Below are 57,671 nucleotides of genomic sequence, written 5' to 3' on the forward strand. Positions count from 1 at the left end.
GGTCCCTATCGGACAAACAGAAGCGAGAAATCCTAAAAAGTGTCCGATAGAAGGTCCCTATTGGACAAACGGAAGCGAGAAAACGAAAAAAGTGTCCGATAGAGGGTTCCTATCGGACAAACAGAAGCGGGAAATCGAAAAAAGTGTCCGATAGAGGGTCCCTATCGGACAAACGGAAGCGAGAAAACGAAAAAAGTGTCCGATAGAGGGTCCCTATCGGACAAACGGAAGCGAGAAAACGAAAAAAGTGTCCGATAGAAGGTCCCTATCGGACAAACAGGAACAGGAAAACGAAAAAAGTGTCCGATAGAAGGTCCCTATCGGACAAACAGAAGCGGGAAATCGAAAAAAGTGTCCGATAGAAGGTCCCTATCGGACAAACGGAAGCGAGAAAACGAAAAAAGTATCCGATAGAAGGTCCCTATCGGACAAACAGAAGCGGGAAATCCTAAAAAGTGTTCGATAGAGGCTCCTTATCGGACAAACAGGAGTGAGAAACCGAAGAGAGTGTCCGATAGAGATCACTATCATACAAACAAGGGATGGAATTCATGAAGGTGCTTGTTCTATCAGGCATTATAATATAATAATCCTCAACAATTCAGACAAGTATTGTTTCATTCCTGAAAATGTGATAAATTTAAAATACTGTTAGCAGTTTTATCGGGAGGTACGTCATGCATACATTGTTAGTTGTTCTTTTAGTGATCGTCAGCATTGCTCTTATTGGAGTTGTTCTTCTTCAATCAGGCAAGAGTGCTGGTCTGTCCGGTGCGATTTCCGGCGGCGCTGAGCAATTGTTCGGTAAGCAGAAGGCAAGAGGCCTTGACCTTGTCTTGCACCGTGTTACGATCGTGTTGTCTGTTTTATTCTTTGTCTTGACTATTGCCGTTACTTATTTCGAACTATAATACACACAATGACCCGGCTTCAATAGAGGCCGGGTTTTATTGTGTTTACATAAGCAAAACTCTCACATATTTCTTTTGAATATGGGTATTTACATATATAAAGGCTTTTAATTGAATGTTACAAGCATGTTTGTTAAAACTAAGGAAGATATCTGATAGAGGGAGTAGGAAAATGAGAAAGTTAGTGCCAAGACCTTTTACATTTAAAGCTGGAAAAAGAGCGGTATTGCTGCTGCATGGATTTACCGGCAATTCTGCAGACGTCAGGATGATGGGCAGATTTTTAGAAGGAAAAGGATATACATGCCATGCGCCTGTGTTTAAAGGACATGGTGTACCGCCTGAAGAACTGATACATACTGGTCCTGAGGATTGGTGGCAGGATGCGCTTGATGGCTATGAATTCCTTAAGAATGAAGGCTATGAAGAGATTGCTGTAGCCGGTTTGTCACTGGGCGGTGTCCTTTCACTGAAACTCGGATATACCAAGCCGTTAAAGGGAATCGTGCCGATGTGCGCACCAATGCATCTTAAGACGGAAGAATTGATGTACCGCGGTGTGCTTGAGTATGCGCGCGAATATAAGAGGATGGAAGGCAAGCCTGAGGATCAAATCGAGGCAGAGGTAAAGGAACTCGAACAGAAATCGATGGCCACTTTAAAAGACCTCCAGGAACTGATCAAGGAAGTCCGTGGAAGCATCGACCTGATTTATACACCGACTTTTGTCGTCCAGGCTCGCCATGACATTATTATCGACCCAGACAGCGCCAATATCATCCATGACAACATCGAGTCTGAACATAAAAAGTTAAAGTGGTATGAGGAATCAGGGCATGTCATCACTCTTGATAAAGAACGGGATCAGCTGCACGAAGATGTTTACGAGTTTCTCGAGTCATTAAATTGGAAAGAATAAAAACATATAAAAAATTTATTGAGTTGTTTTTCACACCATGAGCGACAAAATTACGAAAATAGCCCAATAAAGGAGGGATTTATTAATGGATGAGAATATTAAAGGCCATATAGACAGGCTAATGCATTATATGAAGGATGAAGCTTACAAACCTCTTACGGTTCAGGAACTGGAAAGCGCCTTTGGGATCGAGGACTCCTCAACATTCAAGGAATTTGTTAAAGCGCTAGTGGTCATGGAGGAAAAGGGGCTGGTCGTGAGGACTAGAAGTGACCGATATGGTCTGCCTGAAAAAATGAACCTCGTTCGCGGCCGTTTCAGTGCCCATGCCAAGGGATTTGCTTTTGTCATCACTGAAGAGCAGGGAATGGATGACGTCTTCATCCCGCCTAATGAAACAAGCAATGCAATGAATGGGGATACAGTCCTTGTACGAGTGTCATCAGACAGCTCTGGGCAGCGCCGTGAAGGCACTGTTGTACGCATCATTGAGAGAGGTGTCTCGCAAATCGTTGGTACCTATACCGAAAGCAAGCACTTCGGGTTTGTGATTCCTGATGATAAAAAGTTCACGAGTGACATCTTCATTCCAAAAGAGTCAGGGATGGGTGCAGTCGAAGGGCATAAGGTCGTCGTAAAACTGACGAGCTATCCTGAGGGACGCAAAAGTGCAGAGGGTGAGGTTACCGCGATTCTCGGCCATAAAAATGACCCTGGCGTCGATATCCTTTCCGTCATCCACAAGCATGGACTGCCAATGGAGTTTCCAGATGAGGTACTCCAGCAGGCGAATGAAGCGCCGGACCAGATCAATGAGAGTGAGATTGCGAACCGCCGCGACCTGCGTGAAGAAGTCATCGTCACAATTGACGGCGCTGATGCAAAGGACCTTGATGATGCAGTTCAGGTCACAAGGCTTGAAAACGGCAATTATAAACTTGGTGTCCATATCGCCGATGTTACGTACTATGTAACCGAGGACTCACCGATTGACCGTGAAGCAGAAGACCGTGCCACGAGTGTGTATTTGGTTGACCGGGTCATCCCAATGATTCCGCACCGCTTATCGAACGGTATTTGCTCGCTGAATCCGAAGGTCGACCGACTGACGCTGTCTTGTAATATGGAGATCACTCCAGATGGACAAGTGGTAGACCATGAAATCTATCAGAGTGTCATCAAGACGACGGAGCGGATGACGTATTTCGATGTGAACAGGATTCTCGTCGATCAAGACGAAGAAACGCGCTCACGTTACGAATCTCTTGTGCCAATGTTCGAGATGATGGAGGAGCTTGCTGCTATCCTTCGTAAAAAAAGGATGGAAAGAGGAGCCATCGATTTTGATTTTAAAGAATCAAAGGTATTGGTTGATGAAGAAGGCCACCCAACGGATGTCGTTATGCGAGAGCGTTCTGTCGCTGAAAAGCTGATTGAAGAATTCATGCTGGCAGCGAACGAAACGGTTGCAGAGCATTTCCACTGGCTCGATGTGCCATTCATCTATCGAATTCACGAAGATCCAAAAGAGGATAAGCTTAGAAAATTCTTTGATTTCATTACAAACTTCGGATACCTTGTCAGAGGATCCGCAAATGGAGTACACCCAAGAGCCCTGCAGGAAATCATCGAGGAAGTCCAGGGAAAACCGGAGGAAATGGTCGTTTCAACTGTCATGCTCCGTTCGATGCAGCAGGCGAAATACTATCCTGAAAGCCTCGGACACTTTGGTCTTTCAACAGAGTTCTACACGCACTTCACATCACCAATTCGTCGTTATCCTGACTTGATTGTCCACCGTTTGATCAGGACGTACTTGATCGAGGGCAAGCTCGACCAGGCAACGAAGGAAAAATGGAATGCGATGCTGCCTGATATTGCCGAGCATTCATCCAACATGGAACGCCGCGCAGTTGAAGCCGAACGTGAAACAGATGAGCTTAAGAAAGCGGAATACATGGAAGACAAGATTGGGACGGAATACGATGGCATCATCAGCTCTGTCACGAACTTCGGGATGTTCGTCGAGCTTCCTAACACAATCGAAGGCCTTGTACATGTCAGCTACATGACGGATGATTATTACCGTTATGATGAACGCCACCTGGCGATGATTGGCGAGCGAACAGGAAATGTCTTCCGAATCGGAGATGAAATTACTGTCCGAGTCATCAAGGTAAACAAGGATGAGCGCTCAATTGATTTTGAAATCGTCGGCATGAAAGGCACGCCAAGACGTGAGCGTCCGGCACAGCCAAAGATCTTCAAGACGGGCAGCAGCGAGAAAAAGCCGCGCCGCGGTAAAGAAGAAGAAGGCAAGCAAGGCGGCAGAGGTTCAGGCGGTGGAAAAGGATCAGGAGGGGGCAGAAATGGCTCCGGTACCGGTTCAGGCTCCGGTTCAAAACCAAAGAGCAAGAAGAAAAAGTTCTTTGAGAACGCACCAGCCGCGAAGCGTAAATCTAAAAAGAGAAAATAGGCAACTGAAAAAGAGAGCTCCTGCTGAAGGGGCTCTCTGTTGTCCTCTATTGCCTGCAGCTCTTGTCGGGGCGGACCAAGGCGCTTGCGCTTTTCATTGTGGCGGCGTTCGTTATTTGCTAAAATGATAAACAATAGAAGGGGGAAGTTTTTATGCCAAAAGGAGAGGGAAAGGTCGTCGCGCAGAATAAAAAAGCAAACCACGACTATTTCATTGAAGAAACGTATGAAGCCGGAGTCGTCCTCCAGGGAACAGAGATTAAATCAATCCGTAACGGGCGCGTCCAGCTGAAGGATTCATACGCAAAGGTCCATAATGGTGAGCTGTTCTTATATAATCTGCACATCAGCCCTTACGAACAGGGAAACCGTTACAACCATGATCCGCTGCGCACAAGGAAGCTTTTGCTTCACAAACGCCAAATCGCCCAGTTGATCGGTGAAACGAAGGAAGCAGGATATGCGCTTGTGCCATTGAAGATTTACCTGAAGAATGGGTATGCAAAGGTTTTAATCGGTCTTGGTAAGGGTAAAAAGAACTATGACAAGCGTGAGACGCTGAAGAAGAAGGAAGCAGGCCGTGATATCGAGCGTGCATTCCGCGAACGTCAGAAAATGTAAGCTTGTCGGCTGAGGAAGAGTGTACCAGTTGAAAAAAGTACTCAGTGTGTTATAATAATAACTGTCACCACGAGTGACAACATAACTTAATGCTCGGCTTAACCGAGTTCTCCTAACGTCTGTATCATGGATACAGCAGCCTTTTATATGGGGACGTTACGGATTCGACAGGGGTAGTTTGAGCTTAAGTGGCGAGTCGAGGGGATCGGCCTCGTAAAAACGTCAACGCCTATAACTGGCAAAGAAAACAACAACTTCGCTTTCGCAGCTTAATACTGCATAGCGGTTCGCCCCTCCATCGCCCATGTGGTAGGGTAGCGGACTCACTCTAAGTGGGCTACGCCGGATTCCACCGCCTGAGGATGAAGGAAGAGAACAACCAGGCTAGCTGGCCGGCCGCCTGTCGGTAGGCAAAAGGACCAGCGAATCGCCAATATGCCGACTACACTCGTAGAAGCTTAAGTGCCAATATCTTTGGACGTGGGTTCGATTAGTCATTAGTCGCCTTGCGTGGCAACACGCAAGTGAAAATCCGGCTTTATCGGTGAAACCTAAGTCGCGAATAGCGATAGGGCAATGCCGAGTGGTATGTGGAGCAATCCAACAGCCATGTATCGACTTATAGGCTGCCAGCCTGGCAGTACTAGGATGCGTGAACTATCCGGGAGTCCGGATAAAACTACATCTCGCATAAGACGCCGGAGGACCTGGTCAAACAGGTTCAAGATATAGTCAGTGCCATGGCGAAAGCATGGAATAGCACGTCCCACCGTCTCCACCAATACATATGTTGGTGGATTTTTATTTGCAATTGTGACGTAAAGCATAAAATTTCCGTTTGGAAACTTTATGCTTTATTTTTTTTTAGGAAATTTTATGCTTGATTTCGTATGCTAATGTCTTTAAAAAGGTATTGGCAAGCTTATAGTTTAAAAAAAACTCGGAGTAATAATATCTGTCAGTTGCTTAAAGTTATGCTCTTTATTGGCCATGCAACCTGGCTAAGTCAGTTACAGTGAAATTAATTGTCCATCTACAACATAGTGTTTGTAGATGGACAATAAAGTCTGGAACCAAACAAAAAAGTCAGAAACTTATCTAGTAAGAGTAAGAGTAAGAGTAAGAGTAAAGAAAAAGCATTGCGAATGCCATGCTTTTTACATCTCTTTAGCGAATATAACTATGTATTTATAGTTTGTATTCTGTCCAATCATCACTTAAATCAATGAAATTCAAATTTCTAATTATGTTCCAGGGGAACAACCATTTATTAATTTCTGACACGATCAATAATTGAAAAGATATTTGCATCCCAAAACTTTGTTCAATTAAAAAGTTTCGAATTTCATCGATGTCAATAAATGTTTTATTCCCCAATTCATACTCTACTTTATAATGTCTGGGTTTAGAGATATTAAAGCGAGTATCCTCGTGTAAGTGATCCAGTTTATCAACCAAAAATTTTATTGTCATAAAAACAGACTCGCTATCCACAGATTGGGTTATTAATTCATCTGTCATAAGGGAGATAGCTTCAGATAAATGCAATATGTCTTTAAAACTAACATTTAGCTCATATTGTTTACCTCGGTCCTCAAAAGAAAAGAATAAGTTCCCACCATGATTGGTACCCCAGTTTCCATGAATTATTTTATTTCTATAAATCGCAAGTTTCTTATAAAGTTCGAAAAATACCCGTATCAGCGGCTGTTCATTATTGAGAGATGCGGGGTATTTAAATTGTGAAAATTTGCTATCGTATAGATTAATTTTTTTAGCGAACTGAAACGGAACATCATCCACATTTTCTTTTAATATCCACTCAAATATCATATCGAGAGCTTTATAACATGTAACAAAAAGTAATGGACTTAAATTTTCGAGAACTTCAATTCTATTATTTGATCCGAACTCCTCATACATTTCTAATTTATGAGTCTTTAACCCGTTTAAATGAAATATCATGGTGGAATCAGATGTTATTCCATATCCCTTTTCAACAGCTAAAACAGATTCTCTCAAAACCCACCTTTCATAGCCCAGTTTTTCTATTAAATCTTTACCTATGAACAACTTTTCCAACTCCCTTATAAAGTTCCTAATAAGTAAAATAGTGAAACGTTCCCTTGGTTATTATTTGAAAAGTTTGCTGAACTTTTCTAATTCATTAAGGTCCTCAATCATTTCTTCATTACTCGGTATTATTCGACCGATAGCATGAGATTCATCATGTACATATGTGGATGCTTTTGTCATTCCTTCTGTTACGAGTTGGACAACCTCATCTGTGAACTTAACCTTATTTAGTCTTTGCGTTTGTACACTTGAATTGAAACGTTCGACAACACCGTTTAATAACAGTTCTTCGACTGCTCGTTCCCAAGATTCCCTCAACAGCATGTACCATGTTTTAACGTTCGGGATATATAAATCAGGATCTAATTGGCTTTCTAACTTTTTAAGCTTTGGCAGTTCATTTTTTAAGTATTTGATTCTTTTACTGGTTGCTAGGGTAATCCATGGCATTTCCGTTTTTGCGATTCCTGCTCTGTTACCATTTCTCCTTACAGAACAATAGGATGCGTTTACGTTTTGTAAATTAGCATATTTTTGTAAGGTGTGTAGAAACACGATGTCGTGTGTAAAAATAATGACTTGCCGTTGCTTAGCTTCCCGTACCAATCGATTAGCTACATACTCTCTCCTGCTATGGTCTAAAGAGGAAACGGGATCATCAAGTATAATTCCTCCATTTGATGGTATAGAAGAAATTTCCGCAAGGAAGAAGGCTATTGATAATGCTTTTTGCTCACCTTCACTTAGGATTTCATTAATGTTTATTTTTGAACTGGAATCCAAAGCGAGTTTTATTGTGGTTTTACCTTTTACTCCTCGGCTATTTAGCTTGAATAGAATGTGTTCCCTTCTTAGCTGCTCTAGTTCTTTTTCGATTTCGTCTTTAAAGTTGTCGGTCAAAAATGAACTGGATAATTCGTTATATTTTCTTGTCAATTTTGTTGTATCTAACGATTTTATTGCTTTATCAACCCTATCAACTTCCAGGCGAATTTTTGCTAAACTATAAACATGATCTATTCTTTGGGAGATTTTCCCCTTTGAAACCAACTCGTTTTGTTCTGCTAGTAAATCTCCTGAATTGTCTTTTTGGGCTAGTGTCTTTAAATGTTGCAATTCACTTCTTTTTATATCTAACCAATTTTCCATTTCTTTTAAAGGTGGTAATTCAATTTCCGGAATATCATCCAAGGACAGGTGTATATCTGTCTCGGCATTTTGTAATAATGTACTAATCTTTAATGCTGATTGGATAAACAATTCCGCTTGCATATCCAATTTAGGTGAATCATGATAAAAGAAAGAACGTACAGACGAATCTTTCACTTTTGTGAAAGGTAATGATTTTAATTTGGTTAATAAAACTTGCCTTTGTGAGTGTAGCTGAGCTACCTCTTGACTGATGTTGTCAGTCATAAATTCCTCAAAACGCGTTAACCGAATTCGAGATTCTTCCTTCAAGTCTTGTTGGCATAATATGCATTTTGCTTCATTTTCGACATATGGAAATGATTGTCCCGGGTATGCAATTTCATGATATTGCTTGGCGGTGTGCCATAGTTTTTTCCAAGGATCACTACCAACACCATCTAAAGGTTGTTCAACAAATGCTTCACGAGTTAAAACTTCTAGTGTTGCTTTCGAATCAAGGTATCGTTGATGTAATGAGACATATTCTGTAACTTTTTCAACAGATAATTCATTACAAATTTGTTGAAGATTGTTTTTTAAGTCTGTAATATCATTTATGTTCCTTTGAAGCTCCTGGATCAATTTAACAGGATTTGAATCTACAAGGACCTTTAAATCTTTTGTAATCTGATTAAGCCGTTCATGATCTTTTTCTGTAAAAATACAATTCTGCTGAATGTCCTTTTCTTTCGTTTTGTAAGAAATTGTTTCAACAAAAGTTTTGACTTTAGAAGGACTTGTTAACTCATGGAATGAAGGCAATGTTATTAAAAGCTCATCTTTTAACTGTAATAACCTCTGTTTTATTTCAGTTTGATGCCGAGCAAGATCATCGAAGATTTTAAATTCAGTAGGAATAAATACAACTTCGTTTTCGGATTCTGCATAAACTCTCGCACAATCAGTGTCGAAAATACTGATAGATGTTAACTGCTGTTCAGGTGCAGTATTTACAACTCTATTTATAATTGATTCTGTGCCATTTTGCTGTACATAAATGTCAGCCGTGCTTATTGAACCGCTTGATTTATAGACATTTGGGTGAATCTTTGTTTTTTCATCCACAGCTCGGCAAGACTGCTTTAATACCTTAGCATAACTAGATTTACCAGCAGAATTCTCACCGTACACAACCGTTAACCCATCAGGTAAAAATTCAAGCCCATATTCTGGTTCGATGGCGGCAATATTATTGAAGTTTTTTAATGAAGTTATCTTAATGGTATCTATTGGATTTTTATTAGGGATATGATGTTTTTCTAATGGAGTGATGTTCAAATCCCTCTCAGAAAAACCATTCTCATGGAGTATATTATCTATTACTTCTTTTATGTCAATATTTTCGAGCATAGATTTTTGATACAGCCTTCTGATTAAATCATTTTGCCATTTAGGAAGCTCTGATGACCATTCCCAAATATGAGTATTAAATTCCATATATTTCCCTCCCTATGACAATAACTTAAACCATACTACAAAAGAGGACAATATATTTTTGGAAAATGAATAAAAATGACACAATTATATTAGGTAAGGCGCTCAATATTAATCGATTGAGCTGACTTAATACTTGTTGTCGAAGGGTTATTTAGTTTTAAAGAAATACTTGATCGTAAAATTAAAGCAGCTCAAACGATGGGTAAGATATACATAGATATAAATACAATGAGAGATAAAGTTCAAAATTGTAGTAATTAAATCACTGAAGGGGTCATCTTTTGAATGCCCCCAATTATTGATATTGAATGACAATGTAATTTTCAAATTATTATTCCATTTGTATTTTTAGAAAAATTAATTACAAAAAGGGTCATCTGAAATAGAAATTGTGTTGGTCAATTCGTTTATTAAAAGGAGCGTAGAATCCTTAGCTCTCTTAGTATCATTGCTGTTATTAACACTAAAGTGTTTTATATATTCCTTTAGTAAATTAATGTTATTATTAATGATTTTATCCCTTTCTCCCGTATTTACTTGATAAAGAAGATACGGTAATTCGAAAATTGTTGTAATAACACTATTATATTGAGTAGTTTCATTAGGACTACAATCGTTAATAGCCAAAAAATTAGATATGTTTCTATTAAAATGAATAATTCTATTGAATAAAGGTAAGCTTTGTTCTAAATAATGAATGAATTTTAAATCCTCTTTACTAGCTTCTGAATAATTGCCAAGGGCTTCTTTGATTAGCTTAACACAGGTGTTATAGTCTTCAGGAAAGTGTGACATGGAAAAAAGTATATCATCCTGTGTTTGATCATGATCTCGATAAATATTTATTCTCAACAATAAAAGAGAGTACCCTTTGGAATAATATTCAAACACCCAATTATGGAATCTAATTAAATGTTCTGTCCAAGCTACATAAGTAGTATTGTCTTCCTCATCTACATATTCGAAATCAAAAGGGTCATCTGATGGATCATCATACCAGGTTAAATCCACTTCATTCCATTCAGTATTAAACTTTTCATTGTTATTTTTAAATACTGCTCTAAATGACAACATAAAATATCCTCCCTAAACAATTTTTAAATATTATACTAGGAGAAGTTTATATTTTAATACTTTAATGATTTTTAAAGAAATTTTTTGTAGTGAAAATCGGTAGTGGATTGTAAATATATTTCCAAATTATTTAGAGGGGAAATTAAGAAATTTGTCGAAGTATTAATGATATTAGAAAGAAAAATGGGATAAGAAAGTCAGTATTTACGAAATAAAAATATATTGCTTTCAGAGTGTTTATTTTAAAGAAATAATAAGGAATTAAACCTTAATTTCTTTATAGCCTGTAACCTTAGCAAGTATCATCTTGTTTTCCCAAGCAATAAAGTTATAAGAATGTCAGGTGATATTCCTCGATAAATTAGGCATTTACCAAGACGCATAATAGTGTGCTCTTATATTGAGATTCTTACTGTACAAAAGGAGAAGTTTAACACTGCTGACCCAAAACTCACAAAGGTTAATGATGTATGGCTTGGGCTAAGTTTAGAAGTAAAGAAACATATTTTTTGTAGTGTGTGATGGAAAAGCCAGAGGTACCGAACTTCCTTTACAGTAAATACAAAAGATACATCACATCAGGCAAAAGCGACAAGAGTAAAGTTTGATTAAGGGGGAATGTTTTAGGTGACAGTTAATCAAGTACTTTCTGTATTAAAGGAATACGATGGTGTGATCGGAGCTGTTCTTGGAACAGTTTTAGGTTCTATTAGTACATTACTTGTTACACATTGGTTGAAGAATGTAGGTCAAGTATCGTTAAAATTAAAGGAATATGACATTCAGTATTATAAGTCCGATGATTATGGTGGAAGATCACCTATTGATATGCTTGAGGAAGCTGATTATGCAGATTTACAATTTGAAATTGATATTTATAATTCTGCAGAAAATGTTAAAACAATTAACGATATAAATTTTCAGTTAATTGATGATACAAATGCAGTAATACATACTGGAAAGTTTAATGATATTGAAACAGGCAGAATGTCTGCTGGAGCATATCGATATGACTCACTTTCTTTTCTGAACTGTAAACCTAAAGAGCTAGCTAAGAAAGAATTAAAGATTTGTTTTAGTTCTTCAGACATACTACTATTAAAAATCACCAAGAAAATTGTCATAGAGGCAAAATTAGAAGGGAATACATTTCCTTTTAAAAAACGCTTAAAAACAACGGTAACTTTATAACCTTTAAAAGTATGTGAATAACTTATTTAAACTAAGCGGTGCGTTGATTTTGGAAGGAATAGCAGTCTTTTTTGTTTACTTCCTTATTTAACAAACGGAGCAGGATAGTTTAACAAATTTTTAGCTGCGGCACCTCTTTTATTTAAGAAAATTTTTGTGATTGATATGGATATTAGAAACATTTGTATTTACTAACGAATTCATTTAGTGTAAAATTACACTAAATGGTAATTTATAGGGGGATGAACATGAGGAAGTCTGGTATCATATCAGTTGCAGCTTTTTTAATTTCTTTGATTGTGTATGGAGCGTGGTTCTTTAACGAAGACCTATTTTCTAAATCAGCAATGATAATAGCAGTTGTACTGCCGATTATTGGAATAATCACCGCCTTCTTTACTAAGAAAAAATCTCTTAAAATAGTGGGGGTAATAGGGAATTCACTTGTGCTTTTGTGGGCTGTTGTAATTCCGTATGCCTCTACTTTGTTTTGGAATACGCCATAAACTGATAGAGTCGCTTCTAACTGAAGTGACTTTTTATTATGGAATACGTAGCATAAAAAAAGCCCGTTGAAAATTTTTGCTGGAGAAAGAGTTATTTTGGATAAAAAACTCAAAAGGTTTTTGTATTTCTGGTGGATATTATTAATTAGGTACTGTTCGTATTTTTCTGACTGCAAGATTGTGAATAAACGTACTTAAACTATCGGGTGCGTTGATCCAGAAGGATTAACCGCCTTTTTGTTGAATTCCTTATTAAACAAACGATGCAGGATAGTTCAATAAGAAGGTGAGTAAGAAATGTTGAATCCAATGTTAGCTGTCAAAGGGTTTTCCTTTAATAAGTAAACCTAAACCGTTATTACTAATGGGTATACACCGAGTGAAACGTTTAATGGAGAATTTTATTTAATTTTATAACTATTAAGCTTGAGGGTACTTTCCTCAAGCTTATGATTGATATTGACATTCTAAATTAAATGGCCTGCTACTTAACAGGCTTCTTCGCAAGCAGTGAACAGGCTATTCCTATTACAGGAAAGATGGTGGTTAGCAATAATATTTCCTCATATCCCCCAAACAGGTCATAGGCGAATCCGAAAGGGAGTGGTCCTAATGCGGACCCAAGTACCATGACAGTCATTGCGCTTCCTTTTATACTTCCAAGTGCTAACCTTCCAAAGTAACTTGGCCAGACGTAATTTAAGGCAATTCTTTCGAATCCCCCACTTATCCCCCACAGAACGCCAAAAACGATGGCGAGGAAGTAAGACTTTACAAAAAGAAGCAGAACGACAAATATAATTTCACCTGCAAAAATTCCTGCTAAAATATAGTTCACTTTTACGCGGTCTAAAATGTAACCGGCAGCTAATGAAATAGGGAATCCTATAATTGCCATGAGGCTTAAAACTATTGCAGCGGTGCCTGATGAAAGTCCATTTTGTTTAAAGATTGATATCAAGTGAAATGTTAGTCCTGTATTCACAAGTGCTGGGATACTAACACATACGAGCAAAAGCCAAAAAGCACTTGTTTTCTTTGCTTCCTGCAGAGTCCAATTAATCTCTAATATCTTCTTTGGTTGTTCTCCAATAGAAGGAGTTTGCTTTTTATGATCCTCACCGTCTGGAAGCATTCCAACATCTTCTGGTTTATTGCGAATTAAAAAGAATGCTAGGGGTACAAAAATAAATAACAGTAATATTCCCCAAAGCTTCCATGAGAAACTCCAGCCCCAATTGGAGACTAACCATGTGTTTAGAGGTGGGAAAGCAGCGGAACTTGTAAATCCACCAATAGCCATTAGACTAAGTGCTTTACCTCGTTTTTCAATAAACCATTGAGGAACGAGGGTATTGGGAATCAAGGTCATAGATCCCTGACCCAATAGTCTTAGAAAGAAAAAGCCAATGAATAACATGATGAAATTTGAGACAAGACTGTTCCAAAAACAAGCAAGGGCTAGGGCAATTCCAATGATGACAGACATTTTTCTTTGACCATATAGATCTATATATCTGCCTACAAAGAACATGCTTAATCCAGCTGCTAGTGTAGCCGCGGAATAAATGCCGGATACTTGAGACCTGGACCACCCGAAGTCAGCGATATAGTGGTCGATAAATACCGAAATGGAGTATGTCTGGCCAGGACCGGAAAAAAATACGCCCAATGCCCCGATAAAGACAATCATCCATCCATAATAGAATGGTGTTTGAAGTGGTGTTGAAGTTGTTTGTGATTTCATTGGTAAATAACCTCCAACGCCAATCTTAGCAAAGGTGGTTATGGATTGTCTAAACCTTAGCTACAGCGAAGCATTAATTACGATCTATTATCGTAAGAGGGTGTTTGCTCACTTTCAAATCAGTCATAGCTTTATCGAATTCCTTCTCGGTAACTTCTAAAGTCTTATGGTCAAAGTGGATATAGTATAGCAAGGAATCTCCAGCGGTATGCAAACTGACTCCTCTAATCATCTTTTCTCTCATGATGGCCCTCCTTAAAAGTTTATGAAACTGCATATTCTTTGAAATTCAATTCCTATTAGGAGTCGAATTTATAATGCCGCTCCCTTGGCATTGGAAGCAAGCTTCTTTTTCATTCGGAAATTTAACTAATAAATAACCTTTTCCGGAACAACGAGGGCATTCTTTATTCAAAGTGAATCACCTCCTGGAGAATCTTGTGACTCAAGAATCAAAGGACAAGCTTTAAGGTCTTTTCTATGAATAAATTCTACAATGGCAGAGTCAGTTCTTTTGATCTCACAATAGCCTGTTGGGTACACATATAAAACCTTGTAGGTTGAATTGTTATAGAGTATTAAAATTCAGCTTTAACCAAAAGCAGAACCCCTTTAAGAAGATAATGTTGTACGGAACAAAGTTAATATCTAATAATACGTTGAATTTTCTTACCCTCTCCTTGGCAGCTCTTGCATCTTTTCTTTAATCTAAGAAGCTTTATGAAAGGAACCTTACCATCGCCTTTACATTCTTCACATATCAGCTTAATAGCCATAAACTCCTCCTTCCTATAGCTATTTATATTGGAGTTCCAGTTCCTGAGAAATGATAATTAATTGATTAAATATTTGGCGTACATGTTCGTCTGCAAATAATTTATCGAATAAGCAAGAGATAATTTTGTTTTCAGGGTTTTCGTCCAGATGACTAATTTTCACCAACCAGGATTGTTGTTTATGTTTGGCGAAATGAAGTGAATATATCTGATCCTCTAATGGGACGATAATCCGCAGATCTTCAGATGATAAACACTTAATAAGGATTTCTTCCAGTTTAATCACCCCCATATAAATGGGTAATTTTGCATTATAATGGTTTACTACCTTACTTACGGTTTCATTTTGTAATCAAACGGAACTTGTTACATTTATACAAGTACTCAGTAGAGTTTTCTAAAAAAATTCTATTTGGTACAAACCGCGACTCCAAGCGGATATTTAACGCCCGGGTAGGGTGGCTCGATTAATACGCCCTTTTGGTAGTACATCTTTACTTCTTTGTATTCCGGAAATAACTCATTAAATTCGTCAACGGTCAACTGATGAACATGGAATGGCGAACCACATGGTTTTCCTCTTCCTTTTCCAAAAGGTGTAGACAGGACCAATGTCCCACCGGGTTTTAACATGTTATAAAGATTGGCCAAAAATTGCCGTTCTTCTTCTAGATGTTCTAATGTTTCAAAGGAAATGATGGCATCAAACATGCCTAATTTTTGGGGAAGCAGGGGATCTGTTGCATCTTCACAACGATATTTAACCAGAGGATGGTTATATCGTTTATGAGCATATTCAATTGTTACGGGATCGAAATCAACTGCGATTAATTCATTGATCCGTTTCTTGCCAAGCTTGGCGAGCATTTGCGAACCATAGCCAGAACCACAAGCGATATCAAGTACCCTTCCACGGAGGTGGTAGGAACTAAATTGATAACGTGCTAAGTGTTCAAGTAATAAAGCATTGGCCGGTTTCATAAGGTCGGGGATGACTCTCTCCCCAGTAAATTCTAACAAGTTTGTTCTCTCCTTCATTCCTCCTTGCTTATTTGATTATATCGACGAACATTCTCAGTATAACAAAGATTTCAGAGGGTTTGTAGTTATAGCACCCACCTGTTTAGAAAAATGCAAAATGAAAATGAGAAATTTCACTATCATCATAGTAAAAACGCGATAATTGACGAATTCGAGAGAGAACAAGGTAAATAACCGCTTACATGTCGGGTTGCCACTTTCTTCAGATGTGGTAATATTACCTTGTTTTCAACGGCCCAGACTTTGATGAGAGTTCAAAGTCAACTAAAAATTTAAATAATAAAGGAGTGTTTTTTTGAACATTAATACAATTAAACAGCAGTGGTTCGGAAATCTTAAGGGAGACATACTTGCGGGTATAGTCGTAGCCCTAGCATTGATTCCCGAAGCGATTGCATTTTCAATAATTGCTGGCGTTGATCCAATGGTAGGTTTGTATGCTTCTTTTAGCATCGCAGTAGTGATTGCATTCATTGGTGGCAGACCTGGAATGATTTCTGGTGCAACAGGAGCAATGGCGTTATTGATGGTCACTTTAGTAGCCGATCATGGGTTACAGTATTTGTTTGCTGCCACAATCTTAACAGGTGTCATTCAAATCCTTTTTGGTGTATTTAAATTGGCCAGATTTATGAAGTTTATCCCACGGTCGGTAATGATTGGCTTCGTAAATGCATTAGCAATCCTTATTTTTATGGCTCAATTAGAGCAATTTACGGGTGCGGGATGGCAAATGTATGCCCTGGTAGCAGGTACATTAGCAATTATTTATCTATTACCTAGATTGACAAAAGCTGTTCCATCTCCGCTGATTGCCATTATTGTTATAACAGTAATTGCTATCTACACAAAGAGCGATGTTAAGTCAGTTGGAGACATGGGTGAGTTAACTGCTGCATTGCCATCTTTCTTCATGCCGAATGTTCCTTTTAACATGGAAACATTAAGCATTATCTTTCCGTATGCTTTAGGTCTTTCAATTGTTGGATTGCTAGAGTCTCTCCTTACAGCATCAATTGTTGATGATATGACTGATACGGCAAGTGATAAGAATAAAGAGAGTCGCGGTCAGGGTATTGCAAACATTGTAACGGGATTCTTTGGAGGCATGGCTGGGTGTGCGATGATTGGTCAGTCCGTAATCAATGTTAAGTCCGGCGGAAAAGGAAGACTTTCTGCTTTAGTGGCTGGCGTTGTTCTATTGTTCTTAATCATTGTACTAGGCAAAATTGTCGTTCAAATTCCGATGGCAGCTCTAGTGGGTGTTATGATTATGGTCTCTATCGGTACGTTTGATTGGAGTTCTTTAAAAGGTGTCACAAAAGCTCCAATTACTGATTCAATCGTAATGGTTGTAACAGTTGTTACCGTTGTGGCAACTCATGACCTTTCAAAAGGTGTTTTCGCGGGTATCATCCTAAGTGCCATTTTCTTTGTAGCAAAGATATCAAATGTTCATGTGGATTCTTTGATGGAAGAAGATAAGAAAATCTATTCAGTTAAAGGGCAGGTTTTCTTCGCTTCTGTTGATGCACTAATCGATGCGATCGATTTCAATGAAAATGTAAATGAGGTGGAAATTGATTTCACCCATGCCCATGTTTGGGATGATTCAGCCGTAGCAGCAATTGATAAAATCGTTTTAAAATTAAGGGCAACAGGCGTGGTCGTTCGCTTAGTTGGCTTAAATGAAGCAAGTATGAACTTAGTTGATAAAATGGCAGTTCATAAAAAGCCGGGAGCAAAGCTTTCCGGTCACTAAAATAGATAAACCCAAGATTGTCTATATGACGAACTTGGGTTTTTATTTTGGGGTTTAATTTGTTCATTTTGAGTGAAAGAGTAAATGCAGTAAAATTTGGTTTCTCATTAATCTCATGGTTTTTGGTTTAATACACAAAATAACAAGACAGAAGGAGGAGCCGATATGGAAAATAACAGCTATTTGCAGTCTTGGTTTGGAAATGTTAAAGGAGATATACTTTCGGGATTAGTTGTCGCCATTGCCTTAATACCGGAAGCTATTGCTTTCTCTATCATTGCGGGAGTTGACCCGATGGTGGGCTTGTACGCTTCTTTTACCATCTCTGTGGTGATTGCTTTTGTTGGGGGCAGACCAGGGATGATCTCAGCAGCAACAGGGGCTATGGCTTTACTATTTATTGATCTTGTAGCTGAGCATGGTCTTCAATATCTATTGGCCGCGACGATCTTGACGGGTGTTCTTCAAATTTTATTTGGTGTATTTAAACTTTCGAGATATATGAAATTCATTCCCCGCTCTGTCATGGTGGGATTCGTTAACGCGCTTGCAATTTTGATTTTCACGTCCCAACTGGATAACTTTGTGGATGCACCAATAATGGTGTATATGTTAGCGGGTTTAACATTGTTAATTATCTATCTATTACCTTACATAACAAAAGCGATTCCCTCTACGCTGGTCGCTATTGTGATTGTAACAGCAATCGTCATTTTGATAGGTATTGATGTGAGGACTGTCGGGGATATGGGGTCTTTAACCAAAACACTTCCTATTTTCTTGATTCCTGATATCCCTTTAACATTCGATACGCTCATGATTATATTTCCGTACTCACTTGCACTTGCTTTAGTAGGTCTGCTCGAATCTTTATTGACCGCTACCATCGTTGATGATATGACAGACTCGGAAAGTGAGAAAAATACAGAAAGTAAAGGACAGGGGATTGCGAATATTGTTACAGGATTTTTTGGAGGTATGGCAGGGTGTGCTATGATTGGCCAATCTGTCATAAATATTAAATCAGGTGGAAGAACAAGGCTTTCATCCTTTGTAGCTGGTGTCTTTTTAATGCTTTTGATTGTACTACTGGGAGATATAGTGGTACAAATCCCGATGGCTGCGCTGGCAGGAGTAATGATTATGGTTTCCATTAGCACTTTTGACTGGAATTCACTAAAAACTCTCCATCTATTGCCAAAAACTGATGCAATTGTTATGGTAGTAACAGTATTGACCGTTGTTTTGACCCATAATTTGGCTATTGGTGTTTTTACCGGAATTCTTTTAAGCGCGATCTTCTTTGTATCTAAGATTTCCCAAGTAGAAGTAAAAAGTACCCTTGAAAATAACACCAGAATTTACAAAGTCCGAGGGGAACTGTTCTTTGCATCTGTGACGGAACTCATTAAAAAGTTTGACTATAAAGAGGATGTAGAATTTGTAGAGATTAATTTGAGCAAATCGCATCTATGGGATGACTCTGCAGTAGCAGCAATCGACAAAATCGTTTACAAGTTTGAGGAAAACGGAAAGAAGATACTTGTAACCGGAATGAATCAGGAAAGCTCAGAATTGGCTGAGAAGCTGGCCAATAAACTGGGTTCACATTAATAAAGAGGTGATAGGAATGTATCAAAAAATTCTTTTAGCAGCTGACGGATCTGAACACTCCAAGCGTGCAGCTGACCATGCCATCATGATTGCGAATTGCCAGGGAGATTCAAAAATTGAAATCGTTTATGTCGTGGATGGTGACAGCTCAAAGTCTGATGTCCTAAGCAATTGGAACTCCTCGGATATCAATGACAAAAGGAAAGAGCGTTTAAAAGACATTGAGCAGAAAGCCAAGGAATCAGGTGTTAACTTTGAAATCAAAATCCTTCATGGAGAGCCAGGTCCTGCTATGGTCGAATACACCAATCAAAACAAATTTGATCTGGTTGTCATCGGAAGCAGAGGACTTAACGGTCTTCAAGAACTGATGCTAGGTAGTGTAAGCCATAAGGTAGCCAAAAGGGCGAATTGTCCAGTAATGATCGTGAAATAAACATGTAAGGGCGCTTTATGCGCTCTTTTTTGATTTGCCAGCTAATTCCTGACTATGTTATAGTCGAGTTGTTTTTAAAACCCCTTTACACCTCAATTTTCTTCTTTCTCTTCAGTAACAACAAAACATCACCAATAAAAATAATGTATACGAATGGAGGTCATGAGCCGCAAATGTCTGAAAAAAGCAAAGCCTCAATTCTGAAGCATGCTGATTATCAGAAAGAGGTAGAACGTCTAGAGTTTACGAAATTATATATCAGAACAATCCTTGAAGCGTCCAAGGAAAATAAACAATCTTTTACAGAAAACATTAAACAGGCATTTGAAGACCTGGATTACCTCGATAGCAGTTTGAGTTATATCAACATTTTAACGAATGCTAAGTTCCTGGAGCTGGCGGAAAATGAGTTAGACCGATTAGAAAGCGTATTGAACAAGCCCTATTTCTCAAGAATCAATTTTAAAAAACAGGATGATGAGGTCGAAGAAGTCCTGTATATTGGTAAAACATCTTTATACGATAGAGAAAACCAGATGCCAATCATCGTGGACTGGAGGTCGCCGATTGCAAATGTTTATTACGATGGTCGATTGGGTGAAGTCAGCTATGAAGTGAATGGCGAGCAGCGGAAAGGGTATCTTTCCCTAAAGCGGCAATATGAGATTCAGGAAGGAAAGCTGAAGGGTTTCCATGATATAGATTTGACTACGCATGACGAATTGCTGCAGAAATCATTGTCAGGGAAAGCAGACAACAGGCTTACGGAAATCGTCACGACAATACAAAAGGAACAAAATGAAGTCATCCGTGCGTCCCTTCAGCATCCGATTATTGTCCAGGGAGCAGCCGGCAGCGGTAAAACAACCATTGCCCTTCACCGCATCTCATATTTTCTGTATACATTCGGTGAGCGATTCAGACCCGAAAAGCTAATGATTTTAGCGCCAAATAGACTTTTCATTGACTATATATCTGATGTGCTTCCTGAATTAGGTGTAGGAAAAATCAACCAGACTACTTTTACGGATTATATTCGATCTGCTCTAGGTAAGAAAATTAAGGTCATTCCTCCTGAAAAAAAGCTGCTTGCATTAGTGGAGGGGAAGGCAAAAGATGAACTGATGAGCAGAATATCAACCTTTAAAGGTTCACTGGAATTTAAAGCTGTACTTGATGCTTATATAAGAGATATAGAAAAGAAACTGGCCCCAACTGAGGATTTCTTTGTCGATAAATACCGATTGATGAAGGCTGCAAAACTAAAAAGACTGTTTCTTAAGGAATACCGGTATCTGCCTGTTTATAGCCGGGTGGATAAAATAAAGCAGCTTTTAACCAACCATGTAAAAGTAAAAAAGGTCCAGATTCTTACAAGGTTCGAGGAAAGGTATGAAGAAGCACTGGAGAAAGCATTATACGGCATAAAAGATAATGATAAAAGGCGGCAGAAGGTCGTCTCTTTGATGGATGGAAAAGAAAAAAGAAGCGAGCAGCTTCAATCATCACTTAAGAATGCTGTCAAAACGTATATGAATTACTTCGAGAAAAAGGATATCTACACTTTATATCAAAAATTGATGACTTCCGAGGAATTATTGGCTACTTATGCAGATGGTTTATCGGAAGAGGAAGTCAAACAGCTCGTGAATTATTCGAGAAGTATTTTTGGAAAGAAAGCATATGAACTTGAAGACCTTGCCCCGCTTTTCTATTTAAAGTCAAAGCTAATGGGTTTAGATGAAAAGCATAAGATGAAAAGTGTTTTTATTGATGAAGCCCAGGATTACAGCTATTTTCAATTTGCGGCATTAAAAGAAGGGTTTGATACAAATCTCTTTACGATCGTCGGGGACTTGGCTCAGGGCATCCACGCGTATCGGGGAACAAGAAGCTGGGAGCCACTGACAGAGCAGATCTTTCCGGAAGCGAATTATCTAACGCTTCAAAAGAGCTATCGTACCACTGTTGAAATTATGGAGCTTGCGAATGATATTCTGGCCATCATGGATGAAGATCTTCCCCAGGTTGAACCAGTAGTAAGAAGCGGACCTAAACCAGTGTTTCACCAGGTTAACCCATCTCACGAGGAAGAGTTGGCAAGCCTGATTGAAAGAGATATTCGAGCCTTAGTTGAAGTGGACCTACACTCCATTGCGATAATTGGTCGAACGGCAAGTGATTGCAGTAAGATAAAAAAGGTCATGGAAAAAAGCGATTTGTCATTTCAACTCCTGAATGAGCAGGAAGATATGGTCAAAGGCCAAATTTCAATTGTACCCGCATACTTGTCAAAGGGACTCGAGTTTGATGCTGTTTTAATGGTATCTATCGAGGAACCTTATTCGGAGAAAGAACTGGATATAAAGTTGCTTTATGTAGGAATGACAAGACCGATGCATCGACTTTTCTTATACGGACCTGACCCTTCTTCTTTCTTGCTTGACCGGGTGAATCCGATTCATATAGAGATAAAAGAAACGATGCAAAAAACACACTAAACAATGAATTAGTGTGTTTTTTGGTACCTTTTCAGTTTCTTGTTTCATTATTTTTCTTTACCACATCGTATAGCTTGGGTGATGTTTCCCAACCGCAAAGTTGATTATCTTTCTTGTGAGTTTTATTTATTCTTATATATTATTTTTGATGAAGGGGTGTATTTATGCTAAATGAATTAGGTCATTTAATAAAAGATAATAATGTCATTCTCTTCGTGGGTTCTGGTATATCCAAAAATTTAGGGTTACCAACATATGGAGAGTTGATTGATGAAATGGCCAGCCAGCTTGGATTCGACCCAGAAGTTCTTAATGCCTGGGGAAATAATGATTTTTTGATCTTAGCTGAATATTACTTTCATCAAAAGGGTTCTTTAGGTGAACTTAGAAGTTGGATGGATCGTAAGTGGCATAATCCTAATATAGATATTGGGCAATCAGAAATTCATAAACTCATTGTAGAAATTGGGTTTCCAATTATCTATACGACTAACTTTGATAGATGGCTGGAATATGCTTACGATTATTATAAAAAGGACTATATAAAGATTACAAATATGGTGGACATTGCAAGAATTAAAGAAAATATACCTCAGATCATCAAGTTTCATGGGGACTTTGATCACGATTCATCCATCGTTTTAACCGAATCCAGTTTTTTTAATAGACTGGACTTTGAATCACCTTTAGATATTAAACTGCGATCCGATTCTTTAGGAAAATCAATTTTGTTTATTGGATATAGCTTATCCGATATTAACATAAGGTATATGTTATATAAATTACAAAAACAATGGGAGAAATCTAGATACGAATCTTTACGCCCAAACTCATACATTTTTTTAGTGGACCCAAACCCTGTTAAAGAAAGGCTTTTGAAAGAACGAGGAATCATCCCCATTGTTTATCAAAATGAGGAACCAGGAGAAGCATTAGTCCAGTTCCTAAAAGATTTAAAGCAAAAGGTTTAACTCTTATAAAAAGGCGAGGGCAGCTTTTAATATTCAGTTTAAAGAATGTCTCATCGGGTATTAACAAATGCAAAACTCAAGATGATAAATAAAATAAGATAATAAAGATTTGACCACATAAGTAAAGGACATGATTAGCTGTTTCCGGCTTATTTATTGTTTCTTTTCAAGATATCTGTATAAAGTAGTTTTGCTTATTCCGGTTTCATTTTTAATTTCTGATAAGCTGTACTCTTTGCTTTGATACATTTCTATTGCTCTATTCACATTTTCGTCTGGAACTCTTGGCCTTCCGGGAATGCTTCCTTTTTGTTTTGCTTCACTTAAGCCTTTCTTGGTTTTTTCACTAATAATATCTGATTCAAATTCAACGATTCGATAAATAATGTCTTTGAAGGAACCCTTGATATTTTTGCTTGTGTCGATATCTTCTTTTAAGGATAAAAATTTAGCTCCTTTATCCTCGATTGCGTTTAACAATTTTGCTAGATGACGTATAGAATCTGCAAAAGCAAAAAGCTTCACAACTATTATTGTGTCTCCTGGACTAAGGCTATTCATCATATTTTTAAGATTCTTTCCCTGATTAGATGTAAAATGATCATCCCTTATGATTTTGTCACAGTTCATGTTGGTAAGAAGCTTAAATTGCTCTTCACAGTGTGGATCACTTGAATACGGCCTCGCATAGCCAATTAGCACTACAATCACTCCTCGCATTATCCACGATAATAATATGACCATGATACCATATAGATAATTACCAGTACCAAAATGGTTCATTTTTGGGAAGATACGTGTTAAACTATCTTTTATTGAAAAGCTTTTTGAAATTGAACCTGATCTTTTTAATTTGACGACTAACTTAACACACAGGCCGAATGAAGGGAAGAGATTAATATGCTGTTAAATAACAAGATAACAAATAAGTTTACTTTCTTTTTCATAACTGCAGTTGTCTTCCTTTGGTTAAAGACATACTTTGTCCAGTTAACACAATTTAATTTAGGAATTGAAAATAGCATTCAACAGTTTTTGCTGTTCTTAAATCCATTGGGTTCTTCTATATTATTTTTAGGTTTTGCTTTTTTATTTAAAGGACGACTAAAGTATATTTCATTAATCGTAATTGATTTATTATTGTCAGTTCTACTATTTGCCAACGCTTTATATTATCGTTTTTTTAATGATTTCATCACTCTGCCCACTTTAACCCAGACTCAAAACTTCGGGGATGTCAGCGGCAGTATTGGAACACTTTTAAGACCTTCTGATGTTTTGTTCTTTGCGGATGTAATTTTGATTCTAGCTTTGATTTCAATTAATTTTAAGAGAATTGAAGTTAAGAAGATAGCACCGCGAAGGTTAACTGCTTTAATGTTGGTTGCTTTAAGTATATCAGGAATAAATCTTGCAATTGCAGAAATGGATCGTCCTCAATTATTGACCCGAGGATTTGACCGTAATTACATTGTGAAATATCTAGGGATGTACAATTATACTGTGTATGATGCTGTCCAGAGTACTAAAGCCCACGCACAGAGGGCTTTGGCTGACAGTAATGATAGCACGGAGATTATAAACTTTACAAAGTCAAATTATGCTAAGCCAAACCCTGAATATTTTGGTGCAGGAAAAGGGATGAATGTTATCTATGTACACATGGAGTCGATTCAAAATTTCCTTATTGATTACGAACTGCACGGTGAAGAGGTTACACCGTTCTTAAATTCCTTAACGAATGAAGAGAATACACTATACTTTGATAATTTCTTTCATCAAACAGCTCAAGGTAAAACAGCTGATGCAGAATTCATGGTAGCAAATTCGCTATATGGATTGCCTCAAGGTTCAGCCTTTACAACTAAAGGTTTAAATACCTATCAAGCTGCTCCTGCAATCTTAAGCCAAAAGCAGGGCTACACATCTGCAGTCTTCCACGGAAATACAGGGAGCTTTTGGAACAGGGATGAAATTTATAAATCTTTGGGATACGATAAGTTTTTTGATTCCAGTTATTTCGATATGGACTCAACTAATTTAGCTGAATATGGATTGATGGATAAACCGTTCTTTGAACAATCCAAGCCTTATTTGGAATCATTGCCTCAGCCGTTCTATGCTAATTTCATTACGGTTACTCACCATTTCCCATTTACAATGGATCAGGAAGAGGCAACACTTGAGAAGCATACGACAGGTAATAAAATAGTCGATAATTACTTCCAGACAGCTAGATATGCAGATGAAGCTCTAGAACAATTTTTTTCATATTTAAAGGAATCGGGTTTATATGATAACTCTATTATCATAATGTATGGTGATCACTATGGGATTTCTAATAATCACAATAAGGCAATGAAGGAAGTTATCGGGAAGGAAATTACACCGTTTGAAAGTGCGGGATTGCAGCGTACTCCATTATTCATTCGTGTGCCAGGAATGGAAGGTGGAGTGAACCACGATTATGCCGGACAAATTGACCTCCTTCCGACCCTGCTGCATCTGCTTGGAATAAACACAAAAGAATATGTGCACTTTGGTACCGATATTCTATCAGAACAGCATGATGATTTAGTTCCTTTTAGGAACGGAGATTTTGTCAGTCCAACGATCACTTCTTCAGAGGGCAAATATTATGACTCGTCTACGGGGCAGTTGCTGGCAGAAGATAAATTAGAAGAAGCTAAAAGATTGCAAGTAGTAGCAGAACAAAAGCTGGCAAACTCAGATAAAGTCGTAAATGGCGATTTGCTGCGCTTTTACACTCCTAAAGACTTTATTGAAGTTGACCGTTCACAATACAACTATAATACTCCGATAGGGGAAAATGAGGAATAATAAAAATTTAAATACAATTTCTAAATATGTTAAGTGTTAGGTGCAATGTGAGGCTACCTCACTCCAAAAGATTGTGAAGAGTTGTACTTAAACTATAGGGTGCGTTGATCCAGAAGGATTAACCGCCTTTTTGTTGAATTCCTTATTAAACAAACGAAGCAGGATAGTACAAGAAAATAATGGTTATTATTACCTAGTAAACTTAAAAGGGGTTTTTATAATGAAGTTGAGAGTGTTTTTTGCTATTTTTCTTATAATAATTTTAACGGCTTGTTCATCAACGACACAGACTGTTGTTTCTGATGAATTAATCTTTTATGGTGAAGGAGAATATTGGAATGTAAGTTACATCTACAATCCAGAATTGTATGATGAAAAAAAAGTGAATTGGGTTGAAATTGAATCGAAAGACATAGAACTATCACAGGAATATATAAAAAATATTGATATTGAATTTAAAAGTAACGATGGTTTGATTACAGGGAATGTAGGAGATATGGAAACAAAAATTGAAGGTAACGTCATTTCTTTTTTAGTTGGTACTGTTAATTTTGAGACATATGAAGAAGATGAATATAAACTAACTATAAAATTTAAAGATAAACAAGATGTAATAAAGTTGCAGAAGTTGCAGAGTAAAAGTTGATATTAAACTAAAGGGTGCAGTAATCCAGAAGGATTAACGGCCTTTTTTGTTGAATTCCTTATTCAACAAACGGTGCAGGATAGCTTAATTAGGTACACAATCAAGCAAGCATAAATAATTTAGAAGCTATAATGGGGGAATTTTTGATGAATGAAAAAGATCTGTTGGAGTTCCTCACATTTATTGCTGAGGAAGATGCCCAAATTAGCACTATTGTCCGGTTTTTCATCAACCAGTTAGGCTATGATGAAAATACTTTAAAGAGCATTGTTGATTTTGGTGTGAAAATGGATATTTTACAGGTAATTAAAAATGACGAAGACTTTGAAGACCATATAGTAATAACGGGTAATGACTTAAACGAAGTGGATTGGTCAAGTTCAAATGTTAGTCACGAAATATACTACAAGGACTTTGACTATTATAAAAAAGAATTGTTTGTTTCTAATCCTAAAATACCAAATGAATTTAGGAGCTTTATTAAAGAATAATATTATCTGTTAATACATATTTTTTATTTCGCTACCGGCTGCAAGAGTTGAAGGTCTAGTTGGACCAGCAGCTCTTTTTCTTCTTCGACTAACGAGGCAGTTTAGTTAAATAAGGATTGGTGACTTGGAATGTTCGTAAGGGGAAATTTGCATTAAGGAATATACTTTAATAGGTGGTATTATAAGGTTAAGAAAAATTCAGAAGTGAGTGAGCCCTCTATAGGATTTTCTTATGTAGGCTTATGGTGGATATTTACTTATATTTCCTTAGTTCTCTTCTAATACTGTTATTTGGTGTTAATCTATTGTTAAATAAACAAACGGAGGAATTATTTTGTATTGGTTTTGGATCATCGTCAGTATTGTGTCATCCTCTTTAATTAGTTTCTATGCTATTCCTACTTATACTTTAGATAATTATAATGCTGTGATTGATGACATATTTACTATAATTTTGTTTATACCTTCGATCTCAATCTTGGTAAGTAGTATAGCGGGTATAATAACTCGTTTACTAAAATGGATTCCATTAAATTTTTTTTTGCCTATTACTCTTATAGTTTATTCTGTATGTATGCATATAAAATTAATTTATTATTATTCACAGGTTACAACCATCTTTTTAATTATCTTCGGATTAATAATAGGGAGCTTTCATTTTAGTCTTACAAAGTTGTTAGAAAAGAAAAGAGATAATAAGACAATTTTATCTCATTCGTAATTTTTTAAAATAAATAAGGCGACTCTTCATTGGTGCGTTCATCCAGCAGGATTAACCGCCATTTTTTGCAACAAACGGTGCAGGTTAGCTCAACAAGGATATTTTACAGACGATATTAAAGGTACAAATTAAACTTAATTAGAGGATTACTAATGAGAAAAAGATTAAGAAAAAAAATCTGCCAAAAGCTGATATTTCAACTTGCTGGTAAAGGGGAAGTTGAAAGGATCCGGGAGTCGTTAGATTTAGGAATAGATATTAATGCAAGAGATCGCGGTGGATATACGCTTCTTCACTGGGCAGCACAGGAAGGTCACTTAGAGGTAATTCGGCTACTGTTATCACTAGGTGCAAATATCAATTTAAAGGATGAAAATGGATTTTCGCCATTGTATATAGCTGCTGGAGAAGGTCATACACAAATTGTTGAGGCTTTAGTTAAAAATGGTGCTATTATTGACGCGAAAAGTAATAATGGTTGCACTGCATTGATCATAGCTTGCTGTTATCACCATAAAGATACAGTTGAATTGTTGATGAAAAGCGGAGCCAACGTTGATGTGGAAGATGATGAGGGGAAAACTGCTTTGGATTACTCGAAAGAGTATGATAGCAAGGAAATTGCCAGCCTTCTAAGGAAGTGAGTAAAGGGTTGCAGATGCAGCCCTTTTGCTTATTCGACTAACGATGCAGTAATGTTTAATAAGCAAGTTGCAGATGGGTAGTAGACAAATGTAGTTCATTTAAAGGGGTGAGAGGAAATTGAAGCATTGGTGGAAATTCATCATTTTAGCTGCTTGGATGTTTCTTTTTGACTATCTACACAATGTCTTAGATGTTCCTAAAAACAGTTACTATATCCTAATTGGAGTAAGTGGCGTAATATTGATATATTTTCTATTTGAGAGAAATAAAAAACACAAAAATTGATCCACAATTCGTAGATGCTGTTCAGTCGAAAACATTAAACTAAAGAGGCAGGTTAGTTGAACAATGATAAACTATAAAACAAAGGATATAGTTTTCATTTAATTTAAATTAGGAGCGTCTAATAGATGGGTAGCAGAAAAAAGATAAGAGGATTAAAAAGAAGAATTCGTAAATTTTCGATAGAATTAAGTGAATTAACCAGGGATTTTCCTGAAGACTTATCTAATGGTTATTGGGAATTACATCTTCCTGATCAAGGTTCTGAGTGGATTAATTCAGTGAAAACTCCGTTAAATGTTCGTAAAAAATGCTTACAAATATTGATAAATAGAACCAAACATCTTATTGAGGAGAAACCCACACATTATAAGAATGCAAAGGTAATGTTAATGATTGATTTTCATTATTGGTACGCAACGAAAATCGAGATTGTTATTGCGGAAAACGATGAAGAATTTTCCCTTTATAAGGAAGACGATTATACAAGATGGATTCCTTTAGATGGGAACCGTAATTTTTCCAAAGAATGGGACTTAACCATTCCAGTAGGGCTAGAAGTAAAAGGGGTTAAGGAAGAAATTAAAGATGTGAAAATGGTTGATGAAGACATTTACGGCGGAGAGATATGGTTTATAGGCGAGTTAATCTAGCCCTTCACTTTTCAAGTTCAGTGCATAACTTAAAGAGCCGGCTGCTGACAGCAGCATTAATGATTATTTAACTAAAGAGGCAGGATAGTTTAAGAAGAATTACAATATACATTTTCGTTTTGGAGGCAGGAAAATATGGATTTTGGCAAAGAATGTTCAGATAGCTTAGAGAAATCGAGATGCGGATATAGAGATGGAAATAGTTTGTATTTTACTTTAGACGAAATTAAACAACTACCAAATGTGATTATGCGTCTAAACTACATTGATGATTTAGTAATAAGCCCTTATCATATTACTGATAGTTCAGTGATGGAGGTTTATTGGTGTACTCTTTCAATTAAAGTAGTAAATGCTGTTCAAGATAAGTATATAGTGTTATTAAGTGAAGCAGGAAAAAACAGATTAGATGAAATAGAAGACCACTATATTGAACAATGGGATTTTACTTATTATGAAATTTTAAAGGATGATATTAAATCGTTTATTGAAAGTATAAATCGTTACATATCTTATATGGAAAGTCGTGAAAGTTTACTTAGCAAAGAATATGATGTACCTAATCAAAATAAACAAGGTATATACTATGAAATTTGGTAGGGTGTTGTTGAACGGGTGCGTAAGTTGAAGATCAAGGTTGTCGTTGCGGCAGCTTTTTCTTATTGTGCTAAAGATGCAGTTTTGTTGATTAAGAAGTGGCATACATTAGGTATAAAATAGCGGTTATAAAAGGAGTAAAATATTGAAAAACATAAATATTGAGAAGTTAATACTTTTTCTTATTTTTTTCGTCTCTCTAGGTTTAGGAGTATTTCAACAACAAATTATATATATAGTAATTGGAGCGATTATATACTTTCTAGTGAAACGCTATTTCCAACAAAAGAAGAAATAGCTTTCGTTATGGCTGCGTTGATCCAGGCAGGATTAACCGCCTTTTTTGTTGAAATCCATATTGAACAAACGGGGCAGATGTTTAAATAAGAAACTTATTTACGGCGAGGAGGAACAATTCTGGATAAAACAAAGGTTATGGCTTACTTTAGTGCATTAGGTGATGAATTTCCTTTAGAGATAATTACAAACACTCTGGGTTTGGAACCAACAGAAACTTATAAAAAAGGGGATATTATTGAAAGGTCTAGGTCCTCCACCAAAATCAGATATAGAAAAGAGACAGATTGGACATTGAGTACTGGATACCAAGAATCATACGATATAAATGACCAGTTGAATGTAATTCTAAAATCCCTCATTGGGAAAACGGACCAATTATCATTCCTCAAAGGGGAATATGATTTAGATTATCTTTTTATGATTGTAATTCAAATTGAAAATAGCGAAAAACCCGCAATGTATTTACAGAAAGATATCATAGAATTTGCTAGTTTAATTCAAGCGGAGATTCATTTTGATTTATATATATTTAGTTAATAAAGGTTGTTGGTAGCGATTTGCTTATTCAGCAAATGGGGTAACCTTTCTGTAATAATCTAAAGTTTGTGAACAAATGTACTTAAACTATAGGGTGCTTTAGTTTAATAACGATAGAGCCAAAAGATGTTCAGAAGGGACTCCAGGCAATAGCATTGGATCATTAAGTCCCCTTGTAAAAAAGTACAATAATCATTTCTAGATGAATAACACAGGCATTTAAGGAATCCAGTGTTATTTTTTTTATCTATTTATTATCTAAATGTTATTTTTAAGGGTATCTCTCATACCTCTGAATGCGACAGAATATTTATGGTTATAAGATTGAAGAGTATATATAGCATAAATGTCTGAAAAGGAGATTGTTAATGAGTCGTAAAGTCAATGTGGATTTAGATGAATCACTATATGAAATGTTAGCTTGGATTAGCAGTGTTACTAATACCCCTATAGAAAAATTATTAATTTTTGCAGCATATGAAACGTATATTAGTGAGGAGTTAGAAAGCAGTAAGATGAAACAAGATAGTTTAATTGGAAATATAGATAACTGGTTAGACAGTATTAGAGCGGGGACAGCAACAGATGAAGATTTTAATCTGGCTAAAGAGTACTCAACCAAATTGCAGAAAGAGATCGAAGAGGTTAGATTGAGAATAAAAGGAAAAATTCCATTCTTTGATTAGCGCGGTTTCCTCTTCTTTTGCCTTTGATAGCGATGTTTTTAATTGATTTTTCTTTTCCACACCTAATTAAACAAACCGAAACGTTGCCAAAAAACAAGAAGAAAATGTGTTACTTAACAATTTGCTTGATTCTGAAAATCCTTATTTTTGAAATAACCAATTACATTTTTCTTATTAGACCGCAAAAGCCTTAAAACACTAGAATGATTTCTAATGTTATAGGGCTTTTTTGTTTGGCCAAAAGCATTATAGAATTCACGCTAGCGTGAATTTTGGAAAAGTATGGATAAAAATTTTGTGTTTATGGAAATATATCTAAAAAAGAAGGGGAAGGTTTATGTGGAGAATAAAAAAACAGGAAGTGGAAGTACTGTTTTATACAATATAGAACCTATAGGCATTGGTACTAAAAGTGTAGAAAGCTTTACCAGTTATTTGATGCGAACAGCATACGAACATAACATTACTCTAGGGACTCTGTTCAATAAATTAATTATTCCACAACTGAAAAAAGGGTACCTGACAAGGAGTAGTTTGTATGGAGGAAATCGATTATACGAGGGAGCTAAGACTATAAATGGGTTTATGGAGAATTCACATGATTTAGTTAAAGTGATGGAAACCCTAACCGGAAGAAATGACTTAGTGAACCTAACCTTATTTAACTTGAAGGAATTTATTCCAGTCAGAAATCTTTTAAAAGAATCTCTTTCGTGGTGTCCAAAGTGTATTAATAATTGGAAAAGTACCCGGGAAATTATACATTATCCTCTTATTTGGCATATTCAACCTGTAACTGTTTGTATTGAGCATAAATGTTTACTGGTAAGTGAATGTTCTGCTTGTAATAAAAAGGTGGATATATTGCGTAGAGAAAGTATAACGGGGTTTTGTTCTAACTGTTTTGCTCCACTAGATAACTCACAAGTAAGTGAAATAAGTGATGTTGAATTGGAATTGCAAAAATTCTTTCTACAGAATATTGAGGATTTAATGACTTTGAATAAATTAGAAATCTTAAATGGTAACTATACTTGTGGATTCGCAAATAGTTTATCTTCAATCAAGGAGAATAGTTTTTCGGGGAACTTAACACTCTTTTCGAAATTCTTAAATGTTCCCAAAACTACTTTGCGATATTGGATAAATGGAGTAAATAAACCACCATTAGAAAGTCTGTTGACAATTTGCTTTAAATTAAACATAAAAATTTTAGATTTGCTATTCGAATGTGATTCATTGGGTGGTAGGATAATTCAAATTAATGACTCGCGTGTGGTTAATACAAAAGAAAGAAGCCGCAAACCAATTGATTATTCCATTGTAGAGAGCAAATTGATTGAAATTTTATCCGATAAAAGTCCCGTTTCTATGATAAAAGCTGCAGAAGCTATTGGGCATGATCGACGTGTTTTATACAAGAATTTTAATGAATACTGTAAACAGATTTCTCAAAGATATAGTGACTTTATTAAAGAAAAGTCAATCCAAAGAATTGATTTGTTAAAAAAAGAAATTAATATCGCCTTCAATTCATTATCAACTGATGGGGTTTATCCAAGTCGCAGGAAAATGGAACAAGTGATAAATAAAAGTGGATTGTTAAAAGAAAGAGTACTTCAAGACTATTGGAAAACCTTATTAACTAAGAACGGATTTGCAGAATGAATAGGAGAATATTTTCGGAAAAGAACAAACACAAGAGGAAATTTTCCATACTTTTAATATTCATTGCAGAAATAATTGGAGGAAATTTTGGGAAAAGAGAAGACTCAAGAGGGAATTTTCCATACTTTTATTTCTAACTTCAGATAAGGGGGATACTTGTAATGATGAGTCCTGAAGAATTTGAACAGTGGGCAGGACAACTTAATTTAACAGAAGAAGCAAAAAAAGAAATACAACGTATTAGGAATTCACCGCCGTCAAGAAGAGTTGGGGGCGGGAAGTATAATGTAGCGGGGAAATATAGTAGTAGAAAAATGGGGGAAACAATTCAGTTTGAAAGTCATAAGGTAGAGTTACCAGTAATTTATATGTTGGAATTTGATGATAATGTTCTTGAATATTACGATCAACCCCCTTTAATGACTCTAAATTACTTTCAAAGTAAAAATGGTAAAGATAAAAAAATGGGCTATAATTATACACCTGACTTTTTCGTTATTGAAAAAAATAGAGCCTATTGGGTTGAATGTAAAACAGAAGATGAACTGATAAAAAGGTCACAAAACAACCCAAATAGATACTTTAAGGAAAACGGGAAATGGATATTCTCACTCGGAATAAATTATGCAAAGGAACTTAACTTAGGATTTCTTGTTCGCTCATCAGCTGATATAAATTGGAGACTCCAACGGAATCTAACTTATTTAGAAGACTACATTGTAAATGACTATACATTTGATAGTCAAAAACTTTGCCGCATAAAAGATATTATTTTATCTTCTCCGGGTATGTCCTTAAGACAACTAATTCAAAGCTCGGAAGGCGAATTTTCTACAGATGATATTTACGCCTTAATTGCTAAACACATTATATATTTTGATTTATACAATTCAGTTATAACCGAGCCAGAAAATGTAAAAGTTTTCTTAAATAAAGAACAGAGCAAAATTTTTTCTATAGTAGAACAATCTAAAAAGCATGACAGGAAAACTAATAAAATCGAAATGAAAAGCGGTAGTAAGATTTTATGGGGAGAAAATACCTGGACTATTTTAAATATTGATAATGTAAAAAAAGAGATTTATTTATATTCAGATGATGAACGAAAACATGCACCACCTTTTCCAATTCATATATTTGAAGGGTATATCTCAGAAGGAATAATCAAAGGATTAAATAGTGAAAGTGATATTGATAATAGTATAAATAAAATAATCTGTCAGGCAACTGAATCTGATTTACGTATTGCAAATGATAAGTATGAGACTGTATCTAAACATCTTCAAGGAGAAAGAATTAGTTTAGACCATGTTACTGATAGGACTCTAAGGAACTGGGTTAAAAAGTATCAAGAGGCGGAAGAGTTATACGGGTATGGTTTTATTGGATTGTTACCTGAAACTAAGAAAAGAGGAAACCGTCAATCCAAGCTTCCAATTGAAACTTTAAAGATAATGGAAGAGGTAATTTCGAATAGCTATAAAACAATTAAACAAAAAACAGCAAGAGCAGTTTTTGGAGAGATATTGGTTAAATGTGATCAGGTAAATACTAAGCGACCATCATATGTAACGGTTTGTGAAAATATAAAAAATCTGAGTGCCTACGATGTTGAATTAAATAGAAAGGGAAAACGCGCAGCCTATAAACACGAAGAATTTTATATGGAATTAGAATTAACAACCCCAAGGCATGGGGAAAGAATTTTTGAAACTGCACATATTGACCACACTGAATTAGACATTGAGTTGGTTATCAATGAAAAAGAATCAAAAAGACCTTGGTGTACTTTTATGGTTGATGCTTTTTCAAGACGAATTCTTGCATTTTATTTAACTTTTGAACCACCATCTTATAGGTCCTGCATGATGGTTATTAGGGAATGTGTAAAAAACTATAATCGTTTACCTAATTATATTGTAGTTGATGGCGGAAAAGAATTTAATAGTATTTACTTTGAGTCTCTACTTGCATTATACGGTGTTCATAAAAAGGAGAGGCCAGCAGCAAAAGCAAGATTTGGTACTGTGGTTGAACGATTATTCGGTGTAGCGAATAAATTATTTATCCATAGGTTAACAGGTAATACCCAAATTATGAAAAATGTAAGGCAAGTTACCAAGTCGGTGAACCCTAAAAATCATGCTGTTTGGACATTAGAGGGTTTGTATGAAAGACTTGAGAGTTGGATAGGAGAAGTTTATGACAATAATGAAAATCCTTCATTAAACAAAAGTCCAAAAGAAGCCTTTCTTAAATCTAAAGAATTATCTGGGGGCAGATTGAATACTTATATTCCTTATGATGAAACGTTTATATTAATGACCATGCCATCTGTATCTGGAAAAACGAGAAAAGTGTATCCCGGTAAAGGAATTAAATTAACTTACGGATATTATTGGTGTTCTAAATTTAGAGATGGGAAAGTCGAAAATACTGAAGTTGAGGTAAGGTATGATCCATTTAATATTGGAGTGGCATATGCGCTAATAAATAATAATTGGGAAAAGTGTCGTTCTGAACAACACTCTGTCTTCAATGGGAAGACGGAAAAACAACTTAAAGTCATAGCTGAAGAGCTAAGACAAAAGAGGAAACTTCGTTCCACAAATGGAGCGATAACGGCAAAGAGAATTGCTGAATTTATTCTTGAATCAGAAGATATGGAAGAAATGCTTGCTTTGAAAAAGTACAAACCGATTGAAACTAAACCGAATCTAATGATTGTTGATCATGAAGCCACAAAAAATGTTACTAATATCGTCTTAGAAGAATCGGAAGATGATAATGATGATGAAATAGAAATTTATGGGGAGTTAATATAATGAAAAACGGTAACCATGAAAGAGCATTCCCTGAAGAGCTTTTGGGAAAATCAAAGGAAGAACGTGTAGAATTCTTTAAAAACTATACTGTAGCACACCCAAAGATGGGATTAGTTTTAAAAGAATTAAAAAAAGAAATATATACAGGAGATTGCAACGTCATATTGATTGTGGGACCATCTGGGGTTGGTAAATCGAGATTATTTGAAAGAACTCTAAATTCGGTTTATCTAGATATGGCAGAACAAATGGAAGCTGATAAAAGTATTATCCCTATTACGGGGATTGAATTGCCAAATCCGGATTTAGGTAAATTTAATTGGAAGGATTTTTATTATAGGGTGCTGACAGGACTTAATGAGCCCTTAATTAATCACAAGTTTGATTATCAAAAATTTATGAGCCAAGTTCCACAGGGGAAAATTAGTACAAGAAAGGCTGAAACAGCACCTGAGCTAAGGAGATCAATAGAGAAGGCATTTTATTATAGAAAGACAAAGGCCTTGCTGATTGATGAAGCTCAACATTTCTTTAAGATAACAAATGGAATAAATGTTGATATTGGTGCAGGTGTTGGTATTACAAGGCAATTTAACTCCTTGAAATCACTTGCAAATATGGCTAATAGCAAAATAGTTTTATTTGGAACTTACGATTTAAATGCTGTTATAAATCTTGATGGACAATTATCAAGAAGGGTAAAAGAGATTCACTTTTCAAGATATGATTATAGGGAAAAGCAAGAGAAGAAAATGTTTAGAAGTGTATTAGGTACATTTGAAAAGTTGTTGCCTGTCCACTTTGAACCTAATTTCATTGAGCATGAAGAATTTATTTACGAAAATTGTGTTGGATGTGCAGGAATTTTAAAAGATTGGCTGCAGAGATGCCTTGCATATGCTATTGAGAATGATGAAAAAACTATTACAATGGATAATTTAAAGAAGAATGCTTTACAAACTCAGAAATTACTTACATTAGCTGAGGAAGCGCTAACAGGTGAATCGACATTTATTGAAAAAGAAGAAGATAGAGAAGAGTTAAAATCACTTTTAGGTACTAGGAAAAAAGAAGAAAAGGTTAAGAAACCAACAAAACAAAAAGGCAATAATAATCCCGGAAATCGAAATCCTGAGCGGGATGCTGTAGGTCAATAAAGGATTAGTGAAGTTAAAATAATTGAGTGGATTAGATTATTAGCTACTCAATTATTTTTTCATTTAATATTTTTGTTTTAGGGGTAGATTTATGAATAGTTTAGATAGTAGGTTAATAGAAAAAAAGAATAGTTATAATCACCTTCAATCGACGAGAAGTATATTATATGCATTAGAACCAGTGGGTATTGGAACACCATATGTAGAAAGCTTAACCAGCTATATTTGTAGGTTGTCAATTAATCATAATGTAGTATTAGGAACATTGCTAAAAGAAGTAATTGGACCATTTATAGATAATCCTTATCTAACAGACTATCTAACAAAAGGACGAGATATTTCTAAATCGTATCTTATTAATGGACTTGGAAAAACAAGTGCGAGTTTCATAAATGTTATTGAAAAATTAACTGAAAGAAATGACATACAGTATCTTACTATGAATAATTGGATTGGTGTATTCTCAAATAATATAACTGTCAGCCATAGAAGATGGTGTCCTTTTTGCCTCAACCAATTTAAGCTTGATTCTATAGAGATTCATGAACCTTTAATTTGGTCCATATCAGATATACAAAAATGTGATATTCATGAAGCAGTACTCAGAGAAAAATGTCCTGAATGTGGGAAAAAACAGAGATTTATTCAAAGTAAATTAATTTTAGGCCACTGTTCGTATTGTTATACATGGTTAGGTGAAGCTGTAGATCGAAGATATTGTGAGGAATTATCTGAATACGAGACTTTTATAATAAATAACTTTAAACAGCTCATTGAAAAAGCCCCTGATTTAACTTCTTTTCCAACTAGAAATAAAATTAGTAGTATACTATCGGTGATAAAAGAAAAACTTCGAATAAGCAGCAATGCTAAATTATCAAATTTTTTAGGGGTGAATAATCCAACATTATGTACATGGATAAACAATCAGGCATTGCCAACTCCGGAAAATTTGCTCCAAATTACAAAGAAAATTGGAAGCACTATTTATGAATTGATTTATAAAGATGAAATAAATATTAAAATAGGCATACCTAATGAGAAAAATTTAAAAACTAAAAAGAAAGTTTCAAAAAAAGAAATGGAGGAGCACCTTACAGAAGCCACACATTCAAAAGAACCAAAAAGTCTAAATCAAGTAAGTCGTGAAGGTGGATTTAGTCATGAGGCTGCAGAAAATAATTTTCCACTTCTAAGTAAAATTATCAAGAAGAATTACGCTTCCTATCAAAAAGACAATCGAATCAAAAAACAATTAAAATTGGAAAAGACTTTAACCGATTGCCTAGATTTAGAAATACCAATAAGCTTACAAGAATGTCTACATGTATGTGGGGTTCCACCTACTACTGCTAAAAGATATGTTCCTGACTTATGTAAAAAGGTAACTGTAAGGCATAGGGAATATCTAGCTAATCAATCAAAAGCTCGAGAAGAAAAAATCTCAGGGGAACTTAAAAATGTTATTTTAGATTTACACAATAAAGGTATATATCCTAGCATTAACGCAGTTACTAATTTTAGTACTATTCCAGGAATATTAATTGAAAGAAAATATTATGAATTAAGGATAAAAATTTTAATATCTTTGGGATATAAAATATAATAATCAAAATTTTGGTTATTATATTTTTTTGTTTTCACCGATCAGTATTAGGGAAAATTTTTCTTAATATAGAAATCAAAAAGGGTACAAGTTAAATAAAAGCGAATAAAGCATAAAATTTCCTCGAACAAAAAAATAAAGCATAAGATTTCCTGAAAATATATAAATAGGGATGATTTATTCAATTTCTAAATAGAATTAAAAAAACAGGGTAGAAAATGTGCTCGCAAAGTGCCATGAAGCCGGGTGGCTCTAAGCGAGGAAAGGTTATGCTTTATTTAAAGGAAAAGTTATGGTTTACGTCACAGCAATAAACTACTAAAGCATAAGTTTGCCAAATGGCAGGCTTATGCTTTTTTGTTAGAGCTGTTTTCGTAAAGATTGTTGTTAAAATCCTAAAGCCGATTTTAACGTAATTAAGAATGTCATTTTGCTGGTCGGTATTAAGTTTGCCTGCTCTTTTCTCACAAAAGAGTCAACTTTGGGAAGAAAAATAGGCAATTCAATCCTTTTTTGTAGTCAATAGCAACAAAGTTTGAGAAAAGAGCCTTTTGTTAGAGCTATTTTCAACAAAGTTTGAGAAAAGAGCCTTTGTTAGAGAACTAATTATACCGAGCTGCCTGCTAAATCTTTAACTAGCAGAAAATGATGATGCACTTTTGCGTTAATGATCACTGTTCATACTGACTTTTTTACTGTTTCGATCTTTTAACCCAAAAATAAACAAAATCCCCCAACCCTAAATAAATTCTTGCCGGTCTGTCCATGTCCTCTTTTCGATTTTTGCATAATTTACACTAACATGCATATTCAGTTGAAAGGAGAAGATGGATTTGCCGACAGCTATGCATTTGAATTTACGCCTTGATCCCACGCAATATATCCCACAGATACGTCATGTCCCCGGATATGATTATATTCATTTAGTGCGCCAGCCCAAATATATGACGGATTTGTCATTGTTGAATGATAGAGTCTATTACCTTAGTGAAATTTTGGATCCAAAAGAGTTTGTAAAGAAACATAATGTCTCCTTGCTGCATGCCCATCATGGGCAATTAGGAGCTTTATTGCTGCCGTTCAAAGAGAAGACAAAGCTTCCTTTGGTGACCAGCATCCGTGGCAGGGATGCGACGTTAGGCGGACAGCCTGTTGGTTATTTGGATAATCTGAAATTGCTCTTTGACAAGGGTGACCATTTTTATCCTGTGTGCCAATACTTGGCTGACCGGATTATTTCCTGGGGCTGTCCTCCTGAAAAAGTCAAAGTGCTTTACGGTGGTGTTGATTTAACCAAATACCATTACAGGGCTCCAGCTGCGGATGGGGCGCAGGATATTCTGTCTGTAGGAAGATTAGTAGAAAAAAAGGGCCATGATGTGTTAATGAAAGCATTCCGGAAAATAAAGGATAGATTCCCTCAGGCCACCTTGACGATAATCGGCAGGGGGGAACTGAAGGACCAGCTTGAATCGTTGGCGGCTCAACTAAATTTGGGAGATTCATTCCGGTTGTTGAATCATCTTCATAAAGATGAAGTCCGGAAACGTATGGCGAATGCTGATTTGTTTTGTGCAGCCAGTCTGGAAGCATCGAATGGTGATCTCGAAGGCATACCGAACACGCTAAAAGAAGCAATGGCCCTTGGTGTACCTGTCATCTCGACTTATCATGCAGGCATTCCTGAATTGATCACTCATAAACAGGAAGGATATCTGGTTGAAGAAAACAATGTTGAGGAGCTTGCGGCGGGACTTGAATTTATGTTAAGCCATAAGGCATTGTTGCGGGATTATACAATTGCCGCAAGAAAGAAAGTTGAACAGCTTTTTGATGAAAAGAAGCAGCTTCATTTACAAGCAAAGTATTATGATGAACTGTTAGGAGGAAGAGCATGCAGTTTTTTGAATCTATTAATTTAAATCAAAGTGCCGAAAGTATTGAAATTGAGGCCAGTAAGGACTATCCAATTGTTAGCAGGGGTCCCGAAAGTGTCATTTTTAAAATATCCAATGAGCAATGTTTAAAAATCAGTACCAGCATGGAACAGCTTAAGCTAGAGGCAGACGGCCTTGCTGCAGCGCAAAAGCTACCCTCTATACCAAAGTTATATAAGGTCGGGACGAATTATATCATCAGGGAATTTTTTGATGGACCAACCTTAAAGAATTACCTGAGGAACTGTACGTATCTTCCTGAAACCATTGCGAAAGAGCTTCTGGCAATCATAAAGGGCATGAAAAAAGCAAAATTAATGATGGGCAGTGACCCGCTGAAGCATATTTTTGTCCTCGGGAATGAAAAGTTAAAATGGATCAGTCCTATTAAAGCGACCAAGGAAAATCCTCCTGTTCCGCTTACCTTACTCAATGACTTGAAGGGGATTTTACTGCAGGATTCATTTTTGGAACATGTAAAAAATCTGGACCCGGGTCTATATAATAAATGGATGGTGTTTATAATGGAAAATCAGGTGGATTATAAGAGGTCTGCTGCTGACGCTGAAGCGAATTTTGAAAATTTAACACATAATCTGATTGGCCAAGGGCGTCAGGGTGCAGTCTATCGGGTTGATGAAGAAAAATGTGTAAAAATTTATCCAAAACAGAGCCACTTTCTTAAAGAAAGGGAGGTTTTACTATCAAGCCAGCACCTCTCTTTTATCCCTAAAGTCTATGAAACGGGTCCTAATTATATTTTAATGGAATACTTGCAGGGACCGGATTTAAATACGTTTTTAAAGAAGCAATCGACACTGCCGGAAGAAGTCACGGTCAATCTTCTGGAGATACTGGAATCAATGAGGAGTTCAGGCTTTGAGAAAATCGATGCACCTTTAAGACATATATTTGTCACGGGCCAGGGGTTCAAGTTAATCGACCATGTATATTCATTTTCTAAAAAACAAGAACGTCCGCTTGAATTATTCAGAAACCTGCATGAACGGAAATTCCTCGATTCTTTTCTAGATCAAGTCAAAGTGATTAACCCCCAAATCTATACAGAATGGACAAGTAGGCCAATACCCCTTTCAAAAGAAGAGGCGGCGAAAGAGGTTAAAAAGATTTGTAAAAAAGAAAAGGGCCAGCGGAAATGAAGATATTAGTAACCGGGGCTGCAGGGTTTATTGGCTTCCATCTTGCCTGTCGGTTATTAGCTGAAGGCTATGAGGTGATTGGGGCAGACAATCTAAATGACTATTATGATGTCCGCTTAAAGGAAGACCGGTTAGAAATTTTGCGAAAAATGCAGGGTTTCCGGTTTTATAAAATTGATTTAGCAGATTCCGAATCGGTCAATGCTGTTTTTGAGAAACACGAAATTGGTATAGTGATAAACTTAGCCGCACAGGCAGGAGTACGCTATAGCATCAGCCACCCGCATTCATATGTCCACTCTAATATCAGCGGGTTCCTGAATATTTTAGAGGCTTGCAGGGATTATCATATAAAGCATCTAATATTTGCCTCTTCAAGTTCTGTTTATGGAGCGAATGGAAAGGTTCCGTTTTCCACATCAGACCCGGTTGACCATCCCGTTAGTATGTATGCGGCCTCCAAAAAAGCGAATGAATTAATGGCACATACGTATAGCCACTTATTCAATGTTCCAGCCACCGGACTTCGGTTCTTTACCGTGTTTGGCCCATGGGGACGTCCGGATATGGCATACTACAGCTTTACAAAAGACATTACAGAGGGTAACAAAATCAAAGTATTTAACCATGGTGATATGAAAAGAGACTTCACTTATATTGATGATATAGTGGAAGGGATCATTGGTCTTCTTCATCGCCCTCCATCCCCGAATCCCGAATGGGATCCAGAGCATCCTGAACCGGGCTCAAGCTATGCACCCTATAAAATTTATAATATAGGCAACAATCGCCCGGTTAAGTTAACGGACTTTATTCAAATATTGGAGAAGCTGATCGGCAAAAAAGCAAAAATGGAATTCCTGCCGATGCAGCCAGGAGATGTCAAGGAGACATACGCAAGTATTGACGACTTACACCAGGTGAGCGGCTTCACTCCTCAAACCTCATTGGAGACGGGGTTAAGCAAGTTTGTTAACTGGTATAAACAATATCATTTAAAAGAAAAAAACGAATAAACAAAGGTCAATGCGTTTCCAATTAAGTGGAGACGCTTTTTAAATGCCCTTCAATAAAAGTGGCTTTCGATGGGCATTCTAAATTACATTGAATGTATTAAGCAGGGGTGAATAAATCATTGATGAAGTTTTTAATTCCTTTACTCTTATTGATCATCATTACAGTTATAGCCTATATTATGTTAATAAAATCTCCTAATAACCCTCCCAGCCAGCTTCAGCAGCAACAGCAGAATCCCCCTCCTTCAAAACGGGTAGTGATGATTGTAGTCGATTCCTTGATGGACCAGCCTCTGCAGTCGAGTCTTGAGGAAGATAAGGTGTCTGCCTTACGGTTTTTAATCAATCATGGCAAATATTATCCCGAAATGGTAAGTGCCTTTCCAACGATGTCTGTTGTTATAGATAGCACCTTATTGACAGGAACCTATGCAGATCAGCATAAAGTTCCGGCTCTCGTCTGGTATGATTCAAACGAGAAGCGTTTCATCAGTTATGGAAGTGCCCAAAAGGAAATCAGGAAACTTGGAGTGAAACAAGTTTTAGAGAATAGTCTTTTCCAGCTGAACCACCGCCATTTGAGCCCTGCCGTTAAAACAATCCATGAGGAACTGAAAGGGCAGTCAGCTTCCATAAATACTCTTGTATACCGCGGAGGGCACAGCAAGCCTTTATCTGTGCCAAGAGGGTTAAGCTGGCCTGGTCTTGTTGAAGAAGACGCATCTATTAAAGGGCCTGAATATTTTTCCTATGGTCTATTATCAAAGCTGGACCCGAAAAATCCACATACACATTTGTGGCAAGGGTTTGGCTTTAATGATCAATTTGCCGCACAGGAACTGAAGTATTTGATCAAGCATAATCGGCTTCCATCCTATTCGCTGGTTTATTTTTCGGATAACGATAAACAGGTCCATAAGAAAGGCGTCTCCGTCACGAAAGGAATCGAAGATGCGGACAAGCAGCTGCAAGAGATCCTGAATACCTATCCTGCATGGGAAGAGGCGTTAAATGATACGGCCTGGATCATCATGGGAGACAGCGGGCAAACCGATTTAAAGAACGATAAGGAGCAAGCATTAATCGATTTAAGGGTGCTGCTTAAAGAATACCGTATCCATAAGATCGACGGGCCGGTTAAAGAAAAAGACCAGATCGTCCTGGGATTAAATGAGCGAATGACCTTCATTTATCTTCTGGACCAGAACATTAAAATAGATGATTTATCGAGTATTCTCAGTAAAGACAGACGGATTGACCAGATTGCCTGGAAACAAGGGGAGAGTGTAAAAGTTATATCGGGAGATCACAGTGGGTATCTCTTATTTAAACCAAACGGAGACTTTGCTGACCAATACGGGAAGACTTGGTGTATTGAAGGCAACTTTGACATTTTGGATCTTGAGGCAAATGGGAAAAACCAAATAGAATACAACGATTATCCAGATGGTCTGGCAAGGTTATACAGCTCCTTTTACTCTCATTCAGGCATTTATATGGTTGTTAACGCTAAGCCTGGTTATGAATTTGTTGGCGAAGAGTCTCCAACACATGTTGGCGGTGCCGCCCACGGGTCGCTCCATAAGCAGGATACATTTTTCCCGGTGATTGTGGCAGGTACAGAACAAGAGCCTCAACACGAACGAATAATGGATTTTAAAGAGTGGGTAATGAGGATTCTGGAAAGTCCAGAATTAAAGAAATCCGGAGGCGCAAAGTGAAAATTAAAGTAATGACATACAATATCCATCATGGAAAAGGGATGGATAAAAAGGTGGATTTAAACAGAATTGCTGACGTTATTTCGAAAAGTGGCGCAGATATAATCGGACTGAATGAAGTTGATAAAAATTACTCAAGCCGGAGTGATTTTATCGATCAAGTACAATTCCTTGGAGATGAATTGAAACTGCATTACGCTTTTAGTCCATCTATATCTTTAACATCAAAAAAGGCAGATGGCATCAGACAATACGGGAATGGACTTCTTTCCCGCTTTCCGATCCTTTCGAGCAAAAATCATTTGCTTAACTTTATTCCTGGACTCATCGAGGGCAGGTCAGTACTTGAAACAACTATTGAAGTTAACAAGAAACTGCTTGGCACCTACGTAACCCACTTAAGCTTAAATCCCGGCCTTCATAAAAAACAAAGTCAGTTTATTTTTGAAAAAGCAAAAAGCCCGGCGATAATTTTAGGCGACTGGAACATGAAACCACACAGCAGAAAGTGGGGAAGAGTAACAGCGAATTACCGGGATGTTTGGAAAGAAGCCGGAGGAGAACCTGGGCTTACTTATCCTTCAACAAAACCAAGATTGAGGCTTGATTATATTTTTGTAACTGAAGAGTTAAAAATAAATGATGCCCGTGTTATTGATACAGAGCCAATCGCTTCAGACCATCTGCCGGTGATGGCAACCCTATCAATTTAAAGCCTGCCCAAAATGAAGAGCACAACTTCAAAGTTGTGCTTTTCATTTTATTGGTGTTCAGTTTTTTTGAGAAGACCAGCTAGCCAGAACGGCAAATACAAAATGAAAAAAGTAACAAGCGCAATGGCTTCCAGCGAAAGAATATACCAAGGCCATGGTCCGAGATAGTCAATGAGCGACGGATTGACGGGTTTTTCAGAAATGTACATATAGTTTCCTTCGATCAGGAAATTGACGATGAATACGATCAGAGTATAGACGTTCAGCCAGAGAAACGCTTTCCATATGGACTTCCCGGTCGGCCTGTATCCTGCGACAAACACCATGAACAGATTGGCGATTACCGTTCCGCCATGTGAAATGAAGAAATGGACATAGCGGTAGTGTGGGAAGGTGTACAGGCTGATGTCCGGCGTGATCATTGCCTGCAGCGCGCTGCCGACACCGACAAAATAGGTGAATTCAAATAGTGCATATCTTCTTGTTAAAAGTAAAAGGGCGGAGAGGATGAGAGAAATACTGCTCAGATGAAGGGGCAGCGAGTATTGGTAACTCCAATGGCCGCTCCACCAAAGCCATGCCTGCAGGCTGATTTCAGAAATGATCAGCACAAGAAATAATCCAACCCGTGCAGTACTGTTGACACGAGGATCCCTCAGCGTTTTACGAAACAAGAAGAGCAGGATGACCATAAGCAGGAAAGCCGCAAGTGTATACAGGTGAACACTGGAAAATAGCTGAAAGACAGTTTCTGTACCTGGCTCAAAAAGTTCCCTCATAAAGCCCTCCTCCAATCGTGTAATAGTTCAATTTTTCCATATTACACTCTTACTTTAACATATTCTCAACTGGCGTATATATGGTTAGAAAAACATACATTTCATACGATTACCGTTTTGAGGAGGGTGGGATCATGCAGTTTTATTACGGCGAGCAGATGCCCTTGCGGATATTGGATGAAGCTGAGTTTTGGAAGCATCAGGAGGAGGAGCATACTGTAGTGATCAGGGAGTTGACCCTGATTTGGAACAGGAATATGTGAGCGCACTGAAGGAATGGGAAAAGGTATTAGGGGAGACCCGCCAAGTGAAGCAGTGAGAAGTAACCCAACCGCCAAAGTGGTACTGGACCACATGATCCGGGAATCAGAATACTTTGTCGGGATTGCCCAGGCGCTTTTGTACCAGCAGACAACTTAGAAAAGCAATCAAAGAATCAGCCAGGTGTTTGGCTGTTTTTTTGCCTTGTTATGAAAAAGCTTTTTGATCTTCTGCTGTGTTTTTATGCCAAAACTCCTAGTTTTAAAACTTTCGCTTACAGAAAGAAATCTGTTATGATTATAATGAAATAGAGAAAAGGAGGATTTTTCCTATGTATGATATAGCAATTATTGGAGCAGGCCCTGCAGGCGGAAGCGCAGCGATTTTCGCGGCAAAGGCTGGCAAAAAAACAATCGTGCTGGACAATAATAAAAGCGTAACGAAGCGTGCCTGGATGGAGAACCACTATGGTGCTCCTGAAATTGCAGGTCCTGATTTAGTAGAAACTGGCATCAAGCAAGCGAAGAAATTTGGTGCTGAGTTCGTCGAAACGACAGTGACTTCTGTCAGCAAAACAGACAGCGGCGTTAAAGTCGTAACTGAAAACGGCGAGTATGAAGTCAAGCATGTGATCATCGCATCAGGGATGATGACGGATGTGGCTGAAGCATCAGGTCTTGCAACAAAGGATGGCACAGAGCCAAGAATCAAGACGATCTTTGACGTAGATGCTGCCGGAAAAACTAATGTTGAAGGCGTTTGGGCTGCAGGTACATGCGCAGGTGTCAGCATGCACACTATCATCACAGCTGGAGACGGCGCAAAGGTCGCCATCAACGTCATCAGTGAGCTGAACGGCGAGCGTTATGTAGATCATGATGTATTGAAAGCTTAATAGATAGTAAGAAACCTTGCCGCTTTTTGCTGCAAGGCTTCTTCATGTTGGTTTAGTTGCTGTAGTTGAATTGTTCCTCAATCTTCCCATCCTCATCATGGATGTAAGCCATGGTTCCCGCTTCTTCTGCCAGGCGTTTTGCTTCATCTGCAGCCTCAGATTTTGAATCGGCCGTAAATTGTGGATCGTCCTCGCCTTCTTTCTTGACGGCCCATCCTTCTTCATCATGAGGAACTGCATGGAATCTTGCTTCATCTGTACCTGCGCGGTCTTTAAAATATTCTTCTTGTTCCATATTATCATTGTTGTTTTTGTTGTCCCGTGCCATAAGAATCCCTCACTTTTCTTTAGTTTACCTTGGAAAAGGTACTATAGATTTACCCGCTATGTATATATAGAAACATCAACCCTGCTCTTAGAAAAAACAACCAAATAAAAGAGCCCCGGAAAAGGGCTCCGAATCTGTTAATAAACCATCGCTGGATCATGGTAATATTTGAATTCCAATAAATTATTAGCCGGGTCTATCAGGAAGAAGGTTACATGCTCTTCTTTCTTTCCTGGAAAGCGGACCATCAGTTCCTGGAAAAACGTCAGTTTATTTTCGACTGCATATTCATGGGCAAGGTCGAATTCCTGCTTTTTAATAAAGGTAATGCCAAAATGGCGGGGATACATTCGGGGCTCAGGGTCTATTTTTTCCGGATTCAAATGACAGACAACCTGGTCACCGAAAAAATCAAATGTCACCCTGTCATGATATCTTCTTGCCAATTTACAGCCAAGCCGTTCGTAAAAATCCACTGTTTCATCAAGCTCCTTGCACGGGATAGCAAGATGAAACACTTTGTCCGTATCTCTCATACCCGTTCCTCCTGATAATTATGAAAAGTGTCTGAGCGCAAGCCCAGCCTCAGTGTTTCCAGAGCTATGGCATCCGCGAATGGGATATTTGCAAGATTGACCTGTGGACCGGCCAAGCTGAGGAAGCATGTTTGCATTTTCTTGTTCGGTGCTTCAAAAATAAGGTGATCCAGGTTCAGTCCCGATGAAATGATCTCTTCGATGATATCGAACCGTATGTCTCCGCTGCCGGTGCATATACCGCTCGTTCCGCCTTCCCGCGCCTCCGTGATCACTTTCTCTGCCCCTGCTTCAAAGTCTTCGTGAATATATTCAATCCATTCCTGTGAGCTGGAATTCCCTGAAATCATACTGTCTTTGCTCCCGACTTCACTGAAGATGTTGAATTCTCCGGCGAAATCGGAAATATATCCAGCTTTTTCCCTATTGGTGATCGGCAGCGTCCCATTAGAAATCTCAATATAACGACAATCATACATCTTACAGTAGCGGTAAAAGTCATCCAGTTTGTTCTGGCTCAGGAATTTCTCAAATAAGGTGCCGCCGAAAAAATAGTCAACATCGTTTTCCTTTAAGCACGTCATTTTCTCTTCAAGGTTCAAAGAAACGATTGAGGTGCCCCAGCCGAATTTTACAAAGTCAATATAATGGCCTGCCCCTTTAATCGTGTCTTTAAAATAGTTACAAGGAAGACCGTTGTCTATTAAGATTGTCAATCCCCTGGTCCTTGGCTTTTCCTGCCGCGCCGGGAGCTTTAAACCAAAATGTTTCATCATCATATAACCTCACAATTCTGGGTAATCCCTTTTTATCATCCACCACCATTACAAAGGCTTCATCAAGCTCTTTTGTACAATAATCGAGATCCCGTGCGTCAAAGTCCGGCTGTCCGTGATCAAAAAATTTCCGGGCTGCCTCACAGCTTACTATCCTTTGTACAACATCCTCTGCTGCGAGGGTTGCATCATCCTCGATGATCGACTTGATGTATTCAGCGCAGGCGAGGTCATCACCCCCGTCAGGATGGGAGGCGATAATATTAATTAAGGCATCCTGCCTGCAAGTTTTCAGAATATGCTCCGCTGTTTTCCTTGCATTTGAAAAACCTGTCGCATAGACTTTCTCTGCGTTCAAAGCATTCAGAAGTGCTCTTACTCCATTTGTCGTCTTCTGGACTATTGTTCTTCCCCTGACATCCTCACCGCTGATTCGTCTCGGAGAATTATCGAGGTCGAAACCAGCAATGGGCAGTCCCTTGATTTCTCCGGCTAAAAAATAATTTGGGTATTTTTCCTTTAAAGCCACAGCTTCCGAAACCGAATTAACGAGGAGGATTTCCTTTGCCCCTCCAAGAAAGGCATGGTGTGCAACAGTGAAGGCCCTGATGACATCGATAACAATATTTGCATCAGAAAACGGCAGATTATGCTGGTGGCCTTGGTAGATATTTACTCTCATATGTTCTCTCCCCCTAGCAGTTTATTAGATTAAATTCCAGGTATCTGAGTGATTGGAATTTTTATATGGACACTGCAGAGTGAATCTTAAAAACCCATGCATTTACATTTGCCTAAATTACAAAAGATTATATTCATAGGGACTTATATAGGTACCTTATCCATCGTAAATAGAACCCTTTCTTAGTGCATACAAGTACTGGTGTCCGAAAAAGGGGATAAATTTGGACCCGCGAATGTACGTGAGAATTTAAACTCATGAGAACGATATCCACTAGGTCATCTTTCTCGCATTGCCGTATGGATTCCTCGCGCTGATTCTTAACATTTTTGCCGCTTTCTTTTATATGACAAAGACTAGTCTGATTTAAACAAATAAATAAATCCGTTATAACCCGAGCCATCAACAAATAAGCTTAATAATGGCACTATTAAGATTTTTACAGGAAACAGAGGCAAAAAAATGGTGGGGGTTATGCCATGGCAGTAGTGAAGCATACGGAGGCTGATGTCGATCTGTTGGCCCGATTGTTAAGAGCAGAGGCTGAGGGTGAAGGGCAGCAGGGAATGCTGATGGTGGGAAATGTAGGGATCAACCGGATACGTGCGAACTGTTCTGATTTTAAGGGGTTAAGGACCGTTCCGCAGATGATTTATCAGGAACATGCTTTTGAGGCAACGCAAAAGGGTTATTTTTATCAACGTGCAAGAGAAGCTGAAAAGAGACTCGCAAGGCGTGTGCTGAAAGGGGAGAGGCTATGGCCGTCCAAATATAGCCTATGGTATTTCCGGCCTTCAGGAGATTGTCCGCCGACATGGTACAATCAGCCGCATGTCGGCCGGTTTAAGCTTCACTGTTTTTATGAACCAACAGGTGAAGAGTGCGCAAATATTTATAACACATTTTAAATAGCTGGACTGCCTGAAAACCTGGGCAGTCTTTTTGTTTTCTTAGGGCTGTTTTCGTAAAGATTGTTGTTAAAATCCTAAAGCCGATTTTAACGTGATAGAAGGCCATTTTGCTGGTCGGTATTAAGTTTGCATGCTCTTTTCTCACAAAAGAGTCAACTTTGTGAAGAAAAATAGGTCATTTCAATCCTAGCTTGTATTCAATAGTAACAAAGTTTGAGAAAAGAGCCTTTCTTATTGACATAGGAAGTGATTAGGATTAAAGTTAAAAAGGTTAATAGTTAAACAGTTGAACAGTTAAAGGATGGAATAAGTTTAGAGCGGGGTGAATATATAGACATGTGTGATAAATCAATCAAGGATTTAGTTGACCATTATATCCATGTTTCTTTTTCGGTCAACAAAATTGCCGAGGGACTGATCAAGGAAGAAATAGGTTCCGACCTGACGAATGACCAGCATTATACTTTGCGTTATATCGATAAGGTTGGCACTTGCACATCCTCCGAGCTGGCTGAAGTTTTCGATGTCAAAAAGAGTGCGATCACGGCGATCATTACTCGGCTGTGGGAAAAAGGGCTAATCCAGCGGGAACGGGATGAAAATGACAGGCGCCTGGTATACCTGTCTTTGACTGACAAGGGAAATGAACTTTTTCGGAAGACGGAGGAGCGGATACAGGTGCTAGTAGCATCCTTTATTGAAAAATTCGACCAGGATGAAATCGTCCAGTTCCTTAAGACGTACGACAAGCTGAATGACATTTTAACAGAAAGAAAGAGCAGGGTGGAGTAACGTGAAATTCATTATTAAGCAGAAATGGTTTGTCATTATTGTGTGGATTCTTGTGGCTGCAGGCCTGTTCATGGCTGCGCCGAATATGGCTGAACTTGTCCGGGAAAAAGGCCAGATTACCGTGCCTGACGAGTACTCATCAACATTGGCCGGCAAAATCTTGGACAACGTAAGGAAACAGGAAGGCGGAGGGGATGATACCCAGGTCGCACTCGTCTTCCGTAGCGAAAAGAAATTGACTCAGGACGAGATCAAGGAAGCGGAGAAAGCAATCCGCGCACTTGAAGATAACAGGGAAGAAATCGGAATTACCGATATCCTGACACATTTCAATGAAGAAAGCCTTAAGGAACAGCTTGTATCTGACGATGGGAAATCGATCTTAATCTCAGTCACGGTCAATTGGAATGACCGCGAACCAGCGGAGGTAAGCAAGCTTCTGTATGAAACGATTGAAGATATCGAAGTCGACCACTATTACACAAGTCAGTGGCTCATCAATGAAGACCTGATGACAAGCTCTGAAGAAGGATTGAAAAAGACTGAAGGTATCACAGTCGTCTTTATCCTCGTAGTGCTTTTGCTGGTATTCAGGTCTGTCGTCGCTCCTGTCATTCCATTATTGACAGTCGGGATGGCCTATCTTGTTTCACAATCAATCGTAGCAATGCTTGTTGATCAATTCAATTTCCCGCTTTCAAATTATACGCAGATTTTCCTTGTTGCCGTCTTGTTCGGGATTGGAACGGATTACTGTATTTTGCTGCTCAGCCGCTTTAAGGAAGAGATGGCACATAATGAAAGCGTGCCGGCTGCGATTGTCGCAACATACAAGAACGCGGGACGTACCGTCTTTTTCAGCGGTGTAGCGGTTATGATCGGATTCGCCGCTATAGGATTCTCAGAATTTATTTTATATCAGTCCGCTGCAGCTGTAGCGATTGGTGTCGCAATGCTCTTGCTCGGATTATTCACTATTGTCCCATTTTTTATGGCGGTATTAGGACAAAAGATTTTCTGGCCTTCAAAACAAAGCGCTGAACATGGTGAAAGCAAGCTATGGGGAACAGTCGGCAGCTTCTCACTGGCTCGTCCATTCCTCAGCCTGTTGATTGTGGCGGCAGTATGCGTACCATTCCTGTTTTCCTACGATGGGGAGTTGAGCTATAACTCACTGGATGAAATCAGCGGGGATGTAAACTCAATAAAGGCCTTCAACGCAATCGCCGACAGCTTCGGGCCTGGTGAATCCATGCCAACCCAGGTCATTTTGAAAAATGACGAAAGAATGGATTCGGCAGAATACATCGAGCTGGCTGAGAGAATCAGCACTGAATTGGAAAAGGTCGACCTCGTTGACACCGTTCGCTCGGTGACAAGACCAACCGGCGAACCAATCGAAGACTTTTTCGTATCCAAGCAGGCTGAAACACTCGGTTCAGGACTTGGAGAAGGCAAAGAAGGCCTGGATAAAATCAGCGAAGGTCTTCAGGAAGCAGAATCTGAACTGTCCAAATCAGCTCCGGAACTGGATAGTACAGCTGATGGCATTAACCAGTTAATCAATGGAACGACCGAAATTAAGTCAGGTCTTGGTGAAATCCAGACCAACCTGGAAAAAATCGAAAACGGCATCCGCAAGGGGTCTGCTGGTTCTGACCAGATTCAGGCCGGCTTAGCAGAAGCTAAGGCGGGAGCCGAGGCATTGCTTGCTGGGTATAAGGACCTTCAGGGAAAATATGTTGAGATGCAGACAGGTCTGGCAAAGCTGGAAGCCGGCTACAAAAAGGCTGGAGATGGGATTGCCCAACTCTCAGGCGGGATCTCACAGGCCAATGGCCAGCTTTTTGGTTATTTGGAACAGAGAGACCAAACGTTACAAGCAGACGAAAACTATCAGCAAATCAAAGACCAGATTGGCTATCTGGAAGGTGAGCTGGCAAAAGCTTCAGCAGGCTTGGAGCAGCTTAATGAGCAATTGCCTCAGCTGACCGGCGGGATGGCCAAAGCAAACAATGCCTTTGCCGAAGCTCTGGCACAGCAGGCAAACTTCGGTCCTGGCCTCCAGCAGCTCATCGACGGAATCGAAGAGCAGCAGTCAGGATTAAATCAGCTAGCTGACGGGCAAGGACAGATTGTCGATAACTTTCCTAGGCTGACGAATGGCCTAACCGGAATCAATGCCGGACAGCAGCAGCTGCTTGCCGGATTTGGCGGTCTGGGAGGCCAGCTTGAACAGCTTACAGATGGTCTCAGCCAGAGTACGGACGGGTTGAACCAGGTATCTGTAGGCCTTGGCTCTGCACAGGAGTATCTGGATGGCCTGGCTGAATCGGATTCCAATGGCTTCTATTTGCCGACTGATGTACTTGAGAGTGAAGAATTCACCCAGGTATTCGATGTTTATATGTCAAACGACCGCAAAGTCATGACGATGGACGTTATTTTCGAAGCGAATCCTTATTCAAATGAAGCGATGGCTCAGGTTGCTGAAATCGAGGAAGCAGTCGAGCGAGCGACGAAAGGGACGAAGCTTGAGAACGCAGATTTGGCAATTGGCGGCATCACCAGCACGAACGCCGACCTTGATACGATGTCCGGCCAGGATTACTCGCGGACGGTCATCCTGATGCTGGTGGGGATCGGGATCATCCTGGTGTTCCTGTTCCGCTCGATCATCATGCCAATCTACATTATCGGCTCACTGATTTTAACCTATTATACAGCGATGGCAGTCAACGAGGTCATCTATGTTGATATCCTTGGCTACTCAGGCATCAGCTGGGCAGTACCGTTCTTCGCCTTTGTCATCCTTGTTGCCCTTGGAGTCGACTACAGCATTTTCTTGATGGACCGTTTCAATGAATATAAGAATCTATCAATCTCTGAAGCCATGCTGCTATCGATGAAGAAGATGGGAACAGTCATCATTTCGGCGGCTGTCATCCTCGGCGGAACATTCGCGGCAATGATGCCATCAGGCATGATGTCCCTGCTGCAAATCGCATCAATCCTTCTTGTTGGATTGTTCTTATATGCATTCATCATGCTGCCGTTGTTCATCCCTGTACTGGTAAAGAACTTTGGCGAAGCAAACTGGTGGCCGTTTAAAAGGGCATAGTAAGAAAAGCGTAAGCGCCTTGGTCAGCCCCGACAAGCGCTGGAGGTCTGCCCAGTGAAGTCGTTCTTTGACTTCATTGGGCAGACCGAAGCGACTCGAGGGGCTAGGCGCTGAAGCTGGACAATTCTCGAAGTTGAATTTTATACATTTTATATTTTAAAAGAGGCAGTCCACACATTGTGGCTGCCCTTTTTAGCTTTAACATCCATCCACTCCGCATGATAACCCACCGTCCGAGTCTTCAATCTCGGAGTTGATCACTTGTTCCAGCGCTTCTTTCGACCTCATTCCCGGAACGACCCTGTCACCAATGATGAAGGTGGGGACAGCGGTTATATCAACCTCGTTATATGCATGGTCAAGAGCCTGCTGATGTGCCTCTTTATATTTCCTTGTTTCCAGTGCTTCACGATACTCCGTTTTATCCAGGCCGATCTCTTCAGCAAGCATCGTCAATACCTCGACATCCCCAATATCCAGCCCTCTCTGGAAAAAAGCACGGAGCATATGGTCGTTATACTCATTTCCTTTTCCTTTCTCCTTCGCATACTGATAGCCCTCGAATGCCAGATGCGTATATGGCTGGGGAGACACATCCGGAAGGACAATGTCGATGCCCATCCGCTCAGCCATTGGGTAGACGGATTGCTTCCAGGTGCTTTGCAGATAGTGTTCTTCAGGCTTCAGTGTTTTGTTCGGATAGGGTCTCAATTCAAAAGGCATCCATTCAAGTCGGACATCCTTCCCCTTTATCGCTTCCTTTAGCGGAAACTCCGCCAAAAAGCAAAATGGTCAAACGTAATCAGAGTAGATTTTGATATTTAGTGTCATAGCAGCCTCCTGTAAAATTGTTATCTTTAGATTTTGTTTGGATTATACCTTTATACATCGAACATAAAACTTACAATAATTTTTATTGCCTAAAACGCGCGGAAACCATAAGATGGAAATATCAAACTTAAAGGGGATAGTATATTGCGTATATATAGCTTGGTTTTTTCAGATGAAGAGGTGAAAACAATACTAAAATAGGAGAAAAAATAATGACAAAGAATCTTTTTCGCGGCCAAACGCTAAAGCTTACAGCAAAAAGGGAAGGGGATACAGATATCATCGCTTCCTGGGATGAAGACCCGGAATATTTGAGAAATGTTGACACCGATATTGCGATTCCCCGCCCGGTTGAACATTTTGAAGGTGAGGGTGAGCCGAGTTCGAATAGCTTTTACTTCCGCGTACGGACGATCGAGGATGACAGGCTGATTGGATTTATCGTCATCCACAGCATCGAATGGAATAATCGGGCTGGAATGCTCGCAATGGGCATCGGCAACGCCAATGACCGTGGTAAAGGGTATGGTTCCGAAGCGCTGCAGCTGATTCTTCGCTATGCCTTTCATGAACTGAACCTGAACCGTGTCGGCCTGGATGTCATTGAATATAATAAGCGGGGAATCCGTGCCTACCAGAAAGCTGGCTTTCAAATCGAAGGCAGGGTGAGGCAAGGGGTCCATCGTGATGGCAAAATTTACGACCGAATCAATATGGGAATCCTAAGGCCGGAGTGGGAAGAACTCTCCATATAAAAAATAATGGACCGGGCATACTTCACGCCCGGTCCATTTCAGTCCTATTATTCTGAGGCCGCCTTTAACTCTTTAGATGGAACAAGCCTGTCAAAGGCCCAGCCGGCAAGTGCGCCAACAAGTGCAGGCAGCAGCCAGCCTAGTCCCTCCGCATATAGCGGCAATGATTTTAGAAGTGATCCGAGTGCCTCTGACTCAACACCGAATGTCTTCAAACCGTCAACTACACTTACTAGTGCTGTTGCAAAAACTGCTCCCACATAGACTCCGCGTGCCCCCTTGAAGAAACGGTCAAGGAAGGAGAGGATGACAAGGACGATCGTGATCGGATAAAGGACGATCAACACTGGTACCGAAATCGAAATGATCTGGTTGAGGCCAAGATTCGCGATCAATAAGCTGAACACTGTCACAACGAGTGTGAAAGTCTTATAAGGAACCTTTGGCATCATTTTGGCGAAAAATTGGCTTGTCGCGGCTACAAGGCCAACTGCCGTTGTGAAGCAGGCAAGCGTTACGATCAAACCGAGTAGCAGCATGCCTGGCGCCCCGAACATCAGCTTTGCTGATTCTGTTAAAATGGCACCGCCATTTTCGTATTCACCAACTGAGGCTATTTTTGCACCAAGAAGGCCGACTGTTACATATACAAAAGCTAATCCGATGCCAGCGATTACGCCAGCTTTCATTGTTTCCCTTACAACCTGCTTGCGTTCCAGCTTTTTTTTCTGCTGGATAGCTCCAACCACAATGATACCAAAGGCCAATGCAGCAATGGTATCCATCGTCAGGTACCCTTCCAGGAATCCCGTAGCAAATGGAGCTGAAGTATATTTTTCAGATACCTGTCCAAACGAACCTTCCAGCTTGAAAAAACTGCCAATCACGAGCAGGACGATCGCCGCAAGCAAAACAGGCGTCAGGATGCTTCCAATCCGTTCGACCATTTTTGAAGGGTTTAACGTAACCCAGTAAACGAGTGCGAAAAAGACAAGTGTAAACAGCCAAAGTGCTGTGGAATTCAGTCCGGATTCCCCAAGGAACGGCTTAACGGACATTTCAAAAGCGACATTGGCGCTCCTTGGAATTCCGAAGAAAGGTCCGATCGATAAATACACTGCAGCGCTGAAAACGATTGCAAAAACTGGGTGTACCTTAGAGCCGATTTCTTTTATACCATCCTTAGCCATCGAAATGACAACAACAGTCAATAATGGCAGTCCAACTCCGGTTACAACAAAACCAAGCATGGCTGGCCAAAAATTCGCCCCTGCTTCCTGCCCCAGGAACGGCGGGAAAATCAGATTCCCTGCTCCAAAAAATAATGCAAATAACATAAGACCGATTGTGAGTGTTTCTTTACCCCTTAAGCTTCCCATTCTTTTTCTCCTCCTAATATAATGTTCTGGCACTGAGAGTATAGGAACTTCTGAACGGAATGTTATACAATGAAAAACAAAAAACTCGCCCCTAATAATAGGGACGAGTTGCGCTCGCGTTACCACCCTGATTCCGCACAAACATGCGGCTCTCATCAACGTACCATCATACGT

General features: G+C 38.5%; 47 protein-coding genes, 1 other RNA gene, 1 pseudogene and 1 other annotated feature (1 of these 50 running past the window's edge). Of the genes and pseudogenes, 35 read left to right on the forward strand and 14 right to left on the reverse strand.

Going from position 1 to position 57,671, the window contains the following annotated elements; all coding sequences use genetic code 11:
* Positions 1-677: 677 nt before the first annotated feature.
* The 5 genes from secG to ssrA all read left to right on the forward strand — a co-directional run bounded on the left by secG (position 678) and on the right by ssrA (position 5,419).
* The gene (gene secG, locus J7E37_RS19015; protein WP_102264285.1) at positions 678-911 is read left to right on the forward strand and encodes a preprotein translocase subunit SecG; all 234 of its coding nucleotides are present in this window, start codon (positions 678-680) and stop codon (positions 909-911) included.
* A gap of 172 nt (positions 912-1,083) precedes the next feature.
* On the forward strand, positions 1,084-1,830 hold the full coding sequence (locus tag J7E37_RS19020; protein ID WP_214776292.1) for an alpha/beta hydrolase: 747 nt from the start codon (positions 1,084-1,086) through the stop codon (positions 1,828-1,830).
* A gap of 85 nt (positions 1,831-1,915) precedes the next feature.
* Positions 1,916-4,306 carry a ribonuclease R gene (gene rnr, locus J7E37_RS19025; RefSeq protein ID WP_215026371.1) on the forward strand — a complete coding sequence of 797 codons (2,391 nt, stop codon included), beginning with the start codon at positions 1,916-1,918 and terminating at the stop codon, positions 4,304-4,306.
* 152 nt (positions 4,307-4,458) lie between these two features.
* Positions 4,459-4,926, forward strand: a complete 468-nt coding sequence (smpB, locus tag J7E37_RS19030) for an SsrA-binding protein SmpB (protein WP_023613945.1) — start codon at positions 4,459-4,461, stop codon at positions 4,924-4,926.
* Between the two features lie 157 nt (positions 4,927-5,083).
* Positions 5,084-5,419: a transfer-messenger RNA gene (gene ssrA / locus J7E37_RS19035) on the forward strand.
* A 695-nt stretch (positions 5,420-6,114) separates the two neighbouring features.
* On the opposite strand, the gene J7E37_RS19040 is transcribed toward ssrA, so the two are convergent.
* From J7E37_RS19040 to J7E37_RS19050, 3 genes are all read right to left on the reverse strand, one after another.
* A complete protein-coding gene (locus tag J7E37_RS19040; RefSeq protein ID WP_214739077.1) occupies positions 6,115-6,999 on the reverse strand; it encodes a hypothetical protein in 885 nt (294 codons plus the stop codon).
* 60 nt (positions 7,000-7,059) lie between these two features.
* Positions 7,060-9,630, reverse strand: a complete 2,571-nt coding sequence (locus J7E37_RS19045; protein ID WP_215026374.1) for an AAA family ATPase — start codon at positions 9,628-9,630, stop codon at positions 7,060-7,062.
* A gap of 357 nt (positions 9,631-9,987) precedes the next feature.
* Positions 9,988-10,704, reverse strand: coding sequence for a hypothetical protein (locus J7E37_RS19050; RefSeq protein WP_214739075.1), 717 nt, complete (start codon positions 10,702-10,704; stop codon positions 9,988-9,990).
* A 627-nt stretch (positions 10,705-11,331) separates the two neighbouring features.
* Between J7E37_RS19050 and J7E37_RS19055 the strand changes: the two genes are divergently transcribed.
* Both J7E37_RS19055 and J7E37_RS19060 read left to right on the forward strand, forming a co-directional pair.
* Positions 11,332-11,895: a hypothetical protein gene (locus J7E37_RS19055; protein ID WP_214739074.1), complete on the forward strand. Its 564-nt coding sequence runs from the start codon at positions 11,332-11,334 to the stop codon at positions 11,893-11,895.
* A gap of 248 nt (positions 11,896-12,143) precedes the next feature.
* Positions 12,144-12,401, forward strand: a complete 258-nt coding sequence (locus J7E37_RS19060) for a hypothetical protein (RefSeq protein WP_214739073.1) — start codon at positions 12,144-12,146, stop codon at positions 12,399-12,401.
* 484 nt (positions 12,402-12,885) lie between these two features.
* Here J7E37_RS19060 and J7E37_RS19065 read toward each other — a convergent pair whose 3' ends face one another.
* The 3 genes from J7E37_RS19065 to J7E37_RS19075 form a co-directional block, all read right to left on the reverse strand.
* Positions 12,886-14,148, reverse strand: coding sequence for an MFS transporter (locus tag J7E37_RS19065; RefSeq protein WP_214739071.1), 1,263 nt, complete (start codon positions 14,146-14,148; stop codon positions 12,886-12,888).
* Between the two features lie 73 nt (positions 14,149-14,221).
* Positions 14,222-14,392 carry a hypothetical protein gene (locus J7E37_RS19070; RefSeq protein ID WP_214739070.1) on the reverse strand — a complete coding sequence of 57 codons (171 nt, stop codon included), beginning with the start codon at positions 14,390-14,392 and terminating at the stop codon, positions 14,222-14,224.
* A gap of 940 nt (positions 14,393-15,332) precedes the next feature.
* Positions 15,333-15,944: a class I SAM-dependent methyltransferase gene (locus tag J7E37_RS19075; protein ID WP_251009764.1), complete on the reverse strand. Its 612-nt coding sequence runs from the start codon at positions 15,942-15,944 to the stop codon at positions 15,333-15,335.
* A 316-nt stretch (positions 15,945-16,260) separates the two neighbouring features.
* Between J7E37_RS19075 and J7E37_RS19080 the strand changes: the two genes are divergently transcribed.
* From J7E37_RS19080 to J7E37_RS19100, 5 genes are all read left to right on the forward strand, one after another.
* The gene (locus J7E37_RS19080) at positions 16,261-17,727 is read left to right on the forward strand and encodes a SulP family inorganic anion transporter (RefSeq protein ID WP_214739068.1); all 1,467 of its coding nucleotides are present in this window, start codon (positions 16,261-16,263) and stop codon (positions 17,725-17,727) included.
* 165 nt (positions 17,728-17,892) lie between these two features.
* On the forward strand, positions 17,893-19,341 hold the full coding sequence (locus tag J7E37_RS19085; protein WP_214739067.1) for a SulP family inorganic anion transporter: 1,449 nt from the start codon (positions 17,893-17,895) through the stop codon (positions 19,339-19,341).
* A gap of 16 nt (positions 19,342-19,357) precedes the next feature.
* Positions 19,358-19,777, forward strand: a complete 420-nt coding sequence (locus J7E37_RS19090; protein ID WP_215026377.1) for a universal stress protein — start codon at positions 19,358-19,360, stop codon at positions 19,775-19,777.
* A 173-nt stretch (positions 19,778-19,950) separates the two neighbouring features.
* Complete coding sequence (helD, locus tag J7E37_RS19095) at positions 19,951-22,278, forward strand: RNA polymerase recycling motor HelD (protein WP_215026380.1); 2,328 nt, start codon at positions 19,951-19,953, stop codon at positions 22,276-22,278.
* Between the two features lie 164 nt (positions 22,279-22,442).
* Positions 22,443-23,249, forward strand: a complete 807-nt coding sequence (locus J7E37_RS19100; RefSeq protein ID WP_215026383.1) for an SIR2 family protein — start codon at positions 22,443-22,445, stop codon at positions 23,247-23,249.
* 153 nt (positions 23,250-23,402) lie between these two features.
* Here J7E37_RS19100 and J7E37_RS19105 read toward each other — a convergent pair whose 3' ends face one another.
* On the reverse strand, positions 23,403-23,951 hold the full coding sequence (locus tag J7E37_RS19105) for a recombinase family protein (RefSeq protein WP_215026386.1): 549 nt from the start codon (positions 23,949-23,951) through the stop codon (positions 23,403-23,405).
* Positions 23,952-24,149: 198 nt separating this feature from the next.
* Between J7E37_RS19105 and ltaS the strand changes: the two genes are divergently transcribed.
* The 17 genes from ltaS to J7E37_RS19190 all read left to right on the forward strand — a co-directional run bounded on the left by ltaS (position 24,150) and on the right by J7E37_RS19190 (position 45,451).
* Positions 24,150-26,090, forward strand: coding sequence for a lipoteichoic acid synthase (gene ltaS, locus J7E37_RS19110; protein WP_215026388.1), 1,941 nt, complete (start codon positions 24,150-24,152; stop codon positions 26,088-26,090).
* A 220-nt stretch (positions 26,091-26,310) separates the two neighbouring features.
* A complete protein-coding gene (locus J7E37_RS19115) occupies positions 26,311-26,736 on the forward strand; it encodes a hypothetical protein (RefSeq protein ID WP_215026392.1) in 426 nt (141 codons plus the stop codon).
* 146 nt (positions 26,737-26,882) lie between these two features.
* Entirely contained in the window at positions 26,883-27,227 is a 345-nt protein-coding gene (locus tag J7E37_RS19120; RefSeq protein ID WP_215026395.1) for a hypothetical protein, read from the forward strand.
* A gap of 873 nt (positions 27,228-28,100) precedes the next feature.
* Positions 28,101-28,592, forward strand: a complete 492-nt coding sequence (locus J7E37_RS19125; protein WP_215026398.1) for an ankyrin repeat domain-containing protein — start codon at positions 28,101-28,103, stop codon at positions 28,590-28,592.
* A 411-nt stretch (positions 28,593-29,003) separates the two neighbouring features.
* Positions 29,004-29,528 (forward strand): DUF3916 domain-containing protein, encoded by a 525-nt coding sequence (locus J7E37_RS19130; RefSeq protein ID WP_215026401.1) that lies wholly within the window; start codon positions 29,004-29,006, stop codon positions 29,526-29,528.
* Between the two features lie 135 nt (positions 29,529-29,663).
* Positions 29,664-30,128, forward strand: a complete 465-nt coding sequence (locus J7E37_RS19135; protein WP_215026404.1) for a hypothetical protein — start codon at positions 29,664-29,666, stop codon at positions 30,126-30,128.
* 432 nt (positions 30,129-30,560) lie between these two features.
* The gene (locus J7E37_RS19140) at positions 30,561-30,962 is read left to right on the forward strand and encodes a DUF4279 domain-containing protein (RefSeq protein WP_215026407.1); all 402 of its coding nucleotides are present in this window, start codon (positions 30,561-30,563) and stop codon (positions 30,960-30,962) included.
* A gap of 368 nt (positions 30,963-31,330) precedes the next feature.
* Entirely contained in the window at positions 31,331-31,648 is a 318-nt protein-coding gene (locus tag J7E37_RS19145; protein ID WP_215026409.1) for a hypothetical protein, read from the forward strand.
* A 339-nt stretch (positions 31,649-31,987) separates the two neighbouring features.
* Entirely contained in the window at positions 31,988-33,316 is a 1,329-nt protein-coding gene (locus tag J7E37_RS19150; RefSeq protein WP_215026412.1) for a TniQ family protein, read from the forward strand.
* 161 nt (positions 33,317-33,477) lie between these two features.
* A complete protein-coding gene (locus J7E37_RS19155) occupies positions 33,478-36,141 on the forward strand; it encodes a TnsA endonuclease N-terminal domain-containing protein (protein ID WP_215026414.1) in 2,664 nt (887 codons plus the stop codon).
* Complete coding sequence (locus J7E37_RS19160) at positions 36,141-37,298, forward strand: AAA family ATPase (RefSeq protein WP_215026415.1); 1,158 nt, start codon at positions 36,141-36,143, stop codon at positions 37,296-37,298. The genes J7E37_RS19155 and J7E37_RS19160 overlap by 1 nt, the downstream gene beginning before the upstream one ends.
* Before the next feature lie 91 nt (positions 37,299-37,389).
* The gene (locus tag J7E37_RS19165) at positions 37,390-38,904 is read left to right on the forward strand and encodes a TniQ family protein (RefSeq protein WP_215026417.1); all 1,515 of its coding nucleotides are present in this window, start codon (positions 37,390-37,392) and stop codon (positions 38,902-38,904) included.
* A gap of 833 nt (positions 38,905-39,737) precedes the next feature.
* Positions 39,738-40,826, forward strand: a complete 1,089-nt coding sequence (locus tag J7E37_RS19170; protein ID WP_214776290.1) for a glycosyltransferase — start codon at positions 39,738-39,740, stop codon at positions 40,824-40,826.
* Entirely contained in the window at positions 40,799-42,001 is a 1,203-nt protein-coding gene (locus J7E37_RS19175; RefSeq protein WP_215026418.1) for a hypothetical protein, read from the forward strand. The genes J7E37_RS19170 and J7E37_RS19175 overlap by 28 nt, the downstream gene beginning before the upstream one ends.
* Positions 41,998-43,017, forward strand: a complete 1,020-nt coding sequence (locus J7E37_RS19180; RefSeq protein ID WP_214776288.1) for an NAD-dependent epimerase — start codon at positions 41,998-42,000, stop codon at positions 43,015-43,017. Before J7E37_RS19175 ends, J7E37_RS19180 begins: the two co-directional genes overlap by 4 nt.
* A 122-nt stretch (positions 43,018-43,139) precedes the next feature.
* Positions 43,140-44,738, forward strand: a complete 1,599-nt coding sequence (locus tag J7E37_RS19185; RefSeq protein WP_214776287.1) for an alkaline phosphatase family protein — start codon at positions 43,140-43,142, stop codon at positions 44,736-44,738.
* Positions 44,735-45,451 (forward strand): endonuclease/exonuclease/phosphatase family protein, encoded by a 717-nt coding sequence (locus J7E37_RS19190; protein ID WP_353050047.1) that lies wholly within the window; start codon positions 44,735-44,737, stop codon positions 45,449-45,451. The genes J7E37_RS19185 and J7E37_RS19190 overlap by 4 nt, the downstream gene beginning before the upstream one ends.
* Positions 45,452-45,498: 47 nt before the next feature.
* Here J7E37_RS19190 and J7E37_RS19195 read toward each other — a convergent pair whose 3' ends face one another.
* The gene (locus J7E37_RS19195; protein ID WP_215026421.1) at positions 45,499-46,230 is read right to left on the reverse strand and encodes a YwaF family protein; all 732 of its coding nucleotides are present in this window, start codon (positions 46,228-46,230) and stop codon (positions 45,499-45,501) included.
* 134 nt (positions 46,231-46,364) lie between these two features.
* On the opposite strand from J7E37_RS19195, the pseudogene J7E37_RS19200 reads away from it, so the two are divergent.
* Both J7E37_RS19200 and J7E37_RS19205 read left to right on the forward strand, forming a co-directional pair.
* A pseudogene (locus J7E37_RS19200) lies at positions 46,365-46,650 on the forward strand (DUF2935 domain-containing protein).
* 172 nt (positions 46,651-46,822) lie between these two features.
* The gene (locus J7E37_RS19205; RefSeq protein WP_214776284.1) at positions 46,823-47,386 is read left to right on the forward strand and encodes an FAD-dependent oxidoreductase; all 564 of its coding nucleotides are present in this window, start codon (positions 46,823-46,825) and stop codon (positions 47,384-47,386) included.
* Positions 47,387-47,438: 52 nt separating this feature from the next.
* Here the strand turns inward: J7E37_RS19205 and J7E37_RS19210 are convergent, their stop codons facing one another.
* From J7E37_RS19210 to J7E37_RS19225, 4 genes are all read right to left on the reverse strand, one after another.
* Entirely contained in the window at positions 47,439-47,714 is a 276-nt protein-coding gene (locus tag J7E37_RS19210) for a DUF2188 domain-containing protein (RefSeq protein ID WP_214776283.1), read from the reverse strand.
* A 137-nt stretch (positions 47,715-47,851) separates the two neighbouring features.
* On the reverse strand, positions 47,852-48,250 hold the full coding sequence (locus tag J7E37_RS19215) for a VOC family protein (protein ID WP_214776282.1): 399 nt from the start codon (positions 48,248-48,250) through the stop codon (positions 47,852-47,854).
* Entirely contained in the window at positions 48,247-49,023 is a 777-nt protein-coding gene (locus tag J7E37_RS19220; RefSeq protein WP_215026538.1) for a phosphosulfolactate synthase, read from the reverse strand. Before J7E37_RS19220 ends, J7E37_RS19215 begins: the two co-directional genes overlap by 4 nt.
* Positions 48,932-49,708, reverse strand: a complete 777-nt coding sequence (locus J7E37_RS19225) for a 2-phosphosulfolactate phosphatase (RefSeq protein WP_215026423.1) — start codon at positions 49,706-49,708, stop codon at positions 48,932-48,934. Before J7E37_RS19225 ends, J7E37_RS19220 begins: the two co-directional genes overlap by 92 nt.
* A 479-nt stretch (positions 49,709-50,187) precedes the next feature.
* Here J7E37_RS19225 and J7E37_RS19230 point away from each other — a divergent pair, with 479 nt between their 5' ends.
* The 3 genes from J7E37_RS19230 to J7E37_RS19240 all read left to right on the forward strand — a co-directional run bounded on the left by J7E37_RS19230 (position 50,188) and on the right by J7E37_RS19240 (position 54,532).
* Entirely contained in the window at positions 50,188-50,616 is a 429-nt protein-coding gene (locus tag J7E37_RS19230) for a cell wall hydrolase (protein WP_214776280.1), read from the forward strand.
* A 339-nt stretch (positions 50,617-50,955) separates the two neighbouring features.
* Positions 50,956-51,411 carry a MarR family winged helix-turn-helix transcriptional regulator gene (locus J7E37_RS19235; protein ID WP_215026424.1) on the forward strand — a complete coding sequence of 152 codons (456 nt, stop codon included), beginning with the start codon at positions 50,956-50,958 and terminating at the stop codon, positions 51,409-51,411.
* Between the two features lies 1 nt (position 51,412).
* On the forward strand, positions 51,413-54,532 hold the full coding sequence (locus tag J7E37_RS19240; protein WP_215026427.1) for an MMPL family transporter: 3,120 nt from the start codon (positions 51,413-51,415) through the stop codon (positions 54,530-54,532).
* 198 nt (positions 54,533-54,730) lie between these two features.
* Here the strand turns inward: J7E37_RS19240 and J7E37_RS19245 are convergent, their stop codons facing one another.
* Positions 54,731-55,363 carry a DsbA family oxidoreductase gene (locus J7E37_RS19245; protein ID WP_215026429.1) on the reverse strand — a complete coding sequence of 211 codons (633 nt, stop codon included), beginning with the start codon at positions 55,361-55,363 and terminating at the stop codon, positions 54,731-54,733.
* A gap of 212 nt (positions 55,364-55,575) precedes the next feature.
* Between J7E37_RS19245 and J7E37_RS19250 the strand changes: the two genes are divergently transcribed.
* Positions 55,576-56,118 (forward strand): GNAT family N-acetyltransferase, encoded by a 543-nt coding sequence (locus tag J7E37_RS19250; RefSeq protein WP_215026432.1) that lies wholly within the window; start codon positions 55,576-55,578, stop codon positions 56,116-56,118.
* Between the two features lie 47 nt (positions 56,119-56,165).
* Here J7E37_RS19250 and brnQ read toward each other — a convergent pair whose 3' ends face one another.
* Complete coding sequence (brnQ, locus tag J7E37_RS19255; RefSeq protein WP_215026435.1) at positions 56,166-57,497, reverse strand: branched-chain amino acid transport system II carrier protein; 1,332 nt, start codon at positions 57,495-57,497, stop codon at positions 56,166-56,168.
* A gap of 96 nt (positions 57,498-57,593) precedes the next feature.
* Positions 57,594-57,671, reverse strand: a binding site (T-box leader) (it continues 165 nt past the right edge of the window).

This window comes from Bacillus sp. ISL-39 (genome assembly GCF_018613295.1).
Classification (GTDB): domain Bacteria; phylum Bacillota; class Bacilli; order Bacillales; family Cytobacillaceae; genus Mesobacillus.

Coding starts and splice junctions, on each gene's coding strand:
- secG (WP_102264285.1), top strand. CDS start 678: ATGCATACATTGTTAGTTGTTCTTTTAGTGATCGTCAGCATTGCTCTT.
- J7E37_RS19020 (WP_214776292.1), top strand. CDS start 1,084: ATGAGAAAGTTAGTGCCAAGACCTTTTACATTTAAAGCTGGAAAAAGA.
- rnr (WP_215026371.1), top strand. CDS start 1,916: ATGGATGAGAATATTAAAGGCCATATAGACAGGCTAATGCATTATATG.
- smpB (WP_023613945.1), top strand. CDS start 4,459: ATGCCAAAAGGAGAGGGAAAGGTCGTCGCGCAGAATAAAAAAGCAAAC.
- J7E37_RS19045 (WP_215026374.1), bottom strand. CDS start 9,630: ATGGAATTTAATACTCATATTTGGGAATGGTCATCAGAGCTTCCTAAA.
- J7E37_RS19050 (WP_214739075.1), bottom strand. CDS start 10,704: ATGTTGTCATTTAGAGCAGTATTTAAAAATAACAATGAAAAGTTTAAT.
- J7E37_RS19060 (WP_214739073.1), top strand. CDS start 12,144: ATGAGGAAGTCTGGTATCATATCAGTTGCAGCTTTTTTAATTTCTTTG.
- J7E37_RS19065 (WP_214739071.1), bottom strand. CDS start 14,148: ATGAAATCACAAACAACTTCAACACCACTTCAAACACCATTCTATTAT.
- J7E37_RS19070 (WP_214739070.1), bottom strand. CDS start 14,392: ATGAGAGAAAAGATGATTAGAGGAGTCAGTTTGCATACCGCTGGAGAT.
- J7E37_RS19085 (WP_214739067.1), top strand. CDS start 17,893: ATGGAAAATAACAGCTATTTGCAGTCTTGGTTTGGAAATGTTAAAGGA.
- J7E37_RS19090 (WP_215026377.1), top strand. CDS start 19,358: ATGTATCAAAAAATTCTTTTAGCAGCTGACGGATCTGAACACTCCAAG.
- helD (WP_215026380.1), top strand. CDS start 19,951: ATGTCTGAAAAAAGCAAAGCCTCAATTCTGAAGCATGCTGATTATCAG.
- J7E37_RS19100 (WP_215026383.1), top strand. CDS start 22,443: ATGCTAAATGAATTAGGTCATTTAATAAAAGATAATAATGTCATTCTC.
- ltaS (WP_215026388.1), top strand. CDS start 24,150: ATGCTGTTAAATAACAAGATAACAAATAAGTTTACTTTCTTTTTCATA.
- J7E37_RS19115 (WP_215026392.1), top strand. CDS start 26,311: ATGAAGTTGAGAGTGTTTTTTGCTATTTTTCTTATAATAATTTTAACG.
- J7E37_RS19120 (WP_215026395.1), top strand. CDS start 26,883: ATGAATGAAAAAGATCTGTTGGAGTTCCTCACATTTATTGCTGAGGAA.
- J7E37_RS19125 (WP_215026398.1), top strand. CDS start 28,101: ATGAGAAAAAGATTAAGAAAAAAAATCTGCCAAAAGCTGATATTTCAA.
- J7E37_RS19130 (WP_215026401.1), top strand. CDS start 29,004: ATGGGTAGCAGAAAAAAGATAAGAGGATTAAAAAGAAGAATTCGTAAA.
- J7E37_RS19135 (WP_215026404.1), top strand. CDS start 29,664: ATGGATTTTGGCAAAGAATGTTCAGATAGCTTAGAGAAATCGAGATGC.
- J7E37_RS19140 (WP_215026407.1), top strand. CDS start 30,561: ATGGCTTACTTTAGTGCATTAGGTGATGAATTTCCTTTAGAGATAATT.
- J7E37_RS19145 (WP_215026409.1), top strand. CDS start 31,331: ATGAGTCGTAAAGTCAATGTGGATTTAGATGAATCACTATATGAAATG.
- J7E37_RS19155 (WP_215026414.1), top strand. CDS start 33,478: ATGATGAGTCCTGAAGAATTTGAACAGTGGGCAGGACAACTTAATTTA.
- J7E37_RS19160 (WP_215026415.1), top strand. CDS start 36,141: ATGAAAAACGGTAACCATGAAAGAGCATTCCCTGAAGAGCTTTTGGGA.
- J7E37_RS19165 (WP_215026417.1), top strand. CDS start 37,390: ATGAATAGTTTAGATAGTAGGTTAATAGAAAAAAAGAATAGTTATAAT.
- J7E37_RS19175 (WP_215026418.1), top strand. CDS start 40,799: ATGCAGTTTTTTGAATCTATTAATTTAAATCAAAGTGCCGAAAGTATT.
- J7E37_RS19180 (WP_214776288.1), top strand. CDS start 41,998: ATGAAGATATTAGTAACCGGGGCTGCAGGGTTTATTGGCTTCCATCTT.
- J7E37_RS19185 (WP_214776287.1), top strand. CDS start 43,140: ATGAAGTTTTTAATTCCTTTACTCTTATTGATCATCATTACAGTTATA.
- J7E37_RS19195 (WP_215026421.1), bottom strand. CDS start 46,230: ATGAGGGAACTTTTTGAGCCAGGTACAGAAACTGTCTTTCAGCTATTT.
- J7E37_RS19205 (WP_214776284.1), top strand. CDS start 46,823: ATGTATGATATAGCAATTATTGGAGCAGGCCCTGCAGGCGGAAGCGCA.
- J7E37_RS19210 (WP_214776283.1), bottom strand. CDS start 47,714: ATGGCACGGGACAACAAAAACAACAATGATAATATGGAACAAGAAGAA.
- J7E37_RS19215 (WP_214776282.1), bottom strand. CDS start 48,250: ATGAGAGATACGGACAAAGTGTTTCATCTTGCTATCCCGTGCAAGGAG.
- J7E37_RS19220 (WP_215026538.1), bottom strand. CDS start 49,023: ATGAAACATTTTGGTTTAAAGCTCCCGGCGCGGCAGGAAAAGCCAAGG.
- J7E37_RS19225 (WP_215026423.1), bottom strand. CDS start 49,708: ATGAGAGTAAATATCTACCAAGGCCACCAGCATAATCTGCCGTTTTCT.
- J7E37_RS19230 (WP_214776280.1), top strand. CDS start 50,188: ATGGCAGTAGTGAAGCATACGGAGGCTGATGTCGATCTGTTGGCCCGA.
- J7E37_RS19235 (WP_215026424.1), top strand. CDS start 50,956: ATGTGTGATAAATCAATCAAGGATTTAGTTGACCATTATATCCATGTT.
- J7E37_RS19250 (WP_215026432.1), top strand. CDS start 55,576: ATGACAAAGAATCTTTTTCGCGGCCAAACGCTAAAGCTTACAGCAAAA.
- brnQ (WP_215026435.1), bottom strand. CDS start 57,497: ATGGGAAGCTTAAGGGGTAAAGAAACACTCACAATCGGTCTTATGTTA.